This window comes from Flavobacterium sp. LC2016-01, from assembly GCF_009711135.1.
Taxonomy (GTDB): Bacteria; Bacteroidota; Bacteroidia; order Flavobacteriales; family Flavobacteriaceae; genus Flavobacterium.
The window spans coordinates 230,686-288,356 of the sequence record NZ_WMIC01000002.1 but is presented as its reverse complement, the minus strand read 5'-3'; the positions used below and the strand labels follow the sequence as shown (position 1 = coordinate 288,356).

General features: G+C 32.3%; 50 protein-coding genes (2 of these 50 only partly in view). 15 read left to right on the top strand and 35 right to left on the bottom strand.

Going from position 1 to position 57,671, the window contains the following annotated elements; genetic code table 11:
• The 5 genes from GKZ88_RS05630 to GKZ88_RS05610 form a co-directional block, all read left to right on the top strand.
• Positions 1 to 237 carry the 3' end of a peptide MFS transporter gene (locus GKZ88_RS05630; protein ID WP_155101668.1) on the top strand. 1,440 nt of this gene lie to the left of the window's left edge, so only the last 237 of its 1,677 coding nucleotides appear in the window; the start codon falls outside the window, past its left edge; it ends in the stop codon at positions 235 to 237.
• 1 nt (position 238) lies between these two features.
• A complete protein-coding gene (locus tag GKZ88_RS05625) occupies positions 239 to 1,723 on the top strand; it encodes a peptide MFS transporter (protein WP_155101412.1) in 1,485 nt (494 codons plus the stop codon).
• 52 nt (positions 1,724 to 1,775) lie between these two features.
• Positions 1,776 to 2,243 (top strand): thioredoxin family protein, encoded by a 468-nt coding sequence (locus GKZ88_RS05620; protein WP_155101411.1) that lies wholly within the window; start codon positions 1,776 to 1,778, stop codon positions 2,241 to 2,243.
• Positions 2,244 to 2,464: 221 nt separating this feature from the next.
• Entirely contained in the window at positions 2,465 to 2,917 is a 453-nt protein-coding gene (locus tag GKZ88_RS05615; protein WP_155101410.1) for a thioredoxin family protein, read from the top strand.
• A 245-nt stretch (positions 2,918 to 3,162) separates the two neighbouring features.
• Positions 3,163 to 3,612 carry a thioredoxin family protein gene (locus tag GKZ88_RS05610; protein WP_155101409.1) on the top strand — a complete coding sequence of 150 codons (450 nt, stop codon included), beginning with the start codon at positions 3,163 to 3,165 and terminating at the stop codon, positions 3,610 to 3,612.
• 5 nt (positions 3,613 to 3,617) lie between these two features.
• Here the strand turns inward: GKZ88_RS05610 and GKZ88_RS05605 are convergent, their stop codons facing one another.
• From GKZ88_RS05605 to surE, 5 genes are all read right to left on the bottom strand, one after another.
• The gene (locus tag GKZ88_RS05605; RefSeq protein WP_155101408.1) at positions 3,618 to 5,654 is read right to left on the bottom strand and encodes a ComEC/Rec2 family competence protein; all 2,037 of its coding nucleotides are present in this window, start codon (positions 5,652 to 5,654) and stop codon (positions 3,618 to 3,620) included.
• Positions 5,655 to 5,699: 45 nt separating this feature from the next.
• Positions 5,700 to 6,185 (bottom strand): C40 family peptidase, encoded by a 486-nt coding sequence (locus GKZ88_RS05600; RefSeq protein WP_155101407.1) that lies wholly within the window; start codon positions 6,183 to 6,185, stop codon positions 5,700 to 5,702.
• 11 nt (positions 6,186 to 6,196) lie between these two features.
• Positions 6,197 to 7,315, bottom strand: a complete 1,119-nt coding sequence (gene lpxB / locus GKZ88_RS05595) for a lipid-A-disaccharide synthase (RefSeq protein WP_155101406.1) — start codon at positions 7,313 to 7,315, stop codon at positions 6,197 to 6,199.
• A 67-nt stretch (positions 7,316 to 7,382) separates the two neighbouring features.
• The gene (locus GKZ88_RS05590) at positions 7,383 to 7,655 is read right to left on the bottom strand and encodes a hypothetical protein (protein WP_155101405.1); all 273 of its coding nucleotides are present in this window, start codon (positions 7,653 to 7,655) and stop codon (positions 7,383 to 7,385) included.
• Positions 7,648 to 8,427: a 5'/3'-nucleotidase SurE gene (gene surE, locus GKZ88_RS05585; protein WP_155101404.1), complete on the bottom strand. Its 780-nt coding sequence runs from the start codon at positions 8,425 to 8,427 to the stop codon at positions 7,648 to 7,650. Before surE ends, GKZ88_RS05590 begins: the two co-directional genes overlap by 8 nt.
• A gap of 212 nt (positions 8,428 to 8,639) precedes the next feature.
• On the opposite strand from surE, the gene GKZ88_RS05580 reads away from it, so the two are divergent.
• Positions 8,640 to 10,823, top strand: coding sequence for a carboxy terminal-processing peptidase (locus GKZ88_RS05580; RefSeq protein ID WP_155101403.1), 2,184 nt, complete (start codon positions 8,640 to 8,642; stop codon positions 10,821 to 10,823).
• A 93-nt stretch (positions 10,824 to 10,916) separates the two neighbouring features.
• Positions 10,917 to 11,699, top strand: coding sequence for a DNA/RNA non-specific endonuclease (locus tag GKZ88_RS05575; RefSeq protein WP_155101402.1), 783 nt, complete (start codon positions 10,917 to 10,919; stop codon positions 11,697 to 11,699).
• On the opposite strand, the gene rpe is transcribed toward GKZ88_RS05575, so the two are convergent.
• The 20 genes from rpe to GKZ88_RS05475 all read right to left on the bottom strand — a co-directional run bounded on the left by rpe (position 11,676) and on the right by GKZ88_RS05475 (position 39,893).
• Positions 11,676 to 12,338 (bottom strand): ribulose-phosphate 3-epimerase, encoded by a 663-nt coding sequence (rpe, locus tag GKZ88_RS05570; RefSeq protein WP_155101401.1) that lies wholly within the window; start codon positions 12,336 to 12,338, stop codon positions 11,676 to 11,678. The genes GKZ88_RS05575 and rpe overlap by 24 nt on opposite strands.
• Before the next feature lie 373 nt (positions 12,339 to 12,711).
• Complete coding sequence (locus GKZ88_RS05565; RefSeq protein WP_007804760.1) at positions 12,712 to 13,575, bottom strand: sigma-70 family RNA polymerase sigma factor; 864 nt, start codon at positions 13,573 to 13,575, stop codon at positions 12,712 to 12,714.
• An 83-nt stretch (positions 13,576 to 13,658) separates the two neighbouring features.
• Positions 13,659 to 15,137, bottom strand: coding sequence for a hypothetical protein (locus GKZ88_RS05560; RefSeq protein WP_155101400.1), 1,479 nt, complete (start codon positions 15,135 to 15,137; stop codon positions 13,659 to 13,661).
• Positions 15,127 to 15,678 (bottom strand): RNA polymerase sigma factor, encoded by a 552-nt coding sequence (locus tag GKZ88_RS05555; protein WP_155101399.1) that lies wholly within the window; start codon positions 15,676 to 15,678, stop codon positions 15,127 to 15,129. The genes GKZ88_RS05560 and GKZ88_RS05555 overlap by 11 nt, the downstream gene beginning before the upstream one ends.
• Positions 15,679 to 15,832: 154 nt before the next feature.
• Positions 15,833 to 17,533 (bottom strand): hypothetical protein, encoded by a 1,701-nt coding sequence (locus GKZ88_RS05550; protein ID WP_155101398.1) that lies wholly within the window; start codon positions 17,531 to 17,533, stop codon positions 15,833 to 15,835.
• Positions 17,534 to 17,595: 62 nt separating this feature from the next.
• On the bottom strand, positions 17,596 to 18,819 hold the full coding sequence (locus tag GKZ88_RS05545; RefSeq protein WP_155101397.1) for a DUF4249 domain-containing protein: 1,224 nt from the start codon (positions 18,817 to 18,819) through the stop codon (positions 17,596 to 17,598).
• Between the two features lie 11 nt (positions 18,820 to 18,830).
• Positions 18,831 to 21,596: a TonB-dependent receptor gene (locus GKZ88_RS05540; RefSeq protein ID WP_155101396.1), complete on the bottom strand. Its 2,766-nt coding sequence runs from the start codon at positions 21,594 to 21,596 to the stop codon at positions 18,831 to 18,833.
• A 3-nt stretch (positions 21,597 to 21,599) separates the two neighbouring features.
• Entirely contained in the window at positions 21,600 to 22,373 is a 774-nt protein-coding gene (locus tag GKZ88_RS05535) for a hypothetical protein (RefSeq protein WP_155101395.1), read from the bottom strand.
• 202 nt (positions 22,374 to 22,575) lie between these two features.
• Positions 22,576 to 24,297 (bottom strand): hypothetical protein, encoded by a 1,722-nt coding sequence (locus GKZ88_RS05530; RefSeq protein ID WP_155101394.1) that lies wholly within the window; start codon positions 24,295 to 24,297, stop codon positions 22,576 to 22,578.
• On the bottom strand, positions 24,285 to 25,526 hold the full coding sequence (locus tag GKZ88_RS05525) for a DUF4249 domain-containing protein (RefSeq protein WP_155101393.1): 1,242 nt from the start codon (positions 25,524 to 25,526) through the stop codon (positions 24,285 to 24,287). Before GKZ88_RS05525 ends, GKZ88_RS05530 begins: the two co-directional genes overlap by 13 nt.
• A 4-nt stretch (positions 25,527 to 25,530) precedes the next feature.
• Positions 25,531 to 28,269: a carboxypeptidase-like regulatory domain-containing protein gene (locus GKZ88_RS05520; RefSeq protein WP_155101392.1), complete on the bottom strand. Its 2,739-nt coding sequence runs from the start codon at positions 28,267 to 28,269 to the stop codon at positions 25,531 to 25,533.
• 19 nt (positions 28,270 to 28,288) lie between these two features.
• Positions 28,289 to 29,011, bottom strand: coding sequence for a hypothetical protein (locus GKZ88_RS05515; protein ID WP_155101391.1), 723 nt, complete (start codon positions 29,009 to 29,011; stop codon positions 28,289 to 28,291).
• 289 nt (positions 29,012 to 29,300) lie between these two features.
• The gene (locus GKZ88_RS05510) at positions 29,301 to 30,905 is read right to left on the bottom strand and encodes a hypothetical protein (protein WP_155101390.1); all 1,605 of its coding nucleotides are present in this window, start codon (positions 30,903 to 30,905) and stop codon (positions 29,301 to 29,303) included.
• A gap of 71 nt (positions 30,906 to 30,976) precedes the next feature.
• Positions 30,977 to 32,149, bottom strand: coding sequence for a DUF4249 domain-containing protein (locus GKZ88_RS05505; RefSeq protein ID WP_155101389.1), 1,173 nt, complete (start codon positions 32,147 to 32,149; stop codon positions 30,977 to 30,979).
• A gap of 18 nt (positions 32,150 to 32,167) precedes the next feature.
• Positions 32,168 to 34,930 carry a TonB-dependent receptor gene (locus tag GKZ88_RS05500; protein WP_155101388.1) on the bottom strand — a complete coding sequence of 921 codons (2,763 nt, stop codon included), beginning with the start codon at positions 34,928 to 34,930 and terminating at the stop codon, positions 32,168 to 32,170.
• 13 nt (positions 34,931 to 34,943) lie between these two features.
• Positions 34,944 to 35,657: a hypothetical protein gene (locus GKZ88_RS05495; RefSeq protein WP_155101387.1), complete on the bottom strand. Its 714-nt coding sequence runs from the start codon at positions 35,655 to 35,657 to the stop codon at positions 34,944 to 34,946.
• Positions 35,658 to 36,010: 353 nt separating this feature from the next.
• The gene (locus GKZ88_RS05490; RefSeq protein WP_155101386.1) at positions 36,011 to 38,146 is read right to left on the bottom strand and encodes a polyribonucleotide nucleotidyltransferase; all 2,136 of its coding nucleotides are present in this window, start codon (positions 38,144 to 38,146) and stop codon (positions 36,011 to 36,013) included.
• A gap of 167 nt (positions 38,147 to 38,313) precedes the next feature.
• Complete coding sequence (gene rpsO / locus GKZ88_RS05485; RefSeq protein ID WP_099710550.1) at positions 38,314 to 38,580, bottom strand: 30S ribosomal protein S15; 267 nt, start codon at positions 38,578 to 38,580, stop codon at positions 38,314 to 38,316.
• Positions 38,581 to 38,710: 130 nt separating this feature from the next.
• Complete coding sequence (locus tag GKZ88_RS05480) at positions 38,711 to 39,406, bottom strand: hypothetical protein (protein WP_155101385.1); 696 nt, start codon at positions 39,404 to 39,406, stop codon at positions 38,711 to 38,713.
• Between the two features lie 31 nt (positions 39,407 to 39,437).
• Entirely contained in the window at positions 39,438 to 39,893 is a 456-nt protein-coding gene (locus tag GKZ88_RS05475) for a GAF domain-containing protein (RefSeq protein ID WP_155101384.1), read from the bottom strand.
• Between the two features lie 71 nt (positions 39,894 to 39,964).
• Here GKZ88_RS05475 and xrtF point away from each other — a divergent pair, with 71 nt between their 5' ends.
• From xrtF to GKZ88_RS05445, 6 genes are all read left to right on the top strand, one after another.
• The gene (gene xrtF / locus GKZ88_RS05470; RefSeq protein WP_155101383.1) at positions 39,965 to 40,501 is read left to right on the top strand and encodes an exosortase family protein XrtF; all 537 of its coding nucleotides are present in this window, start codon (positions 39,965 to 39,967) and stop codon (positions 40,499 to 40,501) included.
• A complete protein-coding gene (locus GKZ88_RS05465; RefSeq protein WP_155101382.1) occupies positions 40,491 to 40,937 on the top strand; it encodes an exosortase F system-associated protein in 447 nt (148 codons plus the stop codon). Before xrtF ends, GKZ88_RS05465 begins: the two co-directional genes overlap by 11 nt.
• Before the next feature lie 45 nt (positions 40,938 to 40,982).
• Positions 40,983 to 41,381 (top strand): hypothetical protein, encoded by a 399-nt coding sequence (locus GKZ88_RS05460; protein ID WP_155101381.1) that lies wholly within the window; start codon positions 40,983 to 40,985, stop codon positions 41,379 to 41,381.
• A 111-nt stretch (positions 41,382 to 41,492) separates the two neighbouring features.
• Positions 41,493 to 43,502, top strand: a complete 2,010-nt coding sequence (locus tag GKZ88_RS05455) for a TonB-dependent receptor plug domain-containing protein (protein ID WP_155101380.1) — start codon at positions 41,493 to 41,495, stop codon at positions 43,500 to 43,502.
• 50 nt (positions 43,503 to 43,552) lie between these two features.
• A complete protein-coding gene (locus GKZ88_RS05450; RefSeq protein ID WP_155101379.1) occupies positions 43,553 to 43,894 on the top strand; it encodes a heavy-metal-associated domain-containing protein in 342 nt (113 codons plus the stop codon).
• A 138-nt stretch (positions 43,895 to 44,032) separates the two neighbouring features.
• Positions 44,033 to 44,719 carry a VTT domain-containing protein gene (locus tag GKZ88_RS05445; RefSeq protein ID WP_155101378.1) on the top strand — a complete coding sequence of 229 codons (687 nt, stop codon included), beginning with the start codon at positions 44,033 to 44,035 and terminating at the stop codon, positions 44,717 to 44,719.
• 297 nt (positions 44,720 to 45,016) lie between these two features.
• Here the strand turns inward: GKZ88_RS05445 and rodA are convergent, their stop codons facing one another.
• From rodA to purH, 6 genes are all read right to left on the bottom strand, one after another.
• On the bottom strand, positions 45,017 to 46,252 hold the full coding sequence (gene rodA, locus GKZ88_RS05440; RefSeq protein WP_155101377.1) for a rod shape-determining protein RodA: 1,236 nt from the start codon (positions 46,250 to 46,252) through the stop codon (positions 45,017 to 45,019).
• A gap of 15 nt (positions 46,253 to 46,267) precedes the next feature.
• Positions 46,268 to 48,229, bottom strand: coding sequence for a penicillin-binding protein 2 (gene mrdA, locus GKZ88_RS05435; RefSeq protein WP_155101376.1), 1,962 nt, complete (start codon positions 48,227 to 48,229; stop codon positions 46,268 to 46,270).
• A complete protein-coding gene (locus GKZ88_RS05430) occupies positions 48,226 to 48,732 on the bottom strand; it encodes a rod shape-determining protein MreD (RefSeq protein WP_133523327.1) in 507 nt (168 codons plus the stop codon). The genes mrdA and GKZ88_RS05430 overlap by 4 nt, the downstream gene beginning before the upstream one ends.
• Complete coding sequence (gene mreC, locus GKZ88_RS05425; RefSeq protein ID WP_155101375.1) at positions 48,725 to 49,549, bottom strand: rod shape-determining protein MreC; 825 nt, start codon at positions 49,547 to 49,549, stop codon at positions 48,725 to 48,727. Before mreC ends, GKZ88_RS05430 begins: the two co-directional genes overlap by 8 nt.
• Before the next feature lie 112 nt (positions 49,550 to 49,661).
• Positions 49,662 to 50,690 carry a rod shape-determining protein gene (locus GKZ88_RS05420; protein WP_008466528.1) on the bottom strand — a complete coding sequence of 343 codons (1,029 nt, stop codon included), beginning with the start codon at positions 50,688 to 50,690 and terminating at the stop codon, positions 49,662 to 49,664.
• 56 nt (positions 50,691 to 50,746) lie between these two features.
• On the bottom strand, positions 50,747 to 52,273 hold the full coding sequence (gene purH / locus GKZ88_RS05415) for a bifunctional phosphoribosylaminoimidazolecarboxamide formyltransferase/IMP cyclohydrolase (RefSeq protein WP_155101374.1): 1,527 nt from the start codon (positions 52,271 to 52,273) through the stop codon (positions 50,747 to 50,749).
• Positions 52,274 to 52,438: 165 nt separating this feature from the next.
• Here purH and GKZ88_RS05410 point away from each other — a divergent pair, with 165 nt between their 5' ends.
• Complete coding sequence (locus GKZ88_RS05410; RefSeq protein WP_155101373.1) at positions 52,439 to 53,686, top strand: ABC transporter permease; 1,248 nt, start codon at positions 52,439 to 52,441, stop codon at positions 53,684 to 53,686.
• 95 nt (positions 53,687 to 53,781) lie between these two features.
• Entirely contained in the window at positions 53,782 to 54,669 is an 888-nt protein-coding gene (locus tag GKZ88_RS05405; protein WP_155101372.1) for a cupin-like domain-containing protein, read from the top strand.
• Position 54,670: 1 nt separating this feature from the next.
• On the opposite strand, the gene GKZ88_RS05400 is transcribed toward GKZ88_RS05405, so the two are convergent.
• From GKZ88_RS05400 to GKZ88_RS05385, 4 genes are all read right to left on the bottom strand, one after another.
• Positions 54,671 to 55,285, bottom strand: a complete 615-nt coding sequence (locus GKZ88_RS05400) for a hypothetical protein (RefSeq protein ID WP_155101371.1) — start codon at positions 55,283 to 55,285, stop codon at positions 54,671 to 54,673.
• Positions 55,286 to 55,367: 82 nt separating this feature from the next.
• A complete protein-coding gene (gene accD / locus GKZ88_RS05395) occupies positions 55,368 to 56,222 on the bottom strand; it encodes an acetyl-CoA carboxylase, carboxyltransferase subunit beta (protein WP_155101370.1) in 855 nt (284 codons plus the stop codon).
• Between the two features lie 82 nt (positions 56,223 to 56,304).
• A complete protein-coding gene (fbaA, locus tag GKZ88_RS05390; RefSeq protein ID WP_035645669.1) occupies positions 56,305 to 57,372 on the bottom strand; it encodes a class II fructose-bisphosphate aldolase in 1,068 nt (355 codons plus the stop codon).
• 60 nt (positions 57,373 to 57,432) lie between these two features.
• A protein-coding gene (locus tag GKZ88_RS05385; protein ID WP_155101369.1) for a BamA/TamA family outer membrane protein crosses the window boundary here: on the bottom strand, positions 57,433 to 57,671 show its 3' end. It continues 2,335 nt past the right edge of the window; only the last 239 of its 2,574 coding nucleotides appear in the window; its start codon lies beyond the right edge, outside the window; the stop codon is at positions 57,433 to 57,435.

Genomic DNA, 57,671 nt, shown 5'->3' with positions numbered 1-57,671 from the left:
AAAGAATTAGGAATTGATCTTCAGGGAATCTTAGATAATAAAATTACACCAACTGCAGAGCAATTGGCACTTTTGGATCAACATCAAATTAGTGCTCATAATCACTTTTTTGCAGGATTTGAAATCCATAATTTATATGAATTTTTCATGGTATTTGTTGTTCTTACCGGTATTGCGGCAATCATATTATTTGCATTGACTCCATTATTGAAAAAAATGATGCACGGTGTTAGATAAGATGGAAAAGACAATTACATTAGAAGAAATTCAAAATTTTAAAGGCAAGTACCCAAAACAATTGTGGTACTTGTTTTTGGTTGAAATGTGGGAGCGTTTTTGCTTCTACGGAATGAGAGGAGTTTTAGCGGTTTTCATGGTAGACCAATTAGGTTTGCTGGATGGGCAGGCAAGTCTTCAATATGGTGCTGTACAGGCTTTTGTTTATGCTTTTACTTTTATTGGAGGAATTTTTGCCGATAAAATTTTAGGTTTTAAAAAGTCGCTTCTTTTTGGAGGAATCGTTATGATTTTGGGTAATTTACTAATTGCTGCAAATCCGCATGATTTCTTTTATTACGGAATAACACTTTCGATTATTGGAACTGGTTTTTTTAAGCCAAATGTTTCGTCAATGGTTGGTGAATTGTATCACGAAAATGATGGACGCCGTGACGCAGGTTATGGATTGTTTTATGCCGGAATCAATATTGGCGGTATGCTGGGAGGAGCTATTCCTATTTATTTAGGAAAAAATTATTCTTGGAGTTTATGCTTCCTTTCTGCAGCTATTGTTATGATTATTGGCGTGGTTACTTTTCTTCTAACCAAAAAACATCTTGCTCCAATAGGAAATTCTCCATTAGAAAAACAGACACCTAAAAAACGCAGTCTTTACGAAATCTCTGTTTATGCTGGTTCTATAGTGGTAATTCCATTTGTTTACATAATGGTTATAAATTCTGATTATACAGAGTATTTTATGTATACGATAGGGGTTTTGGCACTAGGATATTTTATATATGAATTAATAATGATTAAAGAGCGAAAGCAGCAACTTAAGCTTTTGGCAGCATTTATCTTTATTTTTGCGTATTTTATGTTTATGGCTATCTCAGAGCAATCTGGAGGTTCTTTATCCTTGTTTGCAAAAGATAATTTATCTACTAAATTATTGTTTTTCAATATCGATCCTAATGTGGTAAATAATAGTATAAACTCATTATATGTTATTATTTTTAGTCCACTAGTTGGGTTATTATGGATTTATATGTCTAAGCGAAAAATTGAGCCAAATACGATTATTAAGTTTGGTTTGTCCTTCCTTTTACTGGCTGCTGGATTCTTTATTTTTTATGCTGCGAGATTTTTTGTAAATAAAGATGGATTAAGTTCTCTAGATGTATTTGCTTTAGGATATCTTTTATATACGCTTGGAGAATTATGTATCGGGCCTATCGGAATGTCTGTAATTACTAAGTTATCTCCAAAAAGATTATTTGGAATGATGATGGGATTATGGTTTTTATCAAGTGCATTCGGGCAGTTTGCCGCTGGAAAATTAGGGGCTAAAATGTCAGAAGCAAATACTGGAACAACCTTAATGTCAAAATTGACTGCTTATACTAATGGTTATTATCAATTAGCAATTTATGCGGTAGTTGCTGGCGTTGTTTTGATAATTGCTGTGCCGCTGATCAAAAAATTAATGCAAGAAGTAAAATAGATTTTATTTAGCGATTCTTTTTTTGTTTAAATTTGTACCAAAGAAAACTAAGATGAAAAAAATATACATAATCACATTGTTCTTAATTGGAGGTTTTGCATCTCAAGCGCAGGAACTTAAATGGTACACTGATGTTAAAGAAGCAATTACAGTGAGTAATACAGTGCATAAACCTATGCTGATGTTTTTTACAGGAAGCGATTGGTGCGGATGGTGCATTCGCCTGCAGAATGAAGTTTTAAAAACGCCTGAGTTTAAAAAATGGGCAACTGACAATGTTGTTCTAGTTGAATTGGATTATCCAAGAAGAACACCTCAGACTCCTGAAATTAAAAATCAGAATGATGAATTACAACAAGCATTTGGAATACAAGGATTTCCAACAATCTTTTTTACAAGTGCTGAATCTAAAGATGGAAAAGTAAACTTTAAAGGTTTGGGACAAACAGGTTACGTTGCGGGAGGACCATCGGCATGGCTGACGGTTGCAGACGGAATTGTAAATCCGAAGAAGTCGTAAACTTTAAAATATAAAGAGAAATTAAAAGCTCCTTATGCTCATTTGCATAAGGAGCTTTTTTTGTTTCGTAGGAAAAGTTATTGGTTATTTTAATGTAATTGTGTATTTGTTATTTTTTTGTTACTAAAAAAACACATTATTTAATTTTTGTATTAATTAAAATTGGATAATTAAAATTTTATGTTAATTTCGTTCCTCTATCTAACCTATACCTATATAATATGACCAAAAAATTACTTATCCTACTATTTTTTTTAGGTTCATTTTTTATGCAGGCACAGAATCTTGTTTGGAAAACAAATATGACTGATGCAATTGCACTTAGTAATGAACAAAGAAAGCCAATGTTAATTCTTTTCACTGCCTCAGGTGTACCAGAAAATCTTCAAAACGAAATTTTTAAAACCCCAGATTTTGCCGTTTGGTCGCGTGACAATGTGATTTTGGTAAAACTAGATTTATCTGATGATTCAGCATCGGATGGTGATAAAGAACAAAATCTTAAGCTGAAAAATGCTTTTGGTGTTGACGAATTGCCACAGGTTTGTTTTGCAAGCGCATCTATTAGAAAAACCAAAACTACTTTTAGTGCTCTAGGAAAAATATCCTATAAACCAGGAGGCGCAAAAGCATGGATTGCAGAGTCAAACGGAATTTTGCATCCAAGTGAGTAAGAATTGACTATTTTTAGTTAAATATCCCCTTTTTAATACTATAAAAAGGGGATATTTTTTTTTATTGCGATGAAAAGTTTAAAAAATTAGGGAGCATTTTTTTGCAATTTTATATTTATTTAACTTTTTATTAGCAAATTCGATTTTCTTTAGTTTTTTTGCAATTTTTTGTTTGATGATTGGGGTTTTAGAGGGATATTATAGTACTTTAGTCGAAATAAACCTACTTCAAACCCCAAATAATTATGACTAAAAAATTACTGACCCTGCTATTTTTTTTAGGTACGTTTTTTCTACATTCACAAGGATTAGTGTGGAAAACGTCTATGACTGATGCTGTTGCAACAAGTATGGAACAAAAGAGACCGCTATTTATATTCTTTACAATTGCGGGTGCACCAACAAAACTTCAAAACGAAATTTTTAACACGCCAGATTTTGTTGTTTGGGCTCGTGACAATGTTGTTTTAGTTAAGTTGGATTTATCTGACACAACAATTTCTGATGCAGAAAAAGAACAAAATGTAAGTTTGAAAGGGGCACTTGGCGTTGATGAATTGCCACAAGCCTGCTTGACTATAGCTACTGTTCGAAAAACCAAAACGACATTCAATTTGCTAGGTAGGTTGCCCTATAAGCCAATAACGGCGAAAGCATGGATTACTGAAGCTAATATTATGATGAATCCAGAATAAAAAATTTATTTTAACTGATAATATCCCTTTTCGGCTGTGGCATGAAAAGGGATGTTTTTTTTAAGGCATGTGTATTTCCAGATTTTTTGAATTGAATTAGAATTTGAAGCGTCAGCAATAACGGCTTTAGGATGAATTTCAGTAAGAACTCGGTCTAAATTTATTCTTGGCGATTGTGTCAGCAGTAAAATATCAGGCTGTATCTTTTTTTCGTAAATACCAGAACTGTCTATGATGAAGATTTTTTTCTGGTTATAAAAAAGTAAATTTTTTAGTTGGCTAACGGATTTTATTTTTGCAAAATTCCCAACCAAATAAGAACTTAAAGTATTGTTTTTTAAATCTGTCAAAAGAAGTTTGTCATTTGTAAAAAGAGCAATATTTTTTCCAGACCGCATTGTAATTAATGTTTTTTTCTTGAGATTGTACACAATCATTTCTTTTTGGGTTTCAGTTTCTTTTTTGGTGTAAATAAAAGAAACCTGAACCATGATTATTGCCGTTAATAGCATGGCTAATTTTTCGAAAGATGGTTTTTTAAACCAAATAATTGTTGAGAATATTAGAAGATAAAAAGTGATCAGAAAGTAAAAGTTAAAACTGATATCCAATATTACGAATGATTTTATCGATGCAACTGCATGAATTATCTCGTTTAATAGATAAATACTTTTCTCTAGAATTTTGGCTAATAAAAATGGCGGAGAATCAAAAACGGCGTAAACCATTACAATGATTCCGGCTATCATTACAAAAGCTAAAACCGGAATAATAGCAATATTGGTAATGAAAAAGAGTCCAGGAAATTGATGGAAATAATACAAACACAATGGGAAAGCGCCTATTTGAGCTGCGAATGAAACCGTGAGCGCATCCCAGATATAAACAACGATTTTATTTTTTGGACTCCATAGTTTTTTTAATAAAGGCTGGAGCCAAATAATGAAAAACAAAGCAATATAACTTAGCTGAAAACCTGCGTCAAACAAGAAATAAGGTTCGAACAGTAAAATCAGCAGCATTGAAACTAAAAGTGTATTATAGATATTGCCAGTTCGTCGAAGATGATTTCCAATCGTCAGAAAAGAAAACATTACTACTGAGCGCAAAACAGAAGGTGATAGACCTGAAATAATGGCAAAAAAACTAAGAGCCATCAGTACAGAAATTAATTTTACAAAAGAACCTTTCCTTGTATTTGGAATTGGTTTTAAAATAAAATTTATGAGAAGCATTATAAAACCAACATGAAGTCCTGAAACGGATAATATATGTGTCGCTCCAGAATATTGGTAGTCCTGAATAATATCTGCTGAAATTTCCTGTTGCTGTCCTAAAATTAAGGCAAGCGCTACATTCATTTCGGCACCATTAAAATGTGCTTTTTCCAAATTGCGAATAATGCGTTGATGAAGGCAATCTGAATAATACCAAATATCTTTTTGAATGACTTTGTTAATCTGGATTTGGCTTTTATTGCAATAAATTTGGGCATAAATCTGGCGATCAGATAAGTGTTTAGTATAATCAAACTGATTTGGATTTTTGCTTGATTTATTAAACTGTAAAATGGTTTTGGTTTTAATACGGTTTCCAATTATGAAGGAATTATCGGTACTGTCTTTTGCAATATTTACTATGATTTTGCCAGAATAGATTTTTCCGTCAATTTTGTTTACGAATGCAGTATATCGGTCACTATACGAATTGCTTTTAAGTTTTTCATGCAGTGTAAATGTTATTTCAGATGGAACGTTAAATGCTTTTTGGCAATGAATGTAGTTCGATTTTTGAAGTGAATCTGTATGCAAAAGCAATGTAATACCGCCTAAAAAAAATGCTGTAAAGTAAGTGCTTAGTCCAAAAAAAGATATTGTGGCTTTGCTTTTTTTGCTGAATAAGTATAAAATCAGAAAAGTAATTGTGCTGGTAATTAGTGCTATACTTGAAAATAACAGCGAAATCTTTGTATAATAAAAAAATAAAATGCCAGCAAGAAACCACAGCGTAATTCTGACCAAGGGAAAATCCAATACTTTCATGTTTTAAAAGTATTAAAATTTTGTAAGAAAAAGAATATAATTTTATTATTCTACAACCCGGTTGATTTGCGCAAAAGAATTTTGGTAATAAGGTTCTTTTGTAGATGAAATAATTACACCTTTTGAAGTGGAAGAATGGATAAACTTGATTTCATTCGAGTTAATTTCTGTAATAAGTCCAACATGATTTATTTGCTTGCTTTTGTTGGTTTTAAAGAAAATCAAATCACCTTTTTGGGCATCTTTTAAAGGAATAACAATTCCTATTTGTGATTGTTCAAATGAACTTCGAGGCAATTTGATATTTTCAGATTCAAAAGTGGTAAAAACTAATCCTGAACAATCGAAACCATTTTTTGTTGTACCTCCGGCTTTATATTTTGCGCCAATATTTTCTGTTGCAGTTTCAATTAAATGATTTACAATTGATTTGTTTTCCCGTTTTGGTTCTTTTTTGCTAATCGCACTCGAAGAAGATTTACAAGATGCAAAAGTGATTGCCAATAGGAATAAAACAATTATTTTTTTCAAAATCAAAAGGTTTAGGCTTGCTTTAAATCGGCAACAATAAGTTTTGCTGTTTTTTTGCTGGCACCAACGCCTCCAAGCTTTTGTTCCAGAATATCGTAATTTTTCAATAATTTTTCGCGGTGTGCAGGCTCTAATAATTTTTGAAGCTCTTCTTTAATGCGTTTTGTATTGCATTCGTCTTGAATCAATTCGGTTACAACTTCTTGATCCATAATTAAATTGACAAGCGAAATGTATTTCAGCGTGATAATACGTTTAGCGATTTGGTACGAAATTGCACTTCCTTTATAGCAAACCACTTCGGGAACTTTAAAAAGAGCAGTTTCTAAAGTTGCAGTTCCTGAAGTTACCAAAGCCGCTGTTGAAGAACGCAGCAAATCGTAAGTTTTGTTAGAAACAAATGCAATATTTTTATTTTTTATAAACTGCTGATAAAATTCATAATCCTGACTTGGAGCGCCTGCAATTACAAATTCATAATCCTGAAAATCATCTACAACGCTCAGCATAACGCTCAACATTTTGGTGATTTCTTGTTTACGGCTTCCTGGTAAAACAGCAATAATAGGTTTTTCGCCTAATTCATTTTCTCTTCTAAATGTTGCTTCGTCAAAAGCAGGCTGGTTTTGAATGGCATCAATTAATGGATGCCCAACAAAATCAACTGGAAAATGATGTTTATCTTCATAAAAACTTTTTTCAAACGGAAGAATCACAAACATCTTATCGACATCTTGTTTGATCGCTGTGATTCTGTTTTCTTTCCAAGCCCAAATTTGCGGAGAAATATAATAATGCGTTTTGTAATTTAAAGCTTTCGCCCATTTTGCAATACGCATGTTGAAACCTGGATAATCAATAAAAATTAATACATCTGGTTTGAATTCAGAAATGTCTTTTTTGCAGATTTTAATATTACTCAAAATTGTTTTCAAATTAAAAACAACTTCAACAAAACCCATAAAAGCCAAGTCGCGATAGTGTTTTACTAAAGTTCCGCCTGCTTTTTGCATCAAATCGCCTCCCCAAAATCTGATTTCAGCCTGTGGATCTTCTTCATACAAAGCTTTCATTAAGTTCGAACCATGTAAATCTCCAGAAGCTTCGCCAGCTATTATGTAATATTTCATATTGAGTATTTTAAAAGTGTGCCATAATTTAGAAGCACAGCATTTTTTTGCAGAACAAAGATAAGATTTAAATAAATAAAGTTGCAATTGCCATAACAATCACTGCAAATACAACACCTCGGGCCATCAATTCTTTATTTCTTTTTAAAAGAAACAGAAAAAGAAGCAAGTCTAATATTGTACCTAAAGTAATGACTTTGCCCATATAGCCGTATTGTCTAATGGTTTGAATTCCAGATGAAGTATCAAAAGACGTAAATAAAATAAGGAAGAGATAGGTCCCTAAAAGAGAAGTTAAAATTCCGATTACAAATCCGATAAGAATATCTTTTTTATTCATTTAATTTCCAGGTATTAAGTTGTTGTATTGAATGATGAGCTGTCAAATCAAACTGAACAGGAACTACAGAAATGTATCCATTTTCCAATGCCCATTCATCTGTATCTTCGCCTTTGTCTTCGTTTGTGAATTTTCCCGTCAGCCAGTAATAATCTTTTCCATGCGGCGTTTGTCGTTTATCAAATTTTTGCGCATAATACGCTTTCGCTTGACGACAAATTTTTATTCCTTTTATTTCGTTTTCTTTTAATTTCGGAAAATTCACATTTAAAACGACGCCAGCGGGTAATTTATTGGCAAGCGTTTCTAGTGCAATTTTTTTTACGAATGATTTTATAGGTTCAAAATCAGCATTCCAGTCAAAATCTAAAAGAGAAAACCCGATTGCTTGAATTCCTTCAATTCCGGCTTCAACGGCGGCGCTCATTGTTCCAGAATAAATTACATTGATCGAAGAGTTTGAACCGTGATTAATTCCTGAAACGCAAAGATCTGGCTTTCTTTTTAAAATTTCGTTTACTGCTAATTTTACGCAATCTACAGGAGTTCCAGAACAGCTGTATTCTGTAATTACATCATCATCTTTCGAAATTTTGTCTAGAAATAGTGTGTTATTTATTGTGATGGCATGCCCCATGGCACTCTGAGGTTTGTCTGGAGCAACAACCACAACTTCTCCAATAGTTTCCATAACACTAATTAAAGCTCTGATTCCCGGTGCCAGAATTCCATCGTCATTGGTTACTAATATTAAAGGTTTTTCGTCTTTCATGCTGTGGCAGGGTTTTTTGTTTTGTCAAAATTAAGGGTTCTTTAGGCAAATGTAGCAACAGATTTTGGTAGAATACTAACAAATAAATAAAAATTGTCAACTTAATTCCAGAAGATTTTAGCGCATCAAACATTTTTATATCTTTAACAAAAAATTATATTCAACTTGGCTTTGTTGGCATAGTTTTGCAGTAACTTAGATTAAAAAATTTGATGAATGCTATTATTCAGTTTATGAAAAGAAATTATAAAGTACTTATAGCCGTATTATGCTTATCAGTAACCTTATTTGCGTTTAAATTAAACGCAGATAAATCAGAAGATCCAGATCCGAATAGAGATAAAACACTTTTAGAATTACTTGCGTTTGTTATTGACAAAGGACACTACAGTCCGGCAGAAATAAACGATGAATTTTCTAAAGGAATTTTTAAAGATTATATTGATGCATTGGATCCTTCAAAAAGGTTTTTCCTGCAGTCTGATATTGACGAATTTAAGCAGTATGAATTGCAGCTTGATGACCAGTTTTTAAACAAAGATCTTACGTTTTTTAATCTTACTTATACAAGATTGATGAAACGTATGGAAGAAAGCAAAAAACGCTACAAGACTATTTTAGCACAGCCTTTCAACTACAATGTTGATGAGACTTTTAATGCCGATTATGAGCATCTTCCTTATGCTAAAAATGCGACAGAAATCAATGAAAGATGGAGAAAACAGATTAAATTGTCGACACTTTCTTCATTGGTAACAAAGCAAAAATTAGAAGAGGATAAAAAGAAAAAAGATCCTGCTTACAAAGAAAAATCTTTTGAGACTTTAGAGAAAGAAACTCGTGAGAGTTCTTTAAAATCATTAGACGACAATTTTGGCGTAATTAAAGATTTGAATAAAGAAGATTGGTTTTCTGTATATGTAAACTCAATCATGACACGTTTTGATCCGCATACAAGCTACTTTGCACCTGAAGAAAAAGATCGTTTTGATGTTAATATCAGTGGAAAATTAGAAGGTATTGGAGCAAGATTAGTTAAGAAAAATGATTTTACTCAAATTGACGAATTGATCTCAGGAGGTCCTGCATGGAAAGGTAAAGAACTTGAAGCAGGTGACATGATTTTGAAAGTGGCACAAGGAAACGAAGAGCCAGTAGATGTTGTTGGAATGCGTCTTGATGATGTTGTGAAAAAAATTAAAGGTCATAAAGGAACTGAAGTAAAACTTACAGTTAAAAAGGTTGACGGAACTATTAAAGTAATTTCAATCGTCAGAGATGTGGTTGAAATCGAAGAAACGTATGCTAAATCTAGTATTGTAGAAAAAAATGGATTGAAATATGGTGTAATTTATTTGCCTAAATTCTACATTGATTTTGAAAATAAAGATGGTCGTGATGCTGGAAAAGATATCGCTCTTGAGGTTGAAAGACTGAAAAAAGAAGATGTAAACGGAATTGTACTTGACGTTCGTGATGATGGAGGTGGATCTTTATCTACTGTAGTTGATATTGCTGGTTTATTTATTGAAGAAGGACCAATTGTACAGGTAAAATCTGCTGGTAAAAAGAAAGAAGTTTTATACGATAAAGATAAAAAAATCGAGTGGGACGGACCATTAGTAATTATGGTTAACAGTTTCTCAGCTTCGGCTTCAGAGATTTTGGCGGCTGCAATTCAGGATTACAAACGTGGAGTAATCATTGGAAGTAAACAAACTTACGGAAAAGGTACAGTGCAGAATGTTCTTGATTTGAATCAGTTTGTGCGCAACGCAAATTACGGTGATCTTGGAGCTTTGAAAATTACGGGACAAAAATTCTATAGAATCAACGGAGGTTCAACTCAGTTGGAAGGTGTTCATAGTGATGTTGTGATGCCAGATCGTTATGCTTACTTAAAAATGGGTGAGCGTGATATTGACAACGCAATGCCATGGGATAAAATTGATCCAGCTGATTACAGTACTTGGACTTCTAATGAAAAATTCAATCAGGCGATTAATAACAGCCGAAACAGAATTGCAAACAACGATCAATTCAAATTAATTGAAGATAATGCAAAATGGATTGATGTTAAAAATAAAGAGAACACTTATAGTTTAAATATCAAAAACTTTAAAGCGACTCAAGAACAAGTTGAAAGTGAAGGTAAAAAATACAAACCAATTGCTGATTATAAAAACAATCTGGTTTTTAGATCATTGCCTTATGAAGAGCTTGAAATGAATAATGATGCTACATTAAAAGAAAAAAGAGAGGCTTGGCACCAGGCATTATCTAAAGATGTTTATGTAGAAGAAGCTTTAAATGTTTTAGATGATTTACAAACTAAAGGTTTAGTAAAAAATACGGTTACTCCTAAAATGAAAAAGGATAAACTGGTAAAATCTTAGTTCAATAAAGAATTAATTTGTTATTAAAATGCTCCATAGATATATTATTTATGGAGCATTTTTTTGTAAGTTTATTTCGTAATAAAGTAAAAGATGAAAAAATATATTGTTTTAGGTTTGGTTAGTTTCATGTTGTTTTCTTGTAAAAAAGAGAATTCAGAAAGGGAAGAAGTGCTGCCAGAAAAACCAGCATCTTTTACTTCGGCTCAAAATACTGCAGATTCTTTGTATACGGTTTCTTATTTGCCAACTTCGACTACGGGACAAATTGTAAAACATACATATTATACGCTTTCGTATAATGAAAAATTTGAGCAGGCAGAATGGGTTGCTTATGAAATGAAAAAGGAATATTTGAAAAATGAAGATTATAAACGTCCTTATTTTATTGAAGATCCAAAAGTAACGACAGGTTCTGCAGACTGGAGGAATTATAAAAATTCGGGATACGATAAAGGACATCTTTGTCCTGCCGGCGATATGGAATTTAATAAAGATGCTTATAATGATACTTTCTATACTTCTAATATTTCTCCTCAAAAACATGATTTCAATAGCGGAATTTGGAACAGAATTGAACAAAAAACACGTTATTGGGCAGGAAAGTACAATGATATTTATGTTGTAACGGGAGGTGTTTTGAAAGATTCGGATAAAAAAATAGGGACAGAAAATGTCGCTGTCCCTAAATATTTTTATAAAATCGTTGTGGCTAAATCTGGAAAAGAACACAAAGCAATTGCTTTTTTGGTTCCGAATGAAGACAGCGAAAAGTCAATTTATGATTTCGTTGTTCCGATAGAAACTTTAGAAAAAATGACTGGAATTGATTTCTTCCCGAATTTGAAAAACTTAAAAAGCAGTAAGGACTTTTAATTCTGAAATAGTTTGAGTTGGGTTTTCGGCTTTAAAAACAAAGCTTCCTGCAACTAAAACATCAGCTCCAGCTTCTACTAATTGTTTTGCATTTTTGCTGGTTACACCGCCGTCAATTTCAATTAAGGTTGAAGCATTTTTGCGCGTAATTAATGCTTTCAGCTTTTTTACTTTATCGTAAGTATTCTCTATAAACGATTGTCCGCCAAAACCTGGATTTACACTCATAATACAAACAACATCAATATCATTTATAACATCTTCTAATAAATCAACATTTGTATGAGGATTCATCGCTACTCCGGCTTTCATTCCTTCTGCTTTAATGGCTTGTAAAGTTCTGTGTAAATGGGTGCAGGCTTCGTAATGAACCGTTAATCCATTTGCTCCTAAATCAGCAAAAGTTTTAATGTATCTATCAGGATCAATTATCATTAAATGTACATCAATATATTTTTTTGCATGTTTAGAAATTGCTTCTAAAACAGGCATTCCAAAAGAAATATTCGGAACAAAAACTCCATCCATAATGTCGATATGAAACCAGTCAGCCTGACTGTTGTTGATCATTTCTAAGTCACGCTGTAAATTCGCAAAATCGGCAGCAAGAACTGAAGGAGCAATAAGTGTATTTTTCATTGTGTAGTTGTGTTTTATGCAAAGATAAATTTTTTATGCAGTAGATTGTAATTTAACCGCAAAGTGCGCAAAGAATTACGCAAAGTTCGCAAAGTTTTTATTTGAAATTATGAAGTATACGAAGTCCGCAAAGCTTTGCGAACTTTGCGTTTTTTAAAGAACCATGTTGAATAAAATTCTTTGCACACTTTGTGTTAAAAGAAGATTTCAAAAATAAAAATAAAAAACTCCGGTAATCAGCCGGAGTTTCAATCATCAATCAAAAAACGAACAGTCAATCAAACTGTTGTTTGCTTTAAAATTCCAAATCTAAAATTCCAAATTCCAGTTGTTGGTTGGGATTTGGAACTTAAAAATATTGAAATTTATATTATTATCCTAAGTAAGTTTTAAGGATTTTACTTCTAGAAGTGTGTTTCAATCTGCGGATTGCTTTTTCTTTAATCTGACGAACACGCTCACGAGTTAAGTCGAAAGTTTCTCCAATTTCTTCAAGAGTCATTGGGTGCTGATCGCCAAGACCAAAATACAAACGAACTACATCAGCTTCTCTTGGAGTTAATGTTTCTAATGAACGCTCGATTTCAGTACGTAATGATTCGTGAATTAATTCTCTGTCTGGGTTTGGAGATTCTCCAGAACGTAAAACGTCATAAAGGTTAGAATCTTCACCTTCAACAAGAGGTGCATCCATAGATAGGTGACGTCCAGAGTTTTTCATAGACTCTTTTACATCATTTACAGTCATGTCAAGTTCTTTTGCAATTTCTTCAGCAGAAGGCGGACGCTCATTAGACTGCTCTAATAATGCATACATTTTGTTGATTTTATTGATAGAACCAATTTTGTTTAATGGTAAACGAACGATACGTGATTGTTCTGCTAATGCCTGAAGAATCGATTGACGAATCCACCATACTGCATAAGAGATAAATTTAAATCCACGAGTTTCATCAAAACGCTGTGCTGCTTTGATAAGACCTAAGTTTCCTTCGTTAATTAAGTCAGGAAGAGTTAATCCTTGATTTTGATATTGTTTAGCAACCGATACAACGAAACGTAGGTTGGCTTTTGTTAATTTTTCTAATGCTCTTTGATCACCTGCCTTAATTCTTTGTGCTAATTCTACCTCTTCATCTGCGGTAATTAGGTCAACTTTTCCGATTTCTTGTAGATATTTATCTAACGATGCAGTTTCACGATTAGTTACCTGCTTGGTGATTTTAAGTTGTCTCATGTTTTTGTCTCCTCAATTTTTAAGTGTACAAATGGTTATACGTATGAAGTATCAAAAAAGTTACAACTAATTAAAAAATATTTTTAAAATTTATAATTAATGCCCGTTTGAAGTGATAAACTATAGGGTTTTGCTTCTCCATTTTCTTTAAAAGTATTGAGATAATACTTGAAGAGCGGATTTATATCTAAACCTATTTTTTCTGTCAATTTATAAGTTATTCCAATTCCGAAGTCATAAGAAACATTTAGTCCGGAGATGTTTTTTGCTTCTCCAATTTTCTGTTTTGCTATTTTTTCTGATTTTAAATACAGATCATTTTTATCTAAAAATAAAAAACTGAATCCAGTAAAAGCATCGATGTCAAATTTGCTTTCATCATTTTTCAAAGCATAATTAAACTCTAGCGGAATTTCATAATAAGAGATTTTTTGAAGCAATTCAACTTCATTAGAAGTGCCAAATGTCTGCTTTATATTAGTTTCAGTGTTAAGGCTGATGTTTTTAAAATCGGTAATTAAGTTTTGATCAAGTTGTGTGATTGTTTTTAAATTTATTTTTGAGAATCCTGTTCTAAAACCAAATCTAGCATACATTGTTTTTGCATATATTCCGTAATGAGACGTTATAGGATGGCTTTTTGGTAAATTATCCATTGTTGGACTAATCATTGACGATCCGTTTATAGAACCAGAAATTGCCGGTCCATAAAAAGCATGGACGCTGAAATCTGGATTTGCTTCCTTGGATTTAGTAGCATATTCTTTCTTTACATATTCTCTTTTTGCTGTTGCTGGTTTCTTTACCTGTAAACTGTCAATTTTTGGCAAAGTGTCTTTTTTTATTTCTGTTTGCTCTAAAACAATTTCTGTTTTCTTTTGAGTCAAAGTATCTTTTATTACTGTTGTGTTTTCAGGTTTTTCAGAAATTAATGGTTTTGTCGTACTCTTTTTATTTTGTTTTTTAGCTTTAGATTTCGATGTTTTTTTCGAAGTTGGATTTAAAGTTTTGGTTGTTTTATTTGCTATAATATCCGTTTTGCTAATGCTTGGTTTACTAGGTTTTTTTGCAATACGTAAGGGTATTGGTGTTGTAGTTATTTGCTCTTTTTTAATAACAACTTTATATTTTTTTACTACTTCGTATTCTTCGTATTCATTGGTAGTTGATACTAATTTGCTGGATTCTTTTACCAATTTTACACTTTTGGTTTTTTTAACCGTTATAATTTCGTCTGGTCCGGATTTCTGTAATTTTGGATTTGGTTTTACATTTTGTACTGAACTTTCATTTGATTTTGAATTTGGAGCCTGGGTTTGTATTTCTTTATGGGACGGTGTTTCCTGTTTTTGAGTATTATCCTGAAAACTAAAATTATAATAAAGCGCCGATGATAGAAGGGCAATAGCTACAAAGCTCGGAATTAACCAAGCTAAAATTCGTTTGCGTCTTTTTTGATTTAAGTCTTTTTCAATTTTTGACCATACAAAGCTACTCGGACTTTTGTCCAAATTACTTAATTGATCTTTAATTGCTTTTCCTATTTCGGTTCTATTTTCCATTTTTTTGTTTTGAATAATAAAATGTACTTTTTGATTTGATTTTTTCTTTCAGAATTTGTTTTGCCCGATGTAAATTTGATTTTGAAGTACTTTCAGAAATGGATAACATAGCTGAAATTTCCTGATGCGAAAAATCATCTAATTCATATAAGTTAAAAACCAGTCTGTATTGATGAGGCAGTTCCTGAATGAAAGATAAAATGGTATCAAGCGAAAAATCAATTTCATTTTCATTTATAGTTTCATCCTGAAAATAGTCGTCTTTAATAGCAGTAAGTACATACGATTGCTTGTATCGGCTTATCGCTTTATTGATAGTGATTCGTTTAATCCAGCCTTCAAAACTGCCGTTACCCTTATAGTTTTTTATATTACTGAATATCTCAATAAAAGTGTCATGAAGATTGTCTTCAGCTTCAGCTTGATTTTGGCAATATTTTAGACTTAACACATAAAGAGGCTTTTTGTATGTTTCATACAGCTCTTCTTGTGCTTTTCTATTTTGCTTTATACAGCCCTTTATGAGTTGGTCTAAATTCAAGTTTTATTTTATAGTATTGAGGTATCTTTTCTAACTCTGTTATTGCAGATTCTATTTAGTAGTAAAAAAAAAATAAAAAGGTTGCGTCAAATAATAAAAAATCCTTGCTTCAATATTTTGAAACAAGGATTTTATAACGATACAAATTGTTTTTTTAATTTGTTTTTACATCTTTGACTTCAAAAGTTTCTTTTAGAGATACTGGAGAACCATCTTTTGTGAAACCTTCTAAATCTATTTCATATTGTCCAGGCACATCAGATGTGAAGAAAGAAATTATACTTTCAGGACTATTTAGAGTTAATTCCGGCATCCAAAGCAATTGATGTCTGTAGTCTGGAATTCTATCATATTTGTTTTTGTCTGTATAATCTTGTTTGAAGTAAGATATTTTTTCCTGAGGTCTCTGAATTTCTGTTTTCAAAAAATAACTTCCTTTTTCTTTGCTTAAATAGTCATTATTTTTTGTTGTAAAACTAATGATGCCATTGAAAGCTGTAGGGCCATAAAGGTAAACTCCGGGAACAATACTTACTTTATAAACATTTTCCATTTTATAGTCTTTTAATTCGTTGGTGTTTTGAATTAACAAACCATCAACAAGAACTAAAGCGGGCTCAGCGAAAAATTTCAAATCGTAATTAATGTCTCGTACGCCTAAAGTAAAATTGTTGTTTTCTTCACGATAATACACTTCCTTAAGTATCTCAGTAACGGTTTCCTTTAAAGTTGGGAATTTAGTATAGTCTGCCAGAATATAATCTTTTTCAAGAGGATTATAGAATGAAACGGCTTTTTTGCTTGCTTTTATACTATCTTTTTTGAGTGAATAATAGATGTTTTCAATTTGATTGGCAATAGATCTTTCTTCGATATTTTTTTTATAATCTGAAGTCAGGTTCAATTCATCTGCTGGTTTTATTTCAGATAAATTGTATGCTCTGTTTTTATTGATATCAATACTAAAATCGGCTCTATCTGCTTCTATAACCTGAACGGTAATATTGGAATAGTTTGGTTCTTTGTCTAAAATAAAATTGAATTTTCCGAGTTGATCAGTTTTGACAATTTTAAAAGAAAAATCTTTGCCAGGAATTGATAACGCAACATTTTTGCCGATGATTTGCTCCGGATTTTTATTGTTGATAATAGAACCTGATACTATTTCTCCTCTAAGTTCTGGTAAAAATTGAATACTGTCATTTAAAGCACTTTTTAAATTTGATTTTGCGTATTCGTTAGCATCTTTCTGTTTTCTTGAAGGTAAATTATCTATTCTTTTGATTGATACAGAATAACTTCCTCCAGCAGTGTTAAGTGCTTTTAAAGATCTTATTTTAAGCTGAACTTGTTCTCTTGCTGAAGCGGCTTTTTTGTCTAATTCTAAAGCAAAAAGTTCGCTTTTTGAAGTGTTTGTAGCATTAGAATTAGGTTCTGTGATTCTTATATCGCTTTTTTGTGTTTCAGAAGTTTTTTGGATATTGTTTCTGCTGTTAATGAGATAAGGATTAATTATTATCAAATCAACTTCAGATATTTTGGATTCTTTTTTATTTAACATCCAATTTGTGTAGGCGATAAGTTTATAATTGCCAGTTTTAACTGTTGTAGGAATAAAAAAATCTCCTTGTCCGGTACCATTTTCGAGATAAATTTTATTCGAAAAAACAGTCTGATTTTGATCATCAAGAAGTTCTACATGAGCAATTTTGCTTATGGAACTGGATGTATTATCAGATGGATTTAAACAATAGAACTTACAATGGAGTGTTTCTCCTGCGATCAATGTTGTGTTGCTTAAATGAATAAAAACACTCTCATTAGTCGATTTACTGATGGTTATATTTTTCTGCAAAGAATTATTTTGCCCAATACTAGTAGAACTAATTATGAGCAAGATCAAGCTGATTATTTTTTTTAATCTATCCAAAATAAAGGTTTTATGTTAGATGAAATACTGGTGCAGTCGCCACATGGAGACTCAACAAAGACTACTATTTGCATATTTAAGCGACTGCCATAATATACTTTTTCAGGTACAGGAGATTTAACCAAGGCCAATATGGTGGCGCCAGCACAGCCTTTTGCATCCCAGCAATTCGCTAATTCTTGTGGAATACATTGCATAAAGAATGGCGGATATGGCTCTACTGGGAAGATATCTCTAAAATTAAAAAAGATTCTTTTTGAAGAAACAGATGAGACTTCAAAATAGCCAATTACTTTTTCTTCCGGATCATCGTTGTTTTTTAAATTTCCGTAATTAAATCCAGGCTGTACTTGTGAAAATAAGCTAGAGGAAGTAGAAAGCGTTTTTAATGTTTTGTAATAGGTATACGATTCTGAACTTTGTACATACTGGCGTACTATAATACTATATCGTTCATTAAGAAGCGGACTTGCCATGTCTATGAAACGTATAGGGAAATTGATACGATCTTCGCTTTGTCCCACATTGCTGATTAAAATCAAATCATCTGATTTTTTTGTGGTGAAGCATACTCTTGTTTCTTTTGTTCTTGGAACAATTAAGAAATTAGGCTCTGGATCATTGATCATACTTGGATCTACGATAAGTTTGTTGGGACTCCAGTAGGGCGATACAATTTTATAGGTTTCCTCGTATTCAAATCTATAAAATTTTGAAGTTGCAGTAGGATCATTACTGGTCACAACTATTTGTACTCCTTTAATGCCATCAACTGTTTCTACTTTTGGTTCGACATTAATTTCGCTTACTGTGGTTAAAGTTTGTAAAGCAGATGAATAGGATTTTCCATCTTTTGTAGCAATATTTAATTGATATGATCTTCCTGGAACTGCCTGAAAAGGATTTTTTGAAACATAAAGACCTGAAAAATCTTCAAGTTCAAAATCATAATTATTGTTTTCACTATCAGTTACATAAACATTTGCTCCTTTTTCAAATTCTTCTTCTTTTCCTCCAAGACGGTATGATCGGCTAACTTTCACTTCTTGTTTTTTTAATTCGTTTGTGATGTTTGCCTGAACGACTAGTATGCTTTCAAAAGTATTTGACTGAAAAACATATTGTTCAGTACAGCCACTAATTGAAAAGCAGAATATTGTAAAAAACAGTATTTTGAATAAGTGATTAATATGTTGGGTTTTAAGTTTCATTATGCTGTTGATTAAAATTTAATGTTATAAGTTACAGTCGGAATTGGCACAGAAAATATAGAAGTTTTGTATGCTTTTATTTGTCCATCTGTTGTTATGAAAAAGATAGAATACGGATTATTTCGGCCTAAAACATTATAAATAGATATATTCCAGAAGCTATGTGACAGCTTTTTTATTTTATGATTGCCTTCAATATTAAAACCAATATCTAATCGATAATAATCAGGTATTCTATATTTATTTCGGTCGCTGTATAAAGTATATTCCATACCGTTATAAATATAACTTCCAATAGGGAAGGTTATAGGACGCCCTGATTGATATACAAAATTACTGGATAAACTATATCGCTGTGTAAATTTGTAGTTGAGTACGGCACTTACTTCGTGCGGCTTATCAAAGTTTGTTGGGAAATAATGGCCGTTATTAATTTTTTCATCAAGAAACTGGCTGTCTGATTTTATAAAAGTACGTGAATAAGTATAACCTACCCAGCCGTTAAGTTTTCCTGCATTTTTTTTAATTAAGAACTCAACTCCATAAGCTTTTCCTTCTCCTTGTAAAAGCTGTGTTTCGGTGTTTTCTTGCAGCATTAACTCAGAACCTACTTTATAGTCCAGAAGATTGTATGATTTTTTATAATATCCTTCTAAACTTAATTCTACATTGTCGTTATCCAGATTTTTATAAAACCCTAAAGAGTATTGATGCGCTTCCTGAGGTTTAATATTTAAATCTGATAATTTCCAAGCATCAGTTGGCGATTGAGTCGTATTATTTGTCAGTAAATGAATGTATTGATACGTTTTGTCATAGCTGGCTTTTACAGAGAAATCGTCTGTAAATAGATAACGCATTGCTATTCTTGGCTCAAATCCGCCGTAGGTTTTTATGACTTCATTTTTTTTGTAATAATTGGTTCCAATTACATTGTTGTCATTAATAGGAGCATTCTCTTTGTAAATTTGCTGTGTCGATTCTCCAAGTGCCGAATAGGTAGAATATCGAAGACCGAGACTAAATAATATTTTATCATTCAACGTATAATTATCTGAAATATACAAAGCAGATTCCAGGGCTTTTTCATCGTCTATTTTTATCGGAATGATGGTGGATTCAGCAGTTTTTGGATTAAGATAACCCGGTTGAACATTATAAAGTTTACTCGCTAGACCATAATTGAAAGAATGTTTGCTGTTTAGCAAATAATTTGCATTTAGAATAAATTGAGTTTCGTTTAATTTATATCCGTAATCAAAAGAGTTTGGCTTTCCATTATCGTAATCAATATTGAATTTATATTGACTATTGGTGAAAATAAAGTCAGTTTTAGTTTTGCTGCTGAATGCATGATTCCATTTCAGCGAAATTAATGCATTGCTGTATTTATAAACTGAATCTGAAGAAATACTAAAACGATCTTTACTGTAATACAATGTTGATTCAATATTGTTGTTTGAATTTATTTTATGATTGTATTTTATAATTCCGTCAAAAAATGCAGCCTGACTATTTTTTAAAGATTCATCATCTAATTGTTTTAAAATCCATTCAGAGTACGTAGTTCTTACTCCAACTAATACACTTGCTTTGTCTTTTATAATTGGAGCTCCAATAGATAAATTACTGGTTACGGATCCAATTCCTGCCTCGCCAGAAAATTTTTGAGGATTGCCGTTTTTTGAAGCAATATCAAAAACAGAAGATAATCTGCCGCCAAATCTGGCAGGAATACTTCCTTTGTAAATATCCACTTTGCTGGTTGTGTAAGGGTTTACAGCTGAGAAAAAGCCCAAAAAGTGTGATGTATTATACAAAACCGCATTGTCTAAAAGAATTAGATTTTGATCATCTTTTCCTCCTCTAACATTAAATCCGGCAGAACCTTCTCCTGTTGTTTTTATTCCAGGTAAAGTTGTTGCTACTCTAAAAATATCTCTTTCGCCTAGAACTAACGGGATATTTTTTATCTTTTCAACATCTATAGTAGAAACTCCAGCAATAACATCTTTCACATTTTTGTCGGCATTCTTTTTTATGACTACTTCATCTAGTTCATTTATGCTTTCATATAGAAAAATGTCTAGATTTCCATTATCATAAACCATGATAGTTTCTGTTGTTTTTTTATGATTTACTAATTCAACATCAATATAGTTTAATCCAAATGGGACGGTAATTTTATAAGAGCCATCGTTATTTGCGACAGTACTAATGTTTTTATCCCGAACTCTCACTGTTGCATTAGAAAGTTGATTTTTTGTTTTTATATTTTTTATAAAACCTGAAATAACATACGATTTTGATTCACCGCCTTTTTTCTCTTTACCAATGTAGATGATACCGGCAGGAGTGTTTTTTTGCGTCAGTGTATCATATTGCTGATGAAACACAGGTTTTGCTGCAATTTGATTTGTTTGCGGCGTATCTGAAGTTGAAAAATAATTATCAGGAAGCGAACTATGAATTGTACTGTTTTTTGATAGAATTATTTTTTTATCGATAATATAATAATTCAAAGCAGTTTTCTCAAAAAGACTGTCAAGTAAAGCATTAACAGAAATATCAGTATAACTTTTAGTAATCAAATTAGTTTCGTCAGCAAACCAACTTTGGTCAAAGTAGAACTTATAACCTGTTGCCTGTTCGATTTTTTCTAATGCTGTTTTTAGAGGAGCATTATTAAATTCAATTGTAATTTTATCGTTTTTTTCCTGACTAAATGATATCGTGTAAAAAGCTAATAAAAATATGGTGAGTATAATTTTTTTCATTCTTTAATTAGATTCATTAGGAAGAAGATTATTTATTTCTTTGATTAAATTTTCAATAAAAACTTTATTATCTGATTCCTCTAACCGAATGTTTGCAGTGTAATAATTTTTTATTTTGCTTTTAAGCTCTGGGAAAATTTTGATGATATCGCTTTTTGAACTTATTTTATAATAGGAGTCTTTGTATTTCAAGATAAATTCATTTTTTTCTGCAAACGTATCCGTTGAATTCTGGTTGCCCTCATCAGAAACTGTTTTTGTGTCAATAACTTTAGATCTGATTTTGTGATGTTTGATATAGAGAATATTGTTTTTTGAGTACACAATTTCCTGATAATAGCCATTCATATAATCCGGACAAGAAGGATTGTTGTAGTTTATATTTACAAAATGTTTGTTTTGAATATTAAAGCTGGCAGTTTTTACTTTTATCGTATTGATACCCATGTAATCAAATTTTCCTATGGGTCTGAAAACTAAAATATCATTGTTGACATCATATTTTAGATCAAGATTATAATAGGTTTGACCGTCATATTCAACATCGCCAGAACTGTAATTTCCAGAGATATAATAACTGTGAGTATTGTCTAAAGTTCGATAATAATTTACGTGCCGAGTGCCGTTGTAAACAGGAAGATTTTCTTTTTCTAAAGTTTTGTCAAACCAATTGTATAGAGAATTATTGTTGCTGTTAGTTTGACTGTAAATTGAGAAAATATTTAAGAATAATCCAAATAAAATAAGACATGTGTACTTTTTTTGATAATTTTTCAAAGGATTGTGTGGTTAAATGGTTTGTTTTGGTGAACTCAAAAATATTAAAAAAAAGTGGTAGATTTTGTGATAAAATGTTAAATTGTAATAAAAATTCTATATTTTTTAAACAAAATGACCAATTCAATTCGTCATTAGATAAAAAAACCTCCATTTCAAGTTTTAGAAACGGAGGTTTGAGCTATTTTCTTTAGAAATAAAATTAGTTGCTGGTTTGCTCTTTTATTTCTATAAAATCTTTAATAAAAACAGGTTTTCCAGTAGCTGAAAATCCTTCCAGTGTTACTTCATATTTTCCTGATACGTCAGAAGCATAAAATTTGATGTTTGAGTCTGCTTTGCTTAAATCAACATTTGGCTGCCACAAAAGCTGATGTCTGTAATCTGGAATCCTTGCATTTTTATTGCTTGCATAATCAGGAGTAAAGTAGTTTTTCTTAACCTGAGGCCTTAAAATTTCAGGTCTGATGATAAACTTACCTTTCAGCTTTGTGTCATAATCACCATTTTTTGTAGTGAACGCAACGATACCATTAAATGACTTTGAACCATAGTAATAAAGCCCTCTTACAACATTTATTTTATAAATAGCTTTAGGACTAAAGGCAAAAAGCTCGTTCAGATTTTCGATAATTAATCCGTCAACAACAATCATAGCAGGAAGTGCTGATTCGTAGTTTTCATCATAATCAAAAACATGAATGGAGTATTCATTATTGTTTTTTCTATAATAAACACCTTTTGTAATTTCGGTAATTGTTTCTTCGATATTAGGAAATCTTGTATAATCATCCAGTTTAAATTCTTCTGATGTTGCTCCGTAAAAAGGAACGCCAACCGCAGGATTTATTAAACTGTCTTTTTTGACATCATAATAGGCATTTTCAACTTGAGTTGAGATTAATCGATCTGTGATGTTTTGTTTGAAATCCGAATTAAATTGAACAGCAGGAAACGTTAAATTAGAAAGATCTGCAGTTTTCTGTTTATCAATTTCAATGACATAATCTTCTTTACCGTTATCAAGAACTTGTACAATAATATTTGAATTTGGATTCTCTTTTTCTAAAATAAAAAGGAATTTTCCTTGATCATCAGTTTTAGCAATTTTTAACTCGGAGTTTTTTCCAACAATTGAAAGTGCCACTTTTTTGCTTTTAACATCACCATTAGCCGAAGATATTTTTCCGGTTATAATTTCGCCTCGCAATTCGGGAAGCACAAATTGATCTGTTGTGATTTCATTACTTTGATCACTGTTTGCATTACTGAAAACCACTTTATTTTGCGCTAAATAACCATCAGTTTTTCTAACAGATAATGTGTAGTTTCCTTTAGAAAATTCATCAGAATTTGATTTAATGCCTAATTCAATTAGATCTCTGCTATTATACGATTTGTTTTTTAGATCAAAAGAAATAGCACTGTTGCTGACTTTTTCTGATGTAACGGCATTGTAAGAAACAGTGCTGCTGCTAGGGTTTTCTTTATAAGGATTTACGATATAAATATCAACGGAGAAATATTCTGGAGCAGTTTTGTTCAGCATCCAGTTTGTATATCCAATCAATTTATAGCTTCCGGTTTCTAATGTAGTCGGAATAAAAAAGTCGCCATTTCCTGTTGCTTTATCAAGGAACAGTTTATGAGTGAAAACAGCTTTTTTAGTATTGTCAATTAACTGCACATAAGCTATTTTGCTAAAAATTGAAGCGGTATTTGCTGATTTGTCTATGCAGAATATTTTGTAAAGCAAAGTTTCACCTGTCAAAAATGAATTAGCATTTGTGCTCAGGTAAACGGACTCGTTAATTTTCTTGTCGGCAGCATTCAGTTCACTTACTGAATTGTTCTTTTGAGCAAATATAATTTGCTGACAGCTAAAAGTTAACGCTATGAATAATATGTATCTTAATCTATCCAAAATGGTGGTTTTATATTTGATGAAATTGATGTACAGTCGCCGCATGGTGGATCGTATAACATGTAGCTCGTGGGGAACTCAGTTGGAAAATACACTTTAGTGCCGTTTGAAAGAAGATTTAAAATTAATTCTCCTTGGCATCCAAAAGCAGGATTTTTGTTAAAACAGTAGCTAAAGATATAATCTTTGGCTTCCTCGACAGTCGCAAATTCTGTCGGACAATTGTATGGGTATTTAGGTATAGGTTCGCCATTCAGTAAATCTTTGAAATTAAAAAACAGCCTTTTTTCTGAATAAGAAGATACATCAAAATAACCAATAACTTTTTCTCCTGGATTGTCAACAGCTTTTATGTTTCCATAGAAAAAACCTGGCTGTGTCTGAGATAAAATACTTCCAGATTTTGAGATTTCCTTCAATGTTTCGAAAAAAGTATGAGCAGCAAGACTCTGAACATATTGTTTTACCAAAATGCTGTATCTATTCATTATAATGGGGTCAGTGCTGGCAATGAAACGTACGGGAAAATTACTCACTTTATCTTCAGATAAATCGCTTGTACTTGTTAAAAGCAGTTCAGTCGAATTTTGGGTTGAGTAACAAATTCTGACTTGTTCAGTTCGCTCTTCAAGAATAACTTGCCCTGGAGGATAAGAACCTGCAGGAAAAAAAACTACTCTAGCTTTAATAGGAGAATATTTAGGAGCTACAATTTTATAGGTTTCTTCATATTCGTATCTATAATAGCGCGAGTTGTTTGTTGGGTCAGTGCTGTTTACAGTGATTTCAACTCCAAGTTGGTTTTCTTTGGTTACTTTGGTAGCTTCGAGGCTTGAAATCTCGGTTTGCTGTGGGAGTTTTTCGGTACTTGAAATATAACTTCTGCCATCTTTTGTACGAACATGTAATTGATATTGTCTGTCTGGAGCAACTTGAAATGTAGTTACAGAGGTATATTTATCAGTACTTTGTTTAAAATCATATTTATTGCCGAGATTATCTGTTACAAAAACAACTGCTCCAGCTTCAAAAGTTGGACTCTTTTCATCAAGTTTGTAAGCTCTTGTAACTTTTACTTCCTGAGTTTTATTTTGATTTGTGATCGTAGATTCAATGACAATGACATCTTCATATGCGCTGCTTGATTGGTAATTGTAAGGTGTTGTACAGCCAAATACCGCGGTGAACATAATTGTTATTACAAATCTATATAGAAAGATTTTTTTCATAACGTTAAAATTTAAAATTATAAGTAATAGTTGGTACTGGAACTGCAAAAATTGAGGTTTGATAGGCTTTTATCTGGCCGTCTTTGGTTACAAAAAAGACCGAATATGGATTGTTTCTGCCTAGTACATTGTAAATAGAAATATTCCAGAAACTATGTGCTAATTTTTTTATTTTATGATTTCCTTCAATATTTAATCCTATGTCTAATCGGTAATAATCAGGTATTCTGAATTTATTTCGATCAGTGTATAAAGTATATTCTGCACCGCTGTAATAATATTTTCCAATAGGATAGGTGATAGGTCTTCCTGTCTGATATACAAAATTAGAAGAAAAACTGTAACGATGCGTAAACTTATAGTTCATTACAATACTGAAATCGTGAGGCTTGTCAAAATTACTTGGGAAATATTCACCATTATTTACTTTTTCATCATTAAACTGACTGTCTAATTTTATAAATGATCTTGAATAAGTGTATCCAATCCATCCGTTAAGACGTCCAATAGATTTTCTAAGTAAAAATTCAATTCCGTACGCTTTTCCATCACCTTGAAGCAATTCGGTTTCTAGGTTTTGATTTAAAAGAATCTGCGATCCAACTTTGTAATCCAAAATGTTTTTAGAAGTTTTGTAATAACCTTCAAGACTCAATTCTAGGTCGTTATATTCTAATTTTTTGAAAATTCCCAGCGAATATTGAAGTCCGCTTTCTGGTTTTACATTTAAATCAGATAATTTCCACGTATCAGTTGGCGACTGAGTTGTATTGTTTGTAAGCAAATGAATGTATTGAAAGTTTTTATCAAAACCAGCTTTTACAAAAAGGCTTTCATTAAAAATATAACGCAATCCAATTCTCGGCTCAAAACCGCCATTTGTTGTAATTACTTCGTTGTTAGCGTAGGTTTTTTGTTCTACTACAGTTGAGGAAGTTTTGGGTACGCCATCCTGATAAACATTTTGTGTTGATGGTCCAAGGGCCATATATAATGAATATCGGGCTCCAACATCTAACAGTAATTTTTCGGAAATTTGAAATTTATCTGAAAGAAAAGCGGCAGATTCCAACCCTTTTTCGTTTTCTATGGTAATTGGCGTTACAATTGAGTTTTCTCCGTTTGGAGATAATTGTCCTGGATTTATTTTGTACAGTTTACTTGCTATTCCGTATGTAAGTCTATGACTGCTGCTAAGCTCGCTTGTGAATTTTAAAACTGCCTGACTTTCGTTTATTTTATATTTAAGCAAGAAAGATTCAGGATTAACTGACTGATAATTGATGCTGTATTTGTACTCGCTGTTTGTTACATTAAATTCACTGTTGTTTTTTTCATTGAATGCGTGTTTCCATTTCAATGAAATTAAGCGGTTGCTGTATTTAAATAGAGAATCAGGAGTTAAAGTATAAGAATCTTTGCTGTAATAAGCGGTTCCTTCAACTGAATTGTTTTTGTTGATTTTGTGATTGTACTTGGCAAACAAATCATAAAAAGAAGCTTGACTGTTTTTCAATCTTTCGTCATCCAAAGTCTTTAAAATCCAGTCCGAGTAGGTTGCTCTTCCACCTACTAATAAACTTGCTTTGTCTTTTACAACTGGGAGCGATACTGTAAGATTGCTGGTTACGGGACCAATTCCTCCTTCACCAGAAATTTTTTCAGTATTTCCATTTTTAGAAATAATGTCAAAAACAGAAGACAAACGTCCTCCATATTCAGAAGGAATTCCTCCTTTATAAATGTCTACTTTGTTAATTGTGTATGGGTTAACTGAAGAGAAAAAACCAAAAAGGTGCGTTGGATTGTAAATGGTAGCATTATCTAATAATACCAAGTTTTGATCTTCTTTTCCTCCTCTGACATTAAATCCAGAAGAACCTTCACCTGCTGTTTTAATTCCAGGAATAGTTAAAGCAACTTTCAAAACATCTCTTTCTCCAAGAACCAAAGGAATATTTTTTACACCTTCGGCTTCAATAGTCGTAACACCTGTAATTGCAGTTCGAATGTTTTGGCTGTCTTTTCCTTTTACCAAAACTTCGTCTAGCTGATTGATTTTTTCAATAACACTAAAGTCTAAAGTACCATTGCTGTAAATCATAATTTTTCTAGAGGTACTATTATAAAATAAAGATTCAACTTCAATCGTACTTAATCCTGTTGGAAGTTTAAAGCTATAAAATCCTTCAGCATTAGTGGTCGAAACAATGGCAGTGTTTTTTACTTTAACATTGATGTCGGCCAAAGGTTTTCCGTCTTTTAAATCAGTAATATGACCAGATAAAGTATAAAGATCCACTTCTGAATCTACGGCTTCTTTACCAATCAATGCAATAGGCGCTGTTGTTCCCGACTTATCTTTTTTAACAGAATCATACTGCTGGAAAAAGATAGGAGCATTTGCATCTTTTTTATTGTTTTGAAACTTATCGTAAATGATACTGTTTTTTGTCAAGATGATTTTATTCTTACTAACGTAAAAATTAAGTTCAGTATCTTCTAAAACTTTAGATAAAACTTCTTCAATAGTTTTGTTCGAATAATCTCCAGAGATTAGTACGTTTTTATCAAACCAATTTTCTTGGAAATAAAATTTATAAGAAGTCGAAGCCTCAATTTTTTCTAAGACAGCGACTCTGTTTATATTATTAAAAGTAATGTTTATTGTATTTTTTTCGCCTTGTGAATGCAGTAACTGATTAAAACCGAAAAATAATAAAAGGATAGTAAATATTCTCATTTGTATGTTTCTTCGGGTTTTAATTATTGATAAATTTTATTAAATTTTTCATGAATAATGGCGTGTTTTCCTTTCTAAGGCTCCGATTCATGAAATAGAAATCGTTTATTTTGCTTTTGCTTTCAGGAAATAAAGCAATAATTGCCTTTTTGTCATTGATTAAATTGAATTTATTTTCTTTCCATAAAACGAATTCATATTGTGGAATATATTCAATCAAGTTAAGTTCTTCTTTCGCGTGGTTTTTCTTTTTCTCTTTGTAATATTTAATATAAAAAACCTGATTGCTGTTAATTGGAACTTCCTCGTAGTAACCGCCTTTAAAAGCCGTATTGTTCAATTCTTTTAAATTGACAAAATTTTCATTGCCAATCTTAAAAGAAGTAATATTGGCTTTAATGATATTTATTTTTGTGGTGTTTTGTTCATCATAAGGACGCAGAACAAGTTCGTCTGCATAGATGTCGTATTTTAAAAATAAATCAAAGTAGTTTTGGCTACCGTATCTGGCGCTTCCTTTTTTGAATTCATTTACACTGTAGTAACGATGCTGGTTGTCGATGGTTTTGTCAAAGTTTAAATGAGCAGGGCCATTTTTGATGTCTAACGCCTCTATACCTGCATTTTTATCAAACCAATTAAATATTTCGATTTCTTTGACGCTTTGGCTGTGGATTGAATGAATGTTTAATAATAATCCAAATAAAATTAGGAATATTATCTTATTTTGGGAATTTTTCAAAAGATCGGTGAGTTTTTGGTTTTTTTTCGGTTGATTTCAAAAGTATTAAAAAAAAGTTATAAATAACACGAACAATTGTTAAAATGTAGTATATTTTCTATTTTTTATCTAAAAAGGATTCAATTAGTGTTGAATTTTTATTATTCTTTTTTTCGGAGCAAATAAGTTTTGAATTAAAAAAAATGAAGAATGCAAAAAACGAAAAACCCCAATTCAACTAAATGAATTGGGGTTTTTTGATCATAAATTTTGTGAGGCCAAAGATCCTATTTTAAGAGATTTGCTCTGCTTATTCAATTTTAAATGTTTTATAAAAATGGATATAATTCCCCGCTTCGGTAATTCCTTCCAGCATGATTTCATAATCTCCGGAAATATCAGATGTGTGAAACGGAATAATCATTTCGTTACTTTTAAGAGCTATATTAGGTTTCCAAAGTAATTGATATCTATAATCAGGAATTCGGCTTAGGCTATTCGATGTTTCGTATTTTGGTTCAAAATACACTTTTGCCGGCTCTGGTCTTAAGATCATCGTTTTTAAAATGTTTTTATCAGAATAAATAGTCGCAAAATCGTTGTTTTTTGTAATGATGCTTACAATTCCGTTGAATATTTTAGGCCCATAACAATAGGGTCTGTCAACAACACTAATGCTTTCAATCTGGTAGGCATTGTAATTAAGTAATGTATTTATATTCTGAATTTGCAGTCCATCAACCAAAACTAAACACGGTTCAGGTGATTGTGTGATGTTATATCTGGAATCTCTTAAATATAATGAAGGAACTTGATTGTAATCTTTAAAATTAAGCTCGGTAACAATTTCGATTATTGTTTCTTTAAATGTTCTAAATCTTTCGAAATCATCTAATTGGTATTTTTTTTCTGTAGGCTGAAAAAAGAAATCGGTATTGATGGCTTCAATAAGGCTGTCTTTTTTTTGCGAAAAATAAACGTTTTCGACTTGAGTTGCCAAGGAACGTTCTTGAATAGCTTTTAAATTTTTACGAGAAATTGATGTCTTGTTAGAGAAAATTAAGTTTGATAAATCCGGACTTGGTGTCTTGTCTATTGCAATAGTGTAGTTTTCTCTGTCTGATTCTGATAATTGCACATAACAGTCTGACGAACTGGTTTGTTTGTCGATCAAAAAAGTAAATTTTCCGGTGCTATTTGTTTTGGCTGTTTTGAAGATGAAATTTTTTCCTGGAATTGAGAGTGTAACTATTTTAGAGTTTAAATCAGAATTTGCAATTTTCGGACTGATATATCCTGTTATAATTTCGCCTCTAGTTTCTGGAAGTATCTTTATTTCTTGTTTTAAATTTGTATCAGTGTTAATAGTTTCATTATCTGAGTATGCAGGTATAAAATCTATTTTTCTGATATTTAAAAAATAATTTCCTCTATCCAATGTTTTTGGCAGTACAAGTGCAGCTTTTTCTCTTTTAGAATATTTTTCTTTGTCAAGTTTTAAAAGAATATTTTCAGCTGTGTTTTTTGTTTCATTTTTGTAAACGTCAACTTTTTTAGAAGTACTGTCAATGGTCATATTGATGTGTTCTTCGAATGGATTGATAATAGCAAAGTCTTTTTCAAAAAAGTTATTTTGACTGTTGTTTAACATCCAGTTCGTATAAGCAATAAGTTTATAGTTTCCAGTTGTTAATGTTGTTGGAATAAAATAATCGCCAGATCCAATTCCGTTTTTTAGACTAATTTTATTTTTAAATACACTTTCTTTACGATCGTTGATTACTTCTAAATAGGCAATCTCACTGATGTCTGAAAACACGGTCGTTTTATTTAAACAGTATAATTGATAGTACAATGTTTCACCAGTTAAGACTACTGAAGTATTGGTTTTAACCAATAATGATTCTGTACTCAAAACAGTATTATTTTGAGCAGTACTTTTATAAGTGAAATTTACTAATAACAGCAGAAACGCTAATTTTATGTTTAATTTTCCCAAAATGAAGGTATTACGTTAGAAGAAAATGATGTACAATCGCCGCATTCTTTTTCAACCATATAGAATCCGGAAGGAACCATTCCCGGACCATCTCCAATAAAATCATGTGTTTTAATTAAGTCATAATCATTTTGTTCGATTTCAGTAAAATAGTAAAGTCTGGCATTACAAGTTGTAAAATATTCGGTTGGTTTTTCAGAAGGGAAAAAATCTTTGAAACTAAAAAAGATTCTTTTTTTAGCGACAGAAGCAACTTCAAAATAACCAACAACTTTTTCATTTAAATTCGATGTTGATTTTATGTTCCCAACTACATATCCAGGCTGATTTGGAGACAACAATTCTCCTGAATCAACCATTTTTTTTGAGGTATAATAATAATCATAGGCAGCTTGACTTTGTGTGTACTGGGAAACCATTATGCTGTAACGATTTGTCAGCATGTAATCTGTGTCGGCGATAAAACGAATAGGGTATTTTACACGATCTTCGGTCAGATCGGTCGTGCTGGTTTGTCTGATTCCTGTGGAGTGTTTAGTGGTATAACAAGTCTGGATATTAGGTGGAGCAGGAACTTTTACGTAGCTATAGTAGCCGTTTTGCTTTACTAAATTAATACGTGTTTCAATGGGATGCGGGGTAATTATTTTATAGGTTTCTTCGTATTCATAACGATAATATTTGGACGTATTTGTTGGGTCAAAACTTTTAACACTTACCTGAATACCTCTAACGCCATTTTTATCTTCAACTGTTGTTTCTAGATCAATAGTGTTTTGTGTCGTTAAAACTTGCGGTGAAGAAACATATGATTTTCCGGATTTAGTTGTTATTTTTAATTGATAGTTTTTGTTTGGTTCTACTTTGAATTCATTCTGAGAAATATATTTCCCATCTTTTTCATTAAAGTGAAATACATTTTTATCGCTATCAACTACAGTGACGTCAGCTCCAGATTCGGGAATTTTTACGGTGTCATTAAGAACCCTTGTTCTGGCAATGTTTATTTCCTGATATTTTAATTCGTTTGTTAATGTAGCTTCAACAGTCATCGCATCTTCAAAATCTTGATTTTGATAGGTATATTGTTCCGTGCAGCTTGCCAAAACAGCAAATGCAAAAAGGGACAATGTCGATTTTTTGATTATTGATAAATTCATATTGATGTGATAAATGAATTAAAATTTAATGTTGTACGTTATCGTTGGAATTGGAACCGAAAAAATCGATGTTTTATAAGCCTTGATTTTTTTATCTTCAGTAACAAAATAAACATTATAAGGATTATTTCTTCCAAGAACATTATAAACAGAAAGATTCCAGAAACTATGAGCGAGCTTTTTTATTTTATGATTTCCTTCAAAATTAAGACCAATATCCAATCTGTAATAATCTGGAATTCTATATTGATTGCGATTACTGTATAAAGTAACATTCTCTCCGGCAAAATCATATGAACCAATTGGAAAAGTGACAGGTCTGCCGGTTTGGTAAACAAAATTAGTGGATAAACTATATCTTTTGGTGAATTTATAATTTAAAATGGCGCTAAAATCATGTGGTTTGTCATAATTCGTCGGGAAATATTGACCGCTGTTTATTTTTTCAGAGTCAAATCTGCTGTCCAATTTTATTAAAGCTCTGGAATAGGTATAACTTAGCCAGCCATTAAAATTTCCTTTTTCTTTCTTGATCAAAAATTCAACTCCATAAGCTTTTCCTTCTCCCTGAAGAAGTTCGGTTTCTATGTTTTCGTTCAAAAATAATTCGGCACCCACTTTATAATCCAGAATATTTTTCGAACGCTTATAATAACCTTCGATACTCAGTTCTAATGATTTTTCAATTATATTTTTGAAAAGTCCTAGCGAAAATTGATTAGACGATTGCGGTTCAGTATTTAAATCTGAAAGCTTCCAAACATCCATTGGAGATTGAGTCGTATTAGTTGACAGTAAATGCATGTATTGATACGTTCTGTCAAAACTTGCTTTTATAGATAAATCTGGAAGTATAAAATAACGTGCAGAAATTCTAGGTTCAAAACCGCCATACGTTTTTATGGATTCATTACTCGAATAGGTTTTAGTGTCAATTACAGTTCTTTCAGATTTAGGAAGGTCATCCTGATAAATGTTTTGGGTCGAAGGACCAAGCGCAGAATAAAAAGAATAACGCAAACCTAAATCAATTAAAAGTTTGTCATTGACCTTATAATTTTCGGTAAAAAATAAAGCCGACTCTAGAGCTTTTTCTTTTTCCAATGTTTTGTTTTTAATTTGAGAGTCACCGCTTGTTGGTTCAAGGAAACCAGGATCAACATTGTATATTTTGCTGCTAACGCCATAATTAAATGCGTGCTTTTCATTCAAAATGTACTTCATCTTAAAAACAAGCTGCGTTTCATTGATTTTATAACCGTAATCAAATGATTTTTGTGGCTGAGAATCGTAGTCGATGTTGAATTTATATTGACTGTTGGTAATAATCAAGGAAGATTTGTTTTTTGCATTGAAATCGTGATCCCATTTTATTGTTGCCAACTGATTGCTGTATTTGTAAATAGAGTCTGAATTAATGCTGTATTTGTCATGACTGTAATATAAAGAGGTTTCCAGATTATCTTTTGCACTAATTTGATGATTGTATTTTAATAAAAGATCATAAAAAGAGGCTTGACTGTTATCTAGTTCGGGATCTTTGATAGCCTTCAAAATCCAGTCAGAATAACTTGCTCTCCCGCCAAATATTAAGCTTGATTTTCCTTTTACTATCGGAATTTCGAGCGTAACATTGCTCATTACTGGACCAATTCCTGCCTCACCAGAAACTTTTTCGGTATTCCCATTTTTAGATTTAATATCAAAAACAGAAGAAAGGCGCCCTCCAAACTCAGCAGGAATGCTTCCTTTATATATATCAGCTGATTTTGTGGTAAATGGATTTACAGAAGAAAAGAAACCTAAAAAGTGAGATGGATTGTATAAAGAAGCGTTGTCTAGTAAAAATAAGTTTTGATCGTCTTTCCCTCCACGAACATTAAAGCCCGCAGAGCCTTCTCCTGCTGTTTTTATACCCGGCAGCGTTGTTGCAACTTTAAAAATATCTCTTTCGCCCAAAATTAAAGGGACATTTTTGATGTTTTCGATATTAATACTCGTGAGACCAGCAACTGCCGAAGTTGTGTTTTTTGATCTTTTATTTTCGATCACAACTTCTTTAAGGGCATTTACATTTTCATCTAAAGTAAAATCAACTTTTCCATTGCTGTACAGTACAATTTTTTTAGTTTTCGATCCATGTTTAATAGATTGTGTTTCGATTATATTAATACCGGCGGGAACTCTAAAGCTGTAATAGCCATTTTCATCACTTGTTGTGCTTATATCTTTGTCTTTTACTTTAACAGTAATATTATATTCTGGTTTTCCTGAAGTTCTGTCTTTAATGTAGCCGGAAAGGGTATAGGACTGAGATGTGCTTATTAATGATTGTTTTCCAAGGGAAATAATTGAATCTGTGTCTTTCTTAGAATCATTCAGGTATTGCTTATTGTAAATAGGAACAATTTGCAATTTTGGAGTGTTGTTGACATTTGTGTTAGCAGCATTTTTAAAATAATCCTCCGTTATCGTGTTTGATATCAAAAGGCCGTCACTTAGAATAATATTGTTCCCGTCAATAACGTAATTTATGGTGGTGTTATTAAAAATGGCATCTAAAATTATTGAGATAGACGTATTGTTGAATTCTCCCGAAATAAGTTCATTATCAGATAGCCATTGGTCCTCAAAATAGAAATGAAAAGAAGTGTTTTTCTCGACTGTTTCAATAGCTTTTTTTCGTGTTACATTGGAATATTTTATAGAAATATTTTTTTCTTGAGAAAAGAGAATGATTGGCAATAAGAAAAATAAATAGAGGATAAAGTACTTTTTCATTTAGATTTAGAGCTTATAAATTATTGTCAATAAATTTTATTAAATCTGCTTTGAACTGGTATGGATTTGTCTCTTCCGGAATTTTATTTTTTTTATAATACTCTTTTATTTCTTTTTTTAGTTGAGGAAATGCTGTGAGGATTTCTTTTTGCGTATTTACGGCTATAAATTTTGAATTATAAAGAAGTTGATAGTCACTATACTCTTTGAATTCTGTATACAAAGTAGTTTCAATAATGGTTTCTTTCGCCGTTTTAAAGTGTTTAATATATAAGGAGATGTTTTTGCCTAAATATTTTTCTTCAAAAAAACCAGTGATGACTTTCGGGAATTTATATTTATTGTCAATATTGATAAATCTCCTATTCTCAATTAAGAAGTAATCTGTTTTTTTATTTATGAGAGTTATGCCGAATGCACTATTGTTCTCAAATGATTTAACAAGCTGATCTTTGTAGATGTCATACTTTATCAGAATGTTTTCATACAATTGATTGTCGTAGAAAACAGATCCGTTAACGAAGTTTTTATTTAAATAATTAGTGTTGCCATTTTTTAAATTATATGGATCAAGATGAATTTTGCCGTTATTGATGTTTAAAATTTCTTCACCAATTGTTTTGTCTAAATAATTAGAGATTTCTTTTTTTTCATTGGTTTGAGAAAAACTGTTGATCGAAAGTAATAGCAGGATGAAAAGTACTGTTGCGTAATTTGTGATTTTCAATGGTGGGTTTTTACAATATAGTTTGAGTTTAAAAGAGATATTAATAAATAAAATTGTTTTAAGTTTTGACCTTGTAATATCCTTTCTCATCAATATTTTTAGTTTCGTGTAGCTGTTTTCTATATAAAACTATGTTAATAATGTTTTTAAAAAAAATAAATTAAACCAACAACATTGATTTTTAAACGAACAACATTATTTAATCTATAATGTGTTTCCTGAAAAGCGTTGTATTCTAGCGTTTTAACCGTTTAGTTTTAGGTTGGAAAGTATGTAAAAACCGAAAAACCCCGTTTCATGATTATGAAACGGGGTTTTTGCTATGAATAAACCTTTAGTAAACTAAGATCTGATTACTCTTTTTTCTCCTCACGTGGAGGTCTTTGTAAAAGTGCTTTTCTTGACACTTTTTCTTTTTTCGTTTTAGGATCAACACCTAAGTACTTCACTTCAAATACATCACCCATGTTTACAACATCAGTAACGTTTTCAGTGCGCTCCCAAGCAAGCTCAGAAACGTGTAATAAAACTTCATTTCCTGGCGCAGCAGTATATTCTACCACAGCTCCAAAATCTAACATTTTAATTACTTTCACTTCGTAAGCTTCTCCCATTTGAGGTTTGAAAGTAATTGACTTAATTTTAGCCAATACTGCTTCAATTCCAGCAGGATCTGTACCTAAGATTTCGATAACACCTTGCTCATCAACTTCGTTGATTACAATAGTTGTTCCTGTAGCTTTTTGTAATTCTTGAATTACTTTTCCACCAGGTCCAATTAATGCTCCAATAAAGTTTCCAGGAATAGTTCTTGTAATAATTTTTGGTGCGTGTGCTTTTACGTCAGCTCTTGGTGCAGCGATTGTATCAGTTAATTTTCCTAAGATATGTAAACGTCCATCACGTGCTTGAGCTAAAGCTTGCTCCATAATGTCATAACGTAAACCATCAATTTTGATGTCCATTTGACAAGCTGTAATACCGTCAGCAGTTCCAGTTACTTTAAAGTCCATATCTCCTAAATGATCTTCATCACCTAAAATATCTGACAATACAGCAAATTTCTCTCCGTCAGTAATTAATCCCATAGCAATTCCAGAAACTGGTTTTACCATTTGAACTCCAGCATCCATCAAAGCCATTGTTCCAGCACAAACTGTTGCCATAGAAGAAGAACCGTTAGATTCTAAAACTTCAGAAACAATACGAATTGTGTAAGGACAATCAGCAGGAATCATATTTTTTAATGCTCTTTGAGCTAAGTTACCGTGACCAACTTCTCTTCTTGAAGTTCCTCTTAATGGTTTTGCTTCACCAGTTGAGAAAGGAGGGAAGTTATAGTGTAAGTAGAATTTCTCTTCACCTTGCTCAGATGGAGAATCGATTTGGTTTGCTTCTCTAGAAGTTCCTAAAGTTACAGTTGCCAAAGCTTGAGTTTCTCCACGTGTAAATAAAGATGAACCGTGTACTCTTGGTAAATAATCAGTTTCACACCAGATTGGTCTGATGTCTGTAGTTTTTCTACCATCTAAACGAACACCTAATTCTAATACTACATTACGAACAGCTTCTTTGTTTGTTTTGTAGAAATATTTAGAAACTAAATCACCGTCAGCAGCTAATTCTTCTTCGGTAAATAAAGCTTTTACTTCTTCTTTTACTTCAGCAAATGCAGCGCCTCTTTCGTGTTTAGCTGAACCAACTTTTGCAATAGCATAAATTTTATCATATGCTGCAGCTTTTACTTTTTTGTAAATTTCTTCGTTTTCTTTCTCACCTTCGTAAGTACGAATTTCTTTTTTACCAAAAGCAGCTTGTAAACGTAATTGTGCTTGAATTTGAACTTTGATAGCTTCGTGAGCAAACTTAATAGCTTCGATCATTTCAGCTTCTGAGATTTCTTTCATCTCACCTTCAACCATCGCAACAGAATCCATAGAAGCACCAATCATCATATCGATGTCAGATTTTTCTAATTCAGCTCTGCTTGGGTTGATCACTAATTTTCCGTCGATACGTGCTACACGAACTTCAGAAATTAAGTTATAAAATGGAATATCTGAAACTGCTAATGCTGCAGAAGCGGCTAAACCAGCTAAAGCATCTGGCATAACTTCTTCATCATGAGACATTAATTGAATCATAACTTGAGTTTCAGCATGGTAATCGTCTGGGAAAAGCGGACGCAATACACGGTCTACTAATCTCATTGTCAATACTTCGCTATCGCTTGGACGTGCTTCTCTTTTAAAGAAACCTCCTGGGAAACGACCTGCTGCTGCAAATTTTTCGCGGTAATCTACCGTTAATGGTAAAAAATCAACGCCTGGGTTTGATGTGCGAGCTGAAACTGCTGTTGCAAGAATCATTGTATCGCCCATTCTAACTACTACAGAACCGTCAGCTTGTTTAGCCAAACGTCCTGTCTCGATTGTGATGCTTCTTCCATCACCTAAATCGATTTTTTCTACAAATAATTGTGGAATCATAAATTTTTTCCTTTTTGATTATACAATGGGTTTTAGTTGTGTTGTAGTGTTGTTGTGTAGTTGTTGTAATCTAAAACCCAATGAAAAACCAAACTTTTTTTCTTGTAATATTATGCTTGTAATGTAAAAACAAAAAGAGGCACTTTCGCACCTCTTTTCTATATTGATTATTTTCTGATATTCAATACTTTGATAATCTCACGATATCTGTTAATTTCTTTCTTTTTCAAGTAATCTAACAAAGCTCTTCTTTTACCTACTAATAGTACAAGAGAACGCTCAGTGTTGTAATCGTGACGATTTTTTTTCAAGTGTTCAGTTAAGTGTGAAATTCTGTACGTGAACAATGCAATTTGACCTTCTGCGCTTCCAGTGTTTGTTGCACCACCGTGTTGTGCGAAAATCTCTTCTTTCTTTTCTTTACTTAAATACATTCCAATATTATTTAATGATTTTTATGTATGTCATACAACTTTTGTAAGACGGGTGCAAAATTAGTTTAAAAAAACAGAAAAATCAAAAAAAAATAAAAGAATCTGAAAATAAGACCTAAGAAATTCATTTTTAGTGATTTGTAGGTGTTTTTTTAGGGGCAATTCTTTCATTTAGCGAAGAATAAGAATAACTGTAATTGTATTCATTTACGGCTACTCCTGAAATTAAGATTCCTTTGTCATAATTTTCAGTAAATGTGATTTTACGAATCAAATCTTTTCCTTTCCATGCGCCTTGTTTTAAGCCGTTTTTTACAACGCCTTTTTCTGTAACAAAATTATCAGTGCTCTCATATTCTCCATTTCCATCAATTACAGTCTGCTCTTTGTCTGTGTTCCAAAAATTAAGAATTAAAATCTGAACGCTTTTAGTTTTTGGATTCCAGATATGCTGCTTTTCAAACTTTTTGCTTTGGTTTTCGTACCAATTAATTTCTTTGCCTTCTTTATGGTCTTGCAAATAATTTACAACAGATTCCTTTGCTCCATTTTTGTAATAACAAATAAATTCGCCATCCTTTTTTAGAACATCTTTATCTAAAGTTGCTCCGGTCATTTTCTTTCTTCCATTTTTGTAAAAATCAGTTATCACATAACGGACACTTTTTTGAGAGTAATTTGTGATTATTCTTGTATAGAAATAGTTTTCCGGAGTGCATTCATGGTTCAATGAATCTAAAAAGATTTTTTTTGAAACCATATTGATTTGCGCGGAGAGGTGAACTGAAATTATCAGAAGCAGAAAAATGAAGATGTTTCTTTTCATTCAGTTCTATTTTTATATAAAAATAGTTCTTCTAGAATAATTTAGCAACCTCCTCATTCACAAACTCTAAAAATCTTTCGTCTGCTTCTGTAAAAGGATCAATTACGTGGCTGTCAATATCGATTTGGCCAATGTTTACACCATTAACAAAAAGCGGTACTACAATTTCAGATTTTACAGTAAAACTGCAGGCAATATAATTGTCTTGCGCTGCAACATCTGGAACAACAAAATTAGCATTGCTTTCTGCTACTTGTCCGCAGATTCCTTTTCCAAACGGAATAACAGTATGATCTGTTTCTGCGCCAACATATGGGCCTAAATGAAGTGTTTTTGCTTCGTGATTGGCAAAATAAAAACCAACCCAGTTATAGTATTCTATATTTTCGTTTAACAGTTGACAGATTGCCAATAGTTTTTCGTCTCTAACAGTTTTTGTATCAGCTACAATAGCGCTTATTTTTGGTTGTAATTCTTGAAAAGTCATGATAAATAAATTTTATACAAAAGTATTTAAAGCCTGACTTAAAAAATACATAAATTTGAAAAAAAATTCCGTTGAAAAAATATTTAATACAATTTAAACCTTTCTTGATTTTTATAAGCACTTTCTTCGCTGCTTATATTGTTCTTACAATAGTTTATAAATTTTATTTGAACAGTTTTGATGCTGTGGAAGTTGACGGAATTTCAAAAATTGTCGGAAGCAATGTTGAGGCTTTAATGCGCTTTTTTAATTCTGATGTAAGCATTGTAAAAAGCATAACTGAGCCTTGTTTAGAAGTTTGGTATAATAATAAGTTTACAATAAGAATTATAGAAGGCTGTAATGCGGTCAGTGTTATAATTTTGTTTATTTCATTTGTGATTGCCTTTTCGGGAAAATTCAAAACCACTTTGTTTTTTATTTTGTTCGGGACGCTTTTTATTTACATTTTAAATATTCTTCGAATTGCCTTTTTAACAATTTTGCTTTTTAATTATCCGCAGTATGAACATTTTTTGCATGGCGTTCTTTTCCCACTGATTATTTACGGATTTGTATTTGTTTTATGGGTTATTTGGGTAAATAAATTTTCGAAATATGCTAAGTAAAATTGCAGCGCATAAATACAAAATTCTGTTTGCAATTTGTATTGTAATGTGTTTTGGTATTATTCGTGCATTTGAAAAAAGTCTTTTCTATGATCCTTTTTTAGACTATTTTGAAATTGATTTTAAAAATCTGCCGTATCCTGAAGTTGATGGTTTTAAGTTGTTTTTCGGACTTTTTTTGCGCTATTTTTTGAATACAGTTTTGTCCTTGATCTTAATCTATGTGCTGTTTCGGGATGTCGAAATTTTTAAGTTCAGTGCTTTTTTATACCTCTTTTTTCTGGTAACTCTTTTTGTGGCATTTTTTGTGATTTTAAACTATTTACCAAATGCAAATTGGCTTCTTTTTTATATTAGACGATTTATAATTCAGCCCATATTTGTTTTGCTTTTTATTCCTGCTTTTTATTATCAGAGCCAAAATTTTAAAAAATAACAAATTATTAAATTTTTTTTCAGTCTTTTTAGATAATTTTGCAATATGAATTTAAAAAAGTGCACAGGATTATTTTTAGCTTTCCTTTTGTTGGTTTCCAACATTGGGTTTGCATTTGATGTGCATTATTGCGGAGGCGAAATTGCTTCTGTTTCTTTAAATACTACAGCACAGGCTTCTCCAGAAAAGAAATGTTGTGGAGAAAATGAAAAAAAATCATCTTGCTGTAAAGACAAAGTAGTTCATTTTGAAAAAAAATCAGATAATGCTACTTTTAAAATATTCTTTTTTCAGCTTGATTTTCCTGCTGTAATTCAAGAATACAAAACAATTGCTTTTTTATCAGTTCCAAATTTTAAAAGCAGTCAGATCACTTCGTATTATTCTGATGCGAATGCGCCCCCCTTATTCAAGTTATACAATCAATATATTTTTTATTCCTGATTTTAATGTTTAGAGTCAAGCCAATCTTGTGGCTTGTTGACCTGCTGTTTGTTTTTTTCGAAATGAAGAAGAATCAGAAACAGCTTTTCTAATAACATTAAAATCTTTTTTATGCAAAAAAATATAATGCTTTTGGGCATGATTTTGCTGTCTGTTACTGCTTTTTCTCAGGAAGATTTGCAGGAAGTTAAAGTCACCAAAAAGCAAAAGGGAATTAAAAAATCCTATACACTTACAGCCAATACCTCAGTAATTACAAGTAAAGAACTGCTAAAGGCGGCGTGCTGTAATTTGGCTGAAAGTTTTGAAACAAATCCTTCTATAGATGTCAATTTTTCGGATGCTTTGACGGGAACCAAACAAATCAAAATGTTAGGTTTGACTAGTCCATATTTAATGATAACCGAGGAGAATATTCCATCGGTTCGTGGCGCTTCTCAAGCTTACGGATTGTCTTTTACACCAGGAACCTGGATCGAAAGTGTTCAAATTACCAAAGGTGCGGGGAGTGTTATTAATGGTTACGAGAGTATTTCGGGACAAATAAATACCGAACTTTTAAAACCTTTGAGTGATATTCCGTTTTTCTTAAATGCTTACGGTTCTACCGATGCTCGTTTTGAGTTGAATACACATTTTAATAAAAAATTATCTGAAAAATGGGCAACAAGTTTGTTTGTTCACGGAAATACCCGTGTCGCAAAAAACGATATGAATAATGACGGGTTTTTAGATAATCCGCTCGGGAAACAGATTAATATTTTAAATCGCTATCAATATTATGATCCTGAAAGCGGACTGGTGAGTTTTATCAATTTCAGATATATGAATGATAAAAAGCAAACTGGTGAAGTTGATTTTGATAAAGATATTGATCGCGGAACCACAAATCATTGGGGTTCAGAAATCAATACGGAACGTTTTGACGTGTCGACTAAAATAGGTTATGTTTTTAAAGATATGCCGTACCAAAGTATTGGTTTTCAAAATGCTTTCAACAGTCATAATCAAAACTCTTATTTCGGTTTGAATTTATATGATATAAAGCAGAATAGTTTTTATTCGAATTTAATTTTCAATTCGATTATCAACAATACCATGCATAAATTTACAACAGGATTAAATTTTACTTACGACCAATATCAGGAATTTGTGAATGTCAATGATTACAGCCGAATTGATAATTCGGTCGGAGCGTTTTTTGAATACACTTATGATAATACAGATAATTTCAGTTTGATTTTGGGCGGAAGAGTCGATAATCATAACCGATTAGGCTTTTTTGTGACGCCTCGCCTGCACATGAGATACAATCCGTGGAAGAATGGAGTTCTTCGTTTTTCTGCGGGAAGAGGAAAACGTTCGGCTAATATTTTTGCCGAAAATCAGCAACTTTTTGCAAGTTCGAGGACCTTTTCAATTTTAGATAATAGCGGAAAAATCTACGGACTAAATCCTGAAATTGCTTGGAATTACGGTATCAGTTTTTCGCAGAAGTTCAAAATTTTCAATAAAAATGCTGAAGCTGGCTTCGATTTCTATAGAACCGATTTTCAAAATCAGGCCGTTGTTGATTTAATGCAGAGTCCGCAGGAAGTTTTATTTTATAATTTAAAAGGAAGTTCATTTGCGAATAGTTTTCAGGCCGAATTTAATTATGAATTAGTTCATAACCTGAATTTAAGAACAGCTTATAAATATTATGATATTCAGACTGATTATTTAAGAGGTACTTTCCAGCGCCCGCTTCAGGCCAAACATCGTTTTCTTGGAAACTTGGAGTACGAAACAACAGCTTCAGATGAAGGAAAACAATGGAAATTTGATTATACTTTTAACTGGACAGGAAAACAGCAATTGCCTTATACAGCTTCAAATCCGTCAGAAGATCAGTTTCCCGATTTTTCACCTTCTTTTGCTGTGATGAATGCGCAGGTTACAAGAGTTTTTTCTCCTGTTTTTGAAGTGTATATTGGAGGAGAAAATATTGGAAATTATAAACAGCAAAAAGCAATTTTAGGAGCAGATGATCCTTTTGGACCAAATTTTGATGCTTCGGTGGCGTACGCTCCAATTTTTGGGCAAATGTATTACGCAGGTTTACGATTTAAAATAAAATAAATAGAACGAATCAATTAAAATAGCAATATCAAATTTTAATATTAGACAAAATGAAAAAAATAATTTTAATAGCAATAATTGGATTTTTAGGATTTTCGGCGCAAGCCCAAGCTAAGAAAAATAAGAATTTAAAATACACAACTGAAGTTAACGGAAATTGTGAGCAATGTAAGAAACGTATTGAAAAAGCGGCTTTTAGTGTTCCAGGTGTAAAAACGGCAACTTGGGACATTACTTCGCATCAGCTTGCTGTAATTTTAAACGAAGAAAAGTCATCTCCAGCAGATTTAAATAATGCAATTGCTAAGGCAGGTCATGATACCAAAGATGCGAAAGCAACGCAGGCAGATTATGATAATTTGCATAGTTGCTGCAAGTACGTAAGAGAATAGTAATTTTAAGAGCCCCAAGTTTATTATTGGGGCTTTTTTTAATAGTTAATTTATCTTTAAAATACCGCATTTTATTGTGGCTGAACTAAATTATTGTTACTTTCACAAACTTAAATTAAGTATAACCAAACCATTTTTATGAATAATTTTGATTGGACACAATTAGTCAACCCTGAATTTTATATCACTTTAAGTATCGGCGGTTTTCAAATTGGTTTGTACATTGTGCTGTTTATTGTTTTTGCCGAAACTGGACTTTTTGCTGGTTTTTTTCTTCCTGGCGACAGCTTGCTTTTTTTATCAGGAATTTACAGCCGTGACCTAATCGAAAATGTTATTTCTATTCCGAGTGATTTTATAAACGTTTTTATACTTTCAACTCTTGTTGCCGTAATGGGTGTTTTTGGTAATATGACTGGATATTGGTTTGGAGCCAAAAGCGGTTATTATCTATTTAAAAAAGAAGATACGTTTTGGTTTAAGAAAAAATACTTATTGCAATCCAAAGATTTTTTTGAAAAGTATGGCGGAAAAGCAATTATTTACGCTCGTTTCCTTCCAATTTTTAGAACTTTCGCGCCAATTATAGCAGGAATAGTTTCGATGGATAAAAAGAAATTTATGTTCTATAACGTTTTGAGTTCTTTTTTATGGTCTTTCGTACTGATATTTTCAGGTCATTATTTATATGGAGTGTTTTTAGAACAAGGAATCGATTTGAAAGAGCATATTGAAGTTATAGTAATAGGAATAATTATAGTATCAACTTTCCCGGTTTTCTTAAAGCTTATTAAAAAGCGAACAAGCCATCAGGAAAAAATATAAGCATAAAAAAGTCCGAAGTTTAAACTTCGGACTTTTTTTATATCTGTTATAAAGATGAAGTCTGTTTATATAGCCTGCGGTTTCAACCGCAGAGACGCAATATATCTTCCATCCCTATATCCCCACGATTGAAATCGTGGGCTATGTTTATAAGTGAAATAGTTTTTTTCTTACATATCAATTTAAGAAAACTCAATTATTGCAATTAAAATGCGTTGCTATTCTAAGATAAATTTCAAAAAAGTAATAACAATTAACAATTAACAATTAACAATTAACAATTAACAATTTTCAGGCCTACCATTCATTTACCTTGTTAGCATCCATTTTTAAGAATATAAACAGCAAAATAGTAAAGCCCCAGAGTCCAGAACCTCCGTATGAAAAGAATGGCAACGGTACTCCGATAGTTGGGAAAATACCAATAACCATAGCAATGTTCACAAAAAAGTGGATGAATAAAATTCCGGCAACACAATAGCCATAAACGCGGCTAAATTTAGTTTTTTGTCTTTCTGCTAAATAAATTACTCTTAAAAATAAACCAACAAAAAGTGCAATAACAACCAGTGAACCTACAAAACCCCATTCTTCACCAACGGTTGTAAAAATGTAATCTGTATGCTGTTCTGGTACGAAACCTCCTTTGGTTTGAGTTCCCTGTAAAAAGCCTTTTCCAAGCCATCCGCCTGATCCAATTGCAATTTCAGATTGGTTAGTGTTATAACCAATACCCTTCATGTCAACAGTTTTTCCAAGTAAAATATTAAAACGATCTCTGTGGTGCTGCTTGAAAACATGATCAAATACATAATCTACCGAAAAGGTAAAAGCCGAAATAATAGCCAGTAAAATAGTGCTCATTAATAAATTCCTGTCAACAACGCGTCCTTTAAAATGTATTATCGCTAAGACAACCGCAGCGATAATAATAACGACATAAGGTTCAAGTACAAGTGTTAGTACAAACAGTAAAATTGTAATAAAACCTGTCCAGACATACCATGACGGCAAACCTTCTCTGTATAAAACAATAATAAAAATACTGTAGATTAACGCACTACCAGGGTCTGGCTGAGGTAAAATAAGCATAACGGGTAAGAATACAATTGCTAATGCCTGTATTTGCCTATTGACATCTTTTAGGTTAATTTGTGTATCACTGAGGTATTTTGCCAATGCTAATGATGTCGCTGCTTTTGCAAATTCTGAAGGCTGTAACGTAAAACCTCCAATTGCATACCAGCATCTTTGTCCTGCGATAGTTTTTCCAAATAAAAATAATCCTGCCAGAGACAATAATGACACTCCAAAAATGATACTGGCATATTTTTCATAGAATTTTCCGTCAACAAAAAGAACTACGAAAATTAATGGAATAGTACAGCCAATAAAGATAAGCTGTTTTTGATAAGTTCCTTCTGTAGATAATAATGAAGACGAATAGATATTCAGCCACCCTAATATAACTAACGTGCTGTAGATAAAAACACTTATCCAGTCAATATTATTTTTTACACTTTGATTTTTCATTTGAAATAATCTTTGTTAATTCTCTTGGGTGGAGTCTATTGTTATTTTTTTAACGTCTGTTTTTGTTGTTGCTTTCGGAGTAACAATTTTAGCTTTTAAAATCGAATCTTTTGGTGTTGATTCAATTGCACTGGCCTCATTTATTCCTCCTAATTTAGCGTATTCAACCTGAAGACTTCTATTTAATGTTCTAGTTTCTAAATCAGTTCTTGTGATTTTTCGTCTTAGATATTTTTCAATCATCAAACTGGCAATTGGTCCCGCAACTGTCGCACCAAAACCTCCATTTTCAATCATGATTGCAATTGCAATTTTTGGATTGTCTTTTGGAGCAAAAGCCACAAAAATAGAGTGATCTTTCAGTTTTGTTCTTACTCCATCAATTTTAGCATAATTCTCAGCAGTACCTGTTTTTCCGCAAATATCAATTCCGGGAACATTTAAGCCGTGCGCTGTACCAAAGTTATACACATCAAATAAACCGCTGATAATTGGCGGGAAATATTTTTTATCGATTGTGGTAACGTGTTTGGTCGTAAACTTAGCATCAATTTTTTTGCCTTCAATCTTTTTAATGATATGAGGCGTATAATAATAACCTTGATTTGCAACGGTTGCCATCATATTCGCCAATTGGATTGGAGTCATTAAAACCTCTCCCTGACCAATTGCATTCGATACAATAGTTGTGCTTCTCCAGCCACCGTTAGGGTATATTTTTTTATAGGTTTTAGATGTTGGTATGTTTCCTCGTTTACCAGTTGGCAGATCATAACCCATAAATTGGCCTAATCCAAAACTTTTAACATGATTACTCCAAACATCAACTGCATATCCTGGGTTTTTGTATTTGTTAATCGTTAACATATAGGACTGTGCAAAATAAGTATTACAAGAATTGTAAATTCCATTATGTAATTGATGTGGTCCAAATCCGTGGCATTTCATAAATCGGCCTCTTCCGTAGCTAAAACCATGATGACACATAAAAGTGGTCTGTTCATTAATTACGCCTTCTTGAAGAGCAACTAATCCAGTTAAAATCTTAAATGGAGATCCGGGAGGATATTGTGCTAAAAGTCCTCTGTCAAATAAAGGATTCGCAATAGAGTCGTGATATAAAAGAGTATAATTCTTAGATCTTTGTCTTCCAACTAAAATTCCAGGATCGTAAGATGGAGCGGTAACAAGTGCTAAAATTTCACCGCTTTTAGGTTCAATAGCTACAATTCCACCTCTTTTATTAATCATTAACTCTTGGCCGTACTTTTGAAGTTCACCATCAATCGTTAAATTAATATCTTCTCCAGCAACAGCAATTGTATCGTATTTTCCGTCTTTGTAGGAGCCAATTTCTCGGTTGTATTTGTCTTTCTGAATGTATTTTACACCTTTTATACCGCGTAAAACTTCTTCGTAACTTTGTTCAACACCTTGCTGTCCAATTAAATCTCCACTATTATAATATGGATTTTTTTTAATTAAGTTTTCATTTACCTGAGTGATAAATCCGAAAATATTGGCACCATAATCTACTTCGTAATCACGAAGAGAACGTTTTTGAAAATAGAAACCTTCGAATTTTCTGATTTTCTCTTGGAAAGCAGCAAATTCACTTTTGTTTAATTGTGCTAAAAATACAGAAGGAAGACGCGGACTGTAAACTTTAGCCTTAGCGATTCTTTTGTCGTATTCTTCTTTTGTGATATTAAGTAAAGCGCAGAATTCAGTAACATTCAAATCTTCTTTGATTTCACGGGGTATTACCATGATATCATAAGAAGCTTGATTGGCTACTAATAATTTGCCGTATCTATCGTAAATATAACCTCTTTCAGGATAGTCGTACTCTTTTTTTATTGCGTTGTTTTCTGATTTTAGCTTGAATGAATCATCAACAATTTGCAAATAAAATACCCTGATCAGTAGTAAAGATCCTGCAATGATAATTAAAGCGGGCAGCAGAACTTTTCTCATCGTTTATTTGGCTTAATAAGGTAAATTATTATAATAGAGGTTATTATTGTAAAAATCGAACTGAACAGCGTTCGGAGCAAAATATCCCAAATGAATTTAAACTGAAATGCTTCGAGAACAAACAATATGATGTGATGCAGCAGAACAGAAACTAATATAAATGAAAATCGCTCCGGCGTTAAAGATTCGTTTAGTTTAATGGTTTGATATTCGTAACTCAGTCCAAATGAAAACTTAAAAATATAAGGCCTGTAATACGCTAGGATTACACATGATGTTGCATGAATTCCTCCCGAATTACAAAACATATCCATTGTTAATCCAAGTAAAAAACTTGAAATAATCAATCCTGATTTATTACTGTTTACAGGGTAAAGAATGATATACAGAATATACGGAAAAGGACTTATGTAGCCTAAAAAATTCATATTGTTGAAAATAACAATTTGAATTGCCAGTAACATAATAAATCGAAAAATATTGACTAACAATGCGCTATTCATCTTTTTCCTTTTTTTCTAAATTAATAAGTTCTTCTCTGTCTTTACTTTTGATAATATAAACGTGTCCAAGATTTGTCATGTCGTTAAATAACTTAACTTTTATAACATAAAAACTGGTCTGTTCTTCTTTGTAAACTGTTTCAACAGTTCCAATATTGATTCCTTCAGGGAAAATTACTGATTGTCCTCCAGTTACAATAGTATCACCTTTTCTAACAGAAGCTAATCGCGGAACATCTTTCAGCTGCACGAAACCAGTACTTTTTCCGTCCCAAGTTAAAGATCCAAAATGATTTGATTTTTTAAGCTTGGCGTTGATTTGTGATTTCATGTTTAAGATACTCACTACAGTAGAATATCTTGGTGAAGTGTTGTCAATTACTCCAACAATTCCTAAGCTGTTTATTACTCCCATATCTGGTTTTACGCCTTCATTAGAACCAGAATTTAAAGTAAGAAAGTTTTCGTGCGTATTATAGGTGTTATGAATCACTTTTGATACAATAATGTCAGCAGGTTTTACTCCTTTAATTGTATCAGGTAAAGGTAACTTGGTAGTGTCTTCTTTATTGAATAAAAGACTTTTTAATCTTGCATTTTCAAGTACAAGTTCATCATTTTGAGCTCTTAAATTCAAATATTCGTCTACACGACTAATTCTTTCATAAACACCTCCGCTCAAAAAATTGGCAGAACTGATTACTTTGCTTCTATGGTAAGAATGTGATTGAATTGTGAGCGTCAACGAAATACCTAAAAGCAGCAAAAACAGTAACCGATTACTGTTTCTTATAATGAAATTAAAAATTTGCTGCATTTCTTGTCTGGTTATTTTGTTTCAGGATATGCTTAAAGTTTCAAATTTTACCAGGGTCAAATATTAGAAATTCGACCCTAATAAAAGTATATTGATTGTTATTTTTTGAATCTTATTTTATTAAGATACTTTTAAATTTTGCAATGTTTTTAAGTGCCATTCCAGTACCGCGAACAACAGCTCTTAATGGATCTTCAGCAATATAAACAGGTAAATCTGTTTTTTGAGAAATACGTTTGTCAAGCCCTCTCAACATAGATCCACCACCAGCTAAATAGATACCAGTGTTGTAAATATCGGCAGCTAATTCAGGTGGAGTTTGAGATAATGTTTCCATTACTGCATCTTCAATACGCTGAATTGATTTGTCTAATGCTTTTGCAATTTCACGGTAAGAAACATCTACTTGTTTAGGTTTACCTGTAAGCAAATCTCTACCTTGAACTGACATATCTTCTGGCGGTCCGTCTAAATCTTCGATAGCCGCTCCAATTTGAATTTTAATTTTTTCAGCAGTACTTTCTCCAACAAAAAGGTTGTGTTGTGTACGCATGTAATAAACGATATCATTTGTGAAAACGTCACCCGCAATTTTTACAGATTTATCACAAACAATCCCGCCTAAAGCGATCACGGCAATTTCTGTTGTACCACCTCCAATATCAACAATCATGTTTCCTTTTGGCTGCATGATATCGATACCAATACCAATTGCTGCTGCCATTGGTTCATGAATCAAATAAACTTCTTTTCCGTTTACTCGCTCACAAGATTCTTTTACAGCACGCATTTCAACCTCAGTAATACCAGAAGGAATACATACCACCATTCGTAAAGCTGGCGTAAACATTCTTTTTTTCAATGCAGGGATACTCTTAATGAACATATTGATCATTTTTTCAGAAGCATCAAAATCAGCAATTACTCCATCTTTCAATGGCCTTATGGTCTTGATGTTTTCATGCGTTTTACCCTGCATCATATTGGCTTCTTTACCAACTGCGATGATTTTGCCTGATACTCTGTCGCGTGCTACGATAGAGGGGCTGTCAATAACAACTTTATCATTATGAATGATTAAAGTGTTTGCGGTACCAAGGTCTATTGCAATATCCTCAGTCATGAAATCAAAAAATCCCATAAGTTTTTTAGGGGTTTAAAATGTTATAAATTATTTATCGAACAAAGTTAAACAAATTAATGTTTAAAATGACGTGTTCCTGTAAATACCATTGCAAGATTATTTTCGTTGCAATAATTTATACTTAATTCGTCTTTTATCGAACCTCCTGGCTGAATTACAGCGGTAATTCCTGCTTTTTTGGCTAATTCAACACAGTCCGGAAATGGGAAAAATGCATCACTCGCCATTGAAGCTCCAGTTAAATCAAATCCAAAAGCTTTCGCTTTGTCAACTGCTTGAACTAAAGCATCAACTCTTGAAGTCTGACCTGTTCCTGAAGAAATCAATGTTCCGTTTTTTGCAAATACAATTGTGTTTGATTTTGTGTTCTTGCAGATTTTAGAAGCAAAGATCAAATCTTCGATCTCCTGAGCAGTAGGTTCTGTTATTGTAACGGTTTTTAAATGCTCTTTATTATCCGTAATATTATTTCTGTCCTGAATTAACAAACCATTAAGACAAGTTCTTACTTGGCGATTCGGTAATTCAACTTCATTTTGAACTAATATGATTCTGTTTTTCTTCTCTTGTAAAACTGTAACTGCTTCATCATCATATGCTGGAGCGATTACAACCTCGCAAAATAATTTGTTGATTTCCTGCGCTGTCGCTAAATCAATTTTAGTATTAGAAATTAATACTCCGCCAAAAGCAGAAGTAGGATCACATGCCAAAGCAGCTAAATAAGCTTCGCTGATCGTTTTTCTTGAAGCTAAACCACAAGCGTTGTTGTGTTTTAAAATTGCGAACGTTGGTCCGTCAGTTTTAAATTCAGCAATTAAATTAACTGCAGCATCAACATCTAATAAATTGTTGTATGATAATTCTTTTCCGTGAATTTTGTTGAACATAGCATCAAAATCTCCAAAGAAGAATCCTTTTTGGTGTGGGTTTTCACCATATCTTAAAACTTGGCCATTTGCAATGCTTTCTTTGTAAATAGTCTCGTCTGTATTGAAATAATTAAAAATAGCTCCGTCGTAGTGAGAAGAAACGTGGAATGCTTTTGTAGCAAGTAATCTTCTGTTTTCAAGAGTTGTGCTTCCGTTTTGTTCCGTAATCAAATCCAAAAGAAGGCTGTATTCATTAACCGAAGCAACAATTACAGTGTCTTTGAAGTTTTTTGCACCTGCACGGATTAATGAAATTCCACCGATATCAATCTTTTCGATAATATCTTGTTCGCTCGCACCTGAAGCAACAGTTTTTTCAAAAGGATACAAATCAACAATTACTAAATCAATTTGAGGTATATCAAATTCTTTCATTTGCTGTACATCGCTCTCATTATCTTGACGGTTTAAGATTCCTCCAAAAATTTTCGGGTGCAATGTTTTTACTCTTCCTCCAAGAATTTCTGGAAAAGAAGTAATATCTTCAACTGGAACTACAGGAATTCCAAGGTTTTTAATGAAATCTTCAGTTCCGCCAGTAGAGTAAAGTGTTACGTTTTGCTCGTGTAATTTTCTGACGATTGGCTCTAATCCATCTTTAGAAAAAACTGATATTAGGGCTGATTGTATTTTTTTAGTTGTGCTCATTGTGTAGTTATGATTTTCAGACTGCAAAAGTAGTTTTTTTAAATATTATTTTAAAGAAAATTAATGTAACATTATGCTAAAAAAATCTACTGATGAGTAAGTTAACTTTTATTAGGTTTTTGATTTTAAATTATTGAATTTTACTTTATTGAAAAATACTACTATATGCTTCTTTACCTTAGATTATTAAAAGAAAGTCTCAGCTTTGCCATCAATGCTTTACGAAATAATAAATTGCGTACATTATTGTCATTACTTGGTGTTACAATTGGTATTTTTTCAATTATCGCTGTTTTAGCTGCGGTTGATTCTTTAGATAGAAAAATTTCTAAAGATTTGAGCAGTTTAGATAAAAATACAATTTATTTAATGAAATACTGTTTTGGTCCCTCAGAAATTCCGCAATGGAAAAGAGAGCAGTTCCCAAATGTAAAATATGATGAATACATTGGTTTGAAAAATTCGCTGAATAATACGGATCAAGTAGGTTACCAGCTTTTTGTAAGTCACGAAACTTTGAAATATGATTCGAAAACCGTTGCTGATGTAAATATTATTCCGTCTTCATTTGAAATGGTTGATATTGATGGAGTGAGTTTTGATAAGGGAAGATTTTATAACGAATCGGAATCGAATTCTGGAACAGCAGTTATTGTTTTGGGATATGATATTGCTGAAGGGCTTTTTGGAACAAGTGATCCGCTCGGAAAAAACATCCGCTTATACGGACAGCGTTTTACGGTTATTGGTGTAATTGCAAAACAAGGAGCAGGATTTTTTGGAGACAGCAACGACACGTCAGTTTATTTGCCGGCGAACTTTTTACGCCGCATGTATGGTGATAGCGATGCAATGACGCCAGTAATAGTTTTGAAACCTGTAAAAGGCGTAGATATGGAGGCTTATAAAGCCGAAGTTGCTCAAAAATTGCGTGCAATTCGAGGAATGAAAGCAGGGGAAATCGATAATTTCTTTGTCAATGTGCTTTCTGGTTTTACTGATTTTATTGATGGAATATTAGGAACCTTAAGAACTGCCGGAATTTTTATCAGTATTTTTTCCTTTTTAGTTGGAGGTTTTGGAGTGGCAAATATCATGTTTGTCTCGGTAAAAGAACGTACCAATTTAATTGGTATTCAGAAATCTTTGGGAGCAAAAAATCGTTTTATATTATTTCAATTTTTGTTCGAAGCTATAATGCTTTGTTTAATCGGAGGTGTAATTGGTTTGTTGATTGTCTGGCTATTGTCGCTTCTTCTGACCAATTTATTGGAGTTTGAATTTGTTTTAAGTTTCTGGAATGTAGTTATTGGAGCTGGATTGTCAATTTTTGTTGGTGTACTTTCGGGGATTCTTCCAGCAATTTCAGCGGCAAAATTAGATCCAGTTGAAGCGATTCGAACTGGAATGTAATAAATATACTGTTTTTGTGTTATTTAATTGTAAATTTTGATGGCTGGGAATATTTAGATATTTTTGGTAAACCAACAACTTAAACCGCTAAATAAATGAGCTTTAACCTTAGATCTGTTGATACTGTTGAGTCAATTTCCAGAGAAGATTTTAAAAAGAATTATTTGGATAAGAGAAAGCCTTTGATCATAAAAGGGCTTACTAAAGATTGGCCTGCAAGAGAAAAATGGTCAACTGAATATTTTAAGCAAATTGCTGGAGATATTGAGGTTAAGTTAGTTGATAATTCAAAAGCAGATCCAAAAAAAGTAATCAATGCTTCAATTGCGAGCATGAAATTTGGCGAATATCTGGATTTGATAAAACGAGAGCCAACACAACTGCGTATTTTTTTCTTCAATCTTTTTAAACACAGACCCGAATTAATTGATGATGTAAAAATCCCAAAAGAATTAATGGGCGGTTTTATAGAAAGCATGCCGGCAATGTTTTTTGGAGGTTCAAAGGCAATTACTTTTTTGCATTATGATATTGATTTGCCGCATCTTTTTCATACTCATTTTGGTGGAAGAAAACACATTATACTGTTCGATAATAAATGGAAAAAAAGATTGTATTGTCTTCCAAATACAACATACGCATTAGAAGATTACGATGTAGCCAATCCTGATTTTGAAAAATTCCCTGCATTAAAAGGAGTAGAAGGTTATGAAGTTTTTCTAGAGCACGGAGATACATTGTTCATGCCAACCGGAATGTGGCATTGGATGCGTTATATAGACGGTTCTTTTTCTTTAACACTTCGTGCATGGGATTCATCGATTTCCCGAAAAATTGCAAGCGTTTGGAGTTTGTTTATGCACGGCGCAGTTGACAGTGCTATCAAAGTAGTTTTTAGGGAACGTTACGCGCTATGGCGTGAGAAATTAGTTTTTAAAATAGCTGAGAAAGAACTGAAAAAGGATTTGAAAAAAGCAGGTTGATTTATTTTTTTTCTTCCAATTTTGGTTTTATAAAAGGAAATAAAATTTTGTTTTTATTCCACTTAATTTCATCTGAATTGTAATATTTGCTCAATTTTTTATAACTTAGAACAGTGTCTTCTTCTTGGGTAGTTCTTCTTAATGCGAAAGATTTTAAATAATACGAAGCAGAGTCATTTAAAAAAGTAAACACTTCATGAAAGGTTTTATTTCTAATGGTATCTTTCTGAGAGGCAATTATCAATCTTCGCTGAAATTCGATTTTATTTGAAATGTTTGCTTTGATAAAATCAATAACACTATTATTTGGGATTTTGATAATTTGAATAGGTTCAATATTGAAAAGGATTGGGATTGTATCTTGTTCTGACTGGATGCAATTCATAGGGACAAAGTCACTTTGATAAAAATAAAAGTCGTTATTTTTATCGATAATAAAATTATTGTAGCTATAAAAATAGGTTTTTGGCGGTGGAATTTTTCTAGTTTTTAATTCATGCGAAGTTTTTGAATCTTCTTTCGAAATAATATAGGTTAGCAATTCTTGATTGCTTTCTTTTTTGGAACAACTCAAAAAAAGCAAACAAACGATAAAGCCAATAAAAATTCTCGTCATAAAAATCAGATTTAAAATAAAGATATAAAAAAATCCCATCAGCCGAAGCGAATGGGATTTTATGTTGTTAGAAGTTTTAAAACTATCTAATAGTATTATTTTGAATCAAATCGATATATAAGTTGATCTTATCTTTCAATTCTTTTCTAGGCGTGATAAAGTCCAAGAAACCGTGCTCTAATAAGAACTCAGCAGTTTGGAAACCTTCTGGTAAATCTTTTCCTGTAGTGTCACGTACAACACGCGGACCAGCAAAACCAATCAAAGCGCCTGGCTCAGAGATATTGATGTCTCCTAACATTGCGTAAGATGCAGTTGTTCCTCCTGTTGTTGGATCTGTACAAAGAGAGATATAAGGTAATTTAGCTTCCGCTAATTGAGCTAGTTTTACAGAAGTTTTTGCTAATTGCATTAACGAATAAGCAGCTTCCATCATACGAGCTCCACCAGATTTAGAAATCATTACAAAGGGAAGTTTATTTTTGATCGCGTGATCAATTCCTCTTGCAATTTTTTCACCTACAACAGCTCCCATAGATCCACCAATAAAAGCGAAATCCATACAGCATATTACAAGTTCTCTTCCTTTAGATTTTCCTACTCCCGTACGTACAGCGTCTTTTAGATGCGTTTTTTCCATTACATCTTTTAATCTTTCTGCATATTTTTTTGTATCTACAAAATGCAGAGGATCTTTTGATGTCATGTTTTTATCTAACTCAACAAATTCGTTGTTGTCGAATAAAATTTCAAAATAGATTGCGCTTCCAATTCGAACGTGAAAATCATCTTCAGGGCTTACGAACAAGTTTCTTGCTAATTCGTCTGCATCAATAATTTTTCCTGTTGGAGATTTGTACCACAATCCTTTCGGAACGTCCATCTTATCTTCTGTAGCGGTCGTAATCCCTTTTTCCTGTCTTTTAAACCAAGCCATATTGAATGTTTTTTTTGTTTGAGGTTTCAAGTTTCAAGTTGCGAAACCTGAAACCTGAAACTTAAAACTTGAAACTTTTTTATTATAGTGTATTCACATTATTTAAATCAGCAAAAGCTTGTTCAAGTCTTGCGTTGAATGTCACTTCGCTTTCACGAACCCATCTTCTTGGATCGTAATATTTTTTGTTTGGAGCATCAGCACCTTCTGGGTTACCAATTTGAGATTTCAAATAGTCAAGGTTTTTAACCATATAATCACGGATTCCTTCAGTGTATGCAAATTGTAAATCGGTATCGATGTTCATTTTGATAACTCCGTAGCTAATTCCTTCTCTGATTTCTTCAAGTGTAGAACCTGAACCTCCGTGGAAAACGAAATCAACTGGGTTATGTCCTGTGTTGAATTTGTTTTGTACGAAATCTTGAGAATTTTTTAAGATTTTTGGAGTTAATTTTACGTTTCCTGGTTTGTAAACACCGTGAACGTTTCCAAAAGCAGCAGCAATAGTAAATTTAGGACTTACTTTAGATAATTCTTCGTAAGCGTAAGCTACTTCTTCTGGCTGTGTGTATAATTTTGAGCTGTCAACATCAGAGTTGTCAACACCATCTTCTTCACCACCTGTAATACCAAGCTCGATTTCTAATGTCATACCCATTTTGCTCATTCTAGCTAAATATTCTTTACAGATCTCGATGTTTTCTTCGATTGGCTCCTCAGACAAATCGATCATATGAGAACTGAATAATGGTTTTCCTGTTTCTGCAAAATGTTTTTCAGAAGCATCTAATAAACCATCAATCCAAGGTAAAAGTTTTTTTGCACAGTGGTCAGTATGTAAAATTACAGTTGCACCATAAGCCTCAGCTAAAGTGTGAATATGTTTTGCTCCAGCGATTCCTCCAGCGATAGCTGCTTTTTCACCTGCGTTAGATAATCCTTTTCCAGCGTTAAATTGAGCTCCTCCGTTTGAAAATTGAATAATAACTGGCGCGTTTAGTTTTGCTGCAGTTTCAAGAACACCATTGATTGTGCTAGATCCAGTAACGTTAACTGCTGGTAAAGCAAATCCTTTTTCTTTCGCGTAATTAAAAATCTCCTGAACTTGATCTCCTGTAGCTACTCCTGGTTTAATATTGTGTGCCATTGTAATTTTTTTTATAGTTGTTTTTAGTTTTTAGGTTGCAAAAATAAGAATTAATTAGCATTAGAAAGGATAATTTATTCCAAAATTTAAAACCGAGTGACCAAAATTGTATTCTTTAAACCATCTGTCTCCCTTGTCATGTGCCGGATTATAAGTCTTGAAGCCTAAATCTAATCGAACAACAAAAAAACTTAAATCGTAACGTAAACCAAATCCTGAGCCTAAAGCAATTTCAGCTAAATCGTTTAAGTTGTTAAATCTTGCCTTCTCGTCAATTACATTATCAAGCACATTCCAGA

What these genes read in the sequence shown, in the direction of transcription:
- GKZ88_RS05480 (WP_155101385.1), bottom strand. Translation starts at nt 39,406, where the DNA reads ATGAAAAGAAACATCTTCATTTTTCTGCTTCTGATAATTTCAGTTCAC.
- GKZ88_RS05405 (WP_155101372.1), top strand. Translation starts at nt 53,782, where the DNA reads ATGAGCTTTAACCTTAGATCTGTTGATACTGTTGAGTCAATTTCCAGA.
- GKZ88_RS05465 (WP_155101382.1), top strand. Translation starts at nt 40,491, where the DNA reads ATGCTAAGTAAAATTGCAGCGCATAAATACAAAATTCTGTTTGCAATT.
- purH (WP_155101374.1), bottom strand. Translation starts at nt 52,273, where the DNA reads ATGAGCACAACTAAAAAAATACAATCAGCCCTAATATCAGTTTTTTCT.
- GKZ88_RS05575 (WP_155101402.1), top strand. Translation starts at nt 10,917, where the DNA reads ATGAAAAAATATATTGTTTTAGGTTTGGTTAGTTTCATGTTGTTTTCT.
- GKZ88_RS05580 (WP_155101403.1), top strand. Translation starts at nt 8,640, where the DNA reads ATGAATGCTATTATTCAGTTTATGAAAAGAAATTATAAAGTACTTATA.
- GKZ88_RS05410 (WP_155101373.1), top strand. Translation starts at nt 52,439, where the DNA reads ATGCTTCTTTACCTTAGATTATTAAAAGAAAGTCTCAGCTTTGCCATC.
- GKZ88_RS05505 (WP_155101389.1), bottom strand. Translation starts at nt 32,149, where the DNA reads ATGAATTTATCAATAATCAAAAAATCGACATTGTCCCTTTTTGCATTT.
- GKZ88_RS05450 (WP_155101379.1), top strand. Translation starts at nt 43,553, where the DNA reads ATGAAAAAAATAATTTTAATAGCAATAATTGGATTTTTAGGATTTTCG.
- mreC (WP_155101375.1), bottom strand. Translation starts at nt 49,549, where the DNA reads ATGCAGCAAATTTTTAATTTCATTATAAGAAACAGTAATCGGTTACTG.
- GKZ88_RS05420 (WP_008466528.1), bottom strand. Translation starts at nt 50,690, where the DNA reads ATGGGATTTTTTGATTTCATGACTGAGGATATTGCAATAGACCTTGGT.
- GKZ88_RS05475 (WP_155101384.1), bottom strand. Translation starts at nt 39,893, where the DNA reads ATGACTTTTCAAGAATTACAACCAAAAATAAGCGCTATTGTAGCTGAT.
- rodA (WP_155101377.1), bottom strand. Translation starts at nt 46,252, where the DNA reads ATGAAAAATCAAAGTGTAAAAAATAATATTGACTGGATAAGTGTTTTT.
- GKZ88_RS05625 (WP_155101412.1), top strand. Translation starts at nt 239, where the DNA reads ATGGAAAAGACAATTACATTAGAAGAAATTCAAAATTTTAAAGGCAAG.
- GKZ88_RS05610 (WP_155101409.1), top strand. Translation starts at nt 3,163, where the DNA reads ATGACTAAAAAATTACTGACCCTGCTATTTTTTTTAGGTACGTTTTTT.
- GKZ88_RS05545 (WP_155101397.1), bottom strand. Translation starts at nt 18,819, where the DNA reads ATGAAACTTAAAACCCAACATATTAATCACTTATTCAAAATACTGTTT.
- surE (WP_155101404.1), bottom strand. Translation starts at nt 8,427, where the DNA reads ATGAAAGACGAAAAACCTTTAATATTAGTAACCAATGACGATGGAATT.
- GKZ88_RS05620 (WP_155101411.1), top strand. Translation starts at nt 1,776, where the DNA reads ATGAAAAAAATATACATAATCACATTGTTCTTAATTGGAGGTTTTGCA.
- GKZ88_RS05460 (WP_155101381.1), top strand. Translation starts at nt 40,983, where the DNA reads ATGAATTTAAAAAAGTGCACAGGATTATTTTTAGCTTTCCTTTTGTTG.
- GKZ88_RS05615 (WP_155101410.1), top strand. Translation starts at nt 2,465, where the DNA reads ATGACCAAAAAATTACTTATCCTACTATTTTTTTTAGGTTCATTTTTT.
- GKZ88_RS05445 (WP_155101378.1), top strand. Translation starts at nt 44,033, where the DNA reads ATGAATAATTTTGATTGGACACAATTAGTCAACCCTGAATTTTATATC.
- GKZ88_RS05565 (WP_007804760.1), bottom strand. Translation starts at nt 13,575, where the DNA reads ATGAGACAACTTAAAATCACCAAGCAGGTAACTAATCGTGAAACTGCA.
- GKZ88_RS05605 (WP_155101408.1), bottom strand. Translation starts at nt 5,654, where the DNA reads ATGAAAGTATTGGATTTTCCCTTGGTCAGAATTACGCTGTGGTTTCTT.
- GKZ88_RS05540 (WP_155101396.1), bottom strand. Translation starts at nt 21,596, where the DNA reads ATGAAAAAAATTATACTCACCATATTTTTATTAGCTTTTTACACGATA.
- GKZ88_RS05490 (WP_155101386.1), bottom strand. Translation starts at nt 38,146, where the DNA reads ATGATTCCACAATTATTTGTAGAAAAAATCGATTTAGGTGATGGAAGA.
- GKZ88_RS05560 (WP_155101400.1), bottom strand. Translation starts at nt 15,137, where the DNA reads ATGGAAAATAGAACCGAAATAGGAAAAGCAATTAAAGATCAATTAAGT.
- GKZ88_RS05500 (WP_155101388.1), bottom strand. Translation starts at nt 34,930, where the DNA reads ATGAAAAAGTACTTTATCCTCTATTTATTTTTCTTATTGCCAATCATT.
- rpsO (WP_099710550.1), bottom strand. Translation starts at nt 38,580, where the DNA reads ATGTATTTAAGTAAAGAAAAGAAAGAAGAGATTTTCGCACAACACGGT.
- GKZ88_RS05430 (WP_133523327.1), bottom strand. Translation starts at nt 48,732, where the DNA reads ATGAATAGCGCATTGTTAGTCAATATTTTTCGATTTATTATGTTACTG.
- GKZ88_RS05525 (WP_155101393.1), bottom strand. Translation starts at nt 25,526, where the DNA reads ATGAAAAAAATCTTTCTATATAGATTTGTAATAACAATTATGTTCACC.
- rpe (WP_155101401.1), bottom strand. Translation starts at nt 12,338, where the DNA reads ATGAAAAATACACTTATTGCTCCTTCAGTTCTTGCTGCCGATTTTGCG.
- GKZ88_RS05520 (WP_155101392.1), bottom strand. Translation starts at nt 28,269, where the DNA reads ATGAGAATATTTACTATCCTTTTATTATTTTTCGGTTTTAATCAGTTA.
- mrdA (WP_155101376.1), bottom strand. Translation starts at nt 48,229, where the DNA reads ATGAGAAAAGTTCTGCTGCCCGCTTTAATTATCATTGCAGGATCTTTA.
- accD (WP_155101370.1), bottom strand. Translation starts at nt 56,222, where the DNA reads ATGGCTTGGTTTAAAAGACAGGAAAAAGGGATTACGACCGCTACAGAA.
- fbaA (WP_035645669.1), bottom strand. Translation starts at nt 57,372, where the DNA reads ATGGCACACAATATTAAACCAGGAGTAGCTACAGGAGATCAAGTTCAG.
- lpxB (WP_155101406.1), bottom strand. Translation starts at nt 7,315, where the DNA reads ATGAAATATTACATAATAGCTGGCGAAGCTTCTGGAGATTTACATGGT.
- GKZ88_RS05400 (WP_155101371.1), bottom strand. Translation starts at nt 55,285, where the DNA reads ATGACGAGAATTTTTATTGGCTTTATCGTTTGTTTGCTTTTTTTGAGT.
- GKZ88_RS05455 (WP_155101380.1), top strand. Translation starts at nt 41,493, where the DNA reads ATGCAAAAAAATATAATGCTTTTGGGCATGATTTTGCTGTCTGTTACT.
- GKZ88_RS05590 (WP_155101405.1), bottom strand. Translation starts at nt 7,655, where the DNA reads ATGAATAAAAAAGATATTCTTATCGGATTTGTAATCGGAATTTTAACT.